The 55,215-nt window shown below is 67.7% G+C and carries 56 protein-coding genes (2 of these 56 cut by a window edge); 37 read left to right on the plus strand and 19 right to left on the minus strand.

The annotated features are described in order from the left end of the window. Window positions 1-439: the end of an efflux RND transporter permease subunit gene (locus O4N75_RS03625; RefSeq protein ID WP_269628010.1), read on the plus strand. 2,693 nt of this gene lie to the left of the window's left edge; the window shows 439 of its 3,132 coding nt (coding positions 2,694-3,132); the start codon falls outside the window, past its left edge; the stop codon is at window positions 437-439. A 148-nt stretch (window positions 440-587) separates the two neighbouring features. Beyond that, a complete protein-coding gene (locus O4N75_RS03630) occupies window positions 588-1,502 on the plus strand; it encodes a hypothetical protein (RefSeq protein WP_269628011.1) in 915 nt (304 codons plus the stop codon). Here the strand turns inward: O4N75_RS03630 and O4N75_RS03635 are convergent. Beyond that, window positions 1,499-2,479 carry a threonine/serine dehydratase gene (locus O4N75_RS03635; protein ID WP_269628012.1) on the minus strand — a complete coding sequence of 327 codons (981 nt, stop codon included), beginning with the start codon at window positions 2,477-2,479 and terminating at the stop codon, window positions 1,499-1,501. The genes O4N75_RS03630 and O4N75_RS03635 overlap by 4 nt on opposite strands. Window positions 2,480-2,768: 289 nt before the next feature. Here O4N75_RS03635 and O4N75_RS03640 point away from each other — a divergent pair, with 289 nt between their 5' ends. Further along, entirely contained in the window at window positions 2,769-4,055 is a 1,287-nt protein-coding gene (locus tag O4N75_RS03640) for an adenylosuccinate synthase (protein WP_269628013.1), read from the plus strand. 79 nt (window positions 4,056-4,134) lie between these two features. Then, window positions 4,135-4,950 carry a response regulator gene (locus O4N75_RS03645; RefSeq protein WP_269628014.1) on the plus strand — a complete coding sequence of 272 codons (816 nt, stop codon included), beginning with the start codon at window positions 4,135-4,137 and terminating at the stop codon, window positions 4,948-4,950. A gap of 660 nt (window positions 4,951-5,610) precedes the next feature. On the opposite strand, the gene O4N75_RS03650 is transcribed toward O4N75_RS03645, so the two are convergent. Further along, window positions 5,611-5,826 (minus strand): hypothetical protein, encoded by a 216-nt coding sequence (locus O4N75_RS03650; protein ID WP_269628015.1) that lies wholly within the window; start codon window positions 5,824-5,826, stop codon window positions 5,611-5,613. 491 nt (window positions 5,827-6,317) lie between these two features. On the opposite strand from O4N75_RS03650, the gene O4N75_RS03655 reads away from it, so the two are divergent. Next, entirely contained in the window at window positions 6,318-7,106 is a 789-nt protein-coding gene (locus tag O4N75_RS03655) for an AraC family transcriptional regulator (protein ID WP_269628016.1), read from the plus strand. A 114-nt stretch (window positions 7,107-7,220) separates the two neighbouring features. Further along, a complete protein-coding gene (locus tag O4N75_RS03660; protein ID WP_269628017.1) occupies window positions 7,221-7,814 on the plus strand; it encodes a hypothetical protein in 594 nt (197 codons plus the stop codon). Window positions 7,815-8,126: 312 nt separating this feature from the next. On the opposite strand, the gene O4N75_RS03665 is transcribed toward O4N75_RS03660, so the two are convergent. Beyond that, a complete protein-coding gene (locus O4N75_RS03665; RefSeq protein ID WP_269628018.1) occupies window positions 8,127-9,203 on the minus strand; it encodes a LuxR C-terminal-related transcriptional regulator in 1,077 nt (358 codons plus the stop codon). Between the two features lie 264 nt (window positions 9,204-9,467). Here O4N75_RS03665 and O4N75_RS03670 point away from each other — a divergent pair, with 264 nt between their 5' ends. Together O4N75_RS03670 and O4N75_RS03675 are read left to right on the plus strand one after the other, a co-directional pair. Further along, window positions 9,468-10,004 carry a hypothetical protein gene (locus O4N75_RS03670; protein ID WP_269628019.1) on the plus strand — a complete coding sequence of 179 codons (537 nt, stop codon included), beginning with the start codon at window positions 9,468-9,470 and terminating at the stop codon, window positions 10,002-10,004. A 337-nt stretch (window positions 10,005-10,341) separates the two neighbouring features. After that, window positions 10,342-10,734, plus strand: a complete 393-nt coding sequence (locus tag O4N75_RS03675) for a hypothetical protein (protein WP_269628020.1) — start codon at window positions 10,342-10,344, stop codon at window positions 10,732-10,734. A 334-nt stretch (window positions 10,735-11,068) separates the two neighbouring features. Here O4N75_RS03675 and rpoH read toward each other — a convergent pair whose 3' ends face one another. The 3 genes from rpoH to O4N75_RS03690 all read right to left on the minus strand — a co-directional run bounded on the left by rpoH (window position 11,069) and on the right by O4N75_RS03690 (window position 14,107). After that, complete coding sequence (rpoH, locus tag O4N75_RS03680) at window positions 11,069-11,962, minus strand: RNA polymerase sigma factor RpoH (protein WP_269628021.1); 894 nt, start codon at window positions 11,960-11,962, stop codon at window positions 11,069-11,071. A 211-nt stretch (window positions 11,963-12,173) separates the two neighbouring features. Next, on the minus strand, window positions 12,174-13,136 hold the full coding sequence (locus O4N75_RS03685) for an RluA family pseudouridine synthase (RefSeq protein WP_269629432.1): 963 nt from the start codon (window positions 13,134-13,136) through the stop codon (window positions 12,174-12,176). A 56-nt stretch (window positions 13,137-13,192) separates the two neighbouring features. Next, window positions 13,193-14,107: a helix-turn-helix transcriptional regulator gene (locus tag O4N75_RS03690; RefSeq protein ID WP_269628022.1), complete on the minus strand. Its 915-nt coding sequence runs from the start codon at window positions 14,105-14,107 to the stop codon at window positions 13,193-13,195. Window positions 14,108-14,301: 194 nt separating this feature from the next. On the opposite strand from O4N75_RS03690, the gene O4N75_RS03695 reads away from it, so the two are divergent. Then, entirely contained in the window at window positions 14,302-14,439 is a 138-nt protein-coding gene (locus O4N75_RS03695; protein ID WP_269628023.1) for a hypothetical protein, read from the plus strand. Between the two features lie 72 nt (window positions 14,440-14,511). Further along, the gene (locus tag O4N75_RS03700; protein WP_269628024.1) at window positions 14,512-16,182 is read left to right on the plus strand and encodes an alkaline phosphatase D family protein; all 1,671 of its coding nucleotides are present in this window, start codon (window positions 14,512-14,514) and stop codon (window positions 16,180-16,182) included. Here O4N75_RS03700 and O4N75_RS03705 read toward each other — a convergent pair. The 3 genes from O4N75_RS03705 to folE all read right to left on the minus strand — a co-directional run bounded on the left by O4N75_RS03705 (window position 16,179) and on the right by folE (window position 17,944). Further along, entirely contained in the window at window positions 16,179-16,808 is a 630-nt protein-coding gene (locus O4N75_RS03705; RefSeq protein WP_269628025.1) for a LysE family translocator, read from the minus strand. The two genes, O4N75_RS03700 and O4N75_RS03705, sit on opposite strands and share 4 nt — an antisense overlap. Further along, window positions 16,805-17,203, minus strand: a complete 399-nt coding sequence (gene hisI / locus O4N75_RS03710; RefSeq protein WP_269628026.1) for a phosphoribosyl-AMP cyclohydrolase — start codon at window positions 17,201-17,203, stop codon at window positions 16,805-16,807. The genes O4N75_RS03705 and hisI overlap by 4 nt, the downstream gene beginning before the upstream one ends. Window positions 17,204-17,311: 108 nt before the next feature. Then, on the minus strand, window positions 17,312-17,944 hold the full coding sequence (gene folE, locus O4N75_RS03715; RefSeq protein WP_183771616.1) for a GTP cyclohydrolase I FolE: 633 nt from the start codon (window positions 17,942-17,944) through the stop codon (window positions 17,312-17,314). A 214-nt stretch (window positions 17,945-18,158) separates the two neighbouring features. Here folE and cysS point away from each other — a divergent pair, with 214 nt between their 5' ends. The 7 genes from cysS (at window position 18,159) to O4N75_RS03750 (ending at window position 24,186) form a co-directional block, all read left to right on the plus strand. Continuing rightward, window positions 18,159-19,547, plus strand: a complete 1,389-nt coding sequence (gene cysS / locus O4N75_RS03720) for a cysteine--tRNA ligase (protein ID WP_269628027.1) — start codon at window positions 18,159-18,161, stop codon at window positions 19,545-19,547. Between the two features lie 33 nt (window positions 19,548-19,580). Continuing rightward, the gene (locus O4N75_RS03725; RefSeq protein WP_348649525.1) at window positions 19,581-19,820 is read left to right on the plus strand and encodes a GIY-YIG nuclease family protein; all 240 of its coding nucleotides are present in this window, start codon (window positions 19,581-19,583) and stop codon (window positions 19,818-19,820) included. Between the two features lie 110 nt (window positions 19,821-19,930). Continuing rightward, complete coding sequence (locus O4N75_RS03730; RefSeq protein WP_269628028.1) at window positions 19,931-20,485, plus strand: SRPBCC domain-containing protein; 555 nt, start codon at window positions 19,931-19,933, stop codon at window positions 20,483-20,485. After that, window positions 20,482-20,931, plus strand: coding sequence for an iron-sulfur cluster assembly scaffold protein (locus O4N75_RS03735; RefSeq protein WP_267232069.1), 450 nt, complete (start codon window positions 20,482-20,484; stop codon window positions 20,929-20,931). The genes O4N75_RS03730 and O4N75_RS03735 overlap by 4 nt, the downstream gene beginning before the upstream one ends. 56 nt (window positions 20,932-20,987) lie before the next feature. Beyond that, window positions 20,988-21,269, plus strand: a complete 282-nt coding sequence (gene yidD, locus O4N75_RS03740) for a membrane protein insertion efficiency factor YidD (protein WP_267232068.1) — start codon at window positions 20,988-20,990, stop codon at window positions 21,267-21,269. Beyond that, window positions 21,266-23,251 carry a threonine--tRNA ligase gene (gene thrS / locus O4N75_RS03745; protein WP_269628029.1) on the plus strand — a complete coding sequence of 662 codons (1,986 nt, stop codon included), beginning with the start codon at window positions 21,266-21,268 and terminating at the stop codon, window positions 23,249-23,251. Before yidD ends, thrS begins: the two co-directional genes overlap by 4 nt. After that, window positions 23,248-24,186, plus strand: a complete 939-nt coding sequence (locus O4N75_RS03750) for a glycosyltransferase family 2 protein (RefSeq protein WP_269628030.1) — start codon at window positions 23,248-23,250, stop codon at window positions 24,184-24,186. The genes thrS and O4N75_RS03750 overlap by 4 nt, the downstream gene beginning before the upstream one ends. On the opposite strand, the gene O4N75_RS03755 is transcribed toward O4N75_RS03750, so the two are convergent. Both O4N75_RS03755 and O4N75_RS03760 read right to left on the minus strand, forming a co-directional pair. Further along, a complete protein-coding gene (locus tag O4N75_RS03755; RefSeq protein ID WP_269628031.1) occupies window positions 24,183-25,085 on the minus strand; it encodes a hydroxymethylglutaryl-CoA lyase in 903 nt (300 codons plus the stop codon). The two genes, O4N75_RS03750 and O4N75_RS03755, sit on opposite strands and share 4 nt — an antisense overlap. Next, a complete protein-coding gene (locus O4N75_RS03760) occupies window positions 25,082-26,755 on the minus strand; it encodes a glycosyltransferase family 39 protein (RefSeq protein WP_269628032.1) in 1,674 nt (557 codons plus the stop codon). The genes O4N75_RS03755 and O4N75_RS03760 overlap by 4 nt, the downstream gene beginning before the upstream one ends. Before the next feature lie 48 nt (window positions 26,756-26,803). Between O4N75_RS03760 and O4N75_RS03765 the strand changes: the two genes are divergently transcribed. The 3 genes from O4N75_RS03765 to O4N75_RS03775 all read left to right on the plus strand — a co-directional run bounded on the left by O4N75_RS03765 (window position 26,804) and on the right by O4N75_RS03775 (window position 28,484). Then, on the plus strand, window positions 26,804-27,532 hold the full coding sequence (locus tag O4N75_RS03765; protein ID WP_269628033.1) for a glycosyltransferase family 2 protein: 729 nt from the start codon (window positions 26,804-26,806) through the stop codon (window positions 27,530-27,532). Between the two features lie 70 nt (window positions 27,533-27,602). Further along, window positions 27,603-28,031 (plus strand): hypothetical protein, encoded by a 429-nt coding sequence (locus O4N75_RS03770; protein ID WP_267232062.1) that lies wholly within the window; start codon window positions 27,603-27,605, stop codon window positions 28,029-28,031. Window positions 28,032-28,169: 138 nt separating this feature from the next. Continuing rightward, the gene (locus O4N75_RS03775) at window positions 28,170-28,484 is read left to right on the plus strand and encodes a DNA-binding protein (RefSeq protein ID WP_269628034.1); all 315 of its coding nucleotides are present in this window, start codon (window positions 28,170-28,172) and stop codon (window positions 28,482-28,484) included. Here O4N75_RS03775 and O4N75_RS03780 read toward each other — a convergent pair. Together O4N75_RS03780 and phaR are read right to left on the minus strand one after the other, a co-directional pair. Further along, on the minus strand, window positions 28,481-28,804 hold the full coding sequence (locus O4N75_RS03780; protein ID WP_269628035.1) for a hypothetical protein: 324 nt from the start codon (window positions 28,802-28,804) through the stop codon (window positions 28,481-28,483). The two genes, O4N75_RS03775 and O4N75_RS03780, sit on opposite strands and share 4 nt — an antisense overlap. 28 nt (window positions 28,805-28,832) lie before the next feature. Then, window positions 28,833-29,447 (minus strand): polyhydroxyalkanoate synthesis repressor PhaR, encoded by a 615-nt coding sequence (phaR, locus tag O4N75_RS03785; RefSeq protein ID WP_269628036.1) that lies wholly within the window; start codon window positions 29,445-29,447, stop codon window positions 28,833-28,835. A 179-nt stretch (window positions 29,448-29,626) separates the two neighbouring features. Here phaR and O4N75_RS03790 point away from each other — a divergent pair, with 179 nt between their 5' ends. From O4N75_RS03790 to O4N75_RS03800, 3 genes are all read left to right on the plus strand, one after another. Beyond that, entirely contained in the window at window positions 29,627-30,802 is a 1,176-nt protein-coding gene (locus tag O4N75_RS03790; RefSeq protein WP_269628037.1) for an acetyl-CoA C-acetyltransferase, read from the plus strand. Between the two features lie 59 nt (window positions 30,803-30,861). Further along, window positions 30,862-31,587 (plus strand): beta-ketoacyl-ACP reductase, encoded by a 726-nt coding sequence (locus O4N75_RS03795; protein WP_269628038.1) that lies wholly within the window; start codon window positions 30,862-30,864, stop codon window positions 31,585-31,587. A gap of 97 nt (window positions 31,588-31,684) precedes the next feature. Beyond that, window positions 31,685-32,410, plus strand: coding sequence for a DUF4908 domain-containing protein (locus tag O4N75_RS03800; protein ID WP_269628039.1), 726 nt, complete (start codon window positions 31,685-31,687; stop codon window positions 32,408-32,410). Between the two features lie 59 nt (window positions 32,411-32,469). On the opposite strand, the gene O4N75_RS03805 is transcribed toward O4N75_RS03800, so the two are convergent. Further along, on the minus strand, window positions 32,470-32,793 hold the full coding sequence (locus O4N75_RS03805; protein ID WP_269628040.1) for a UrcA family protein: 324 nt from the start codon (window positions 32,791-32,793) through the stop codon (window positions 32,470-32,472). Window positions 32,794-33,056: 263 nt separating this feature from the next. Here O4N75_RS03805 and O4N75_RS03810 point away from each other — a divergent pair, with 263 nt between their 5' ends. From O4N75_RS03810 to O4N75_RS03840, 7 genes are all read left to right on the plus strand, one after another. Next, window positions 33,057-33,524, plus strand: coding sequence for a (2Fe-2S)-binding protein (locus O4N75_RS03810; RefSeq protein WP_269628041.1), 468 nt, complete (start codon window positions 33,057-33,059; stop codon window positions 33,522-33,524). A 2-nt stretch (window positions 33,525-33,526) separates the two neighbouring features. Then, entirely contained in the window at window positions 33,527-35,707 is a 2,181-nt protein-coding gene (locus O4N75_RS03815; RefSeq protein ID WP_269628042.1) for a xanthine dehydrogenase family protein molybdopterin-binding subunit, read from the plus strand. An 81-nt stretch (window positions 35,708-35,788) separates the two neighbouring features. Beyond that, a complete protein-coding gene (locus tag O4N75_RS03820; RefSeq protein ID WP_269628043.1) occupies window positions 35,789-37,006 on the plus strand; it encodes a TetR/AcrR family transcriptional regulator in 1,218 nt (405 codons plus the stop codon). Between the two features lie 89 nt (window positions 37,007-37,095). Next, window positions 37,096-40,428, plus strand: a complete 3,333-nt coding sequence (locus O4N75_RS03825) for a carboxyl transferase domain-containing protein (protein ID WP_269628044.1) — start codon at window positions 37,096-37,098, stop codon at window positions 40,426-40,428. 411 nt (window positions 40,429-40,839) lie between these two features. Next, window positions 40,840-41,109 carry a hypothetical protein gene (locus tag O4N75_RS03830; protein WP_269628045.1) on the plus strand — a complete coding sequence of 90 codons (270 nt, stop codon included), beginning with the start codon at window positions 40,840-40,842 and terminating at the stop codon, window positions 41,107-41,109. 189 nt (window positions 41,110-41,298) lie between these two features. Next, window positions 41,299-41,655: a hypothetical protein gene (locus tag O4N75_RS03835; RefSeq protein ID WP_267232049.1), complete on the plus strand. Its 357-nt coding sequence runs from the start codon at window positions 41,299-41,301 to the stop codon at window positions 41,653-41,655. A 46-nt stretch (window positions 41,656-41,701) separates the two neighbouring features. After that, the gene (locus O4N75_RS03840) at window positions 41,702-42,130 is read left to right on the plus strand and encodes a hypothetical protein (protein WP_267232048.1); all 429 of its coding nucleotides are present in this window, start codon (window positions 41,702-41,704) and stop codon (window positions 42,128-42,130) included. On the opposite strand, the gene O4N75_RS03845 is transcribed toward O4N75_RS03840, so the two are convergent. From O4N75_RS03845 to O4N75_RS03855, 3 genes are all read right to left on the minus strand, one after another. Then, complete coding sequence (locus tag O4N75_RS03845; protein ID WP_269628046.1) at window positions 42,127-43,479, minus strand: VWA domain-containing protein; 1,353 nt, start codon at window positions 43,477-43,479, stop codon at window positions 42,127-42,129. The genes O4N75_RS03840 and O4N75_RS03845 overlap by 4 nt on opposite strands. 5 nt (window positions 43,480-43,484) lie before the next feature. After that, entirely contained in the window at window positions 43,485-44,447 is a 963-nt protein-coding gene (locus tag O4N75_RS03850; protein WP_269628047.1) for a MoxR family ATPase, read from the minus strand. A gap of 219 nt (window positions 44,448-44,666) precedes the next feature. Further along, window positions 44,667-45,749 carry a hypothetical protein gene (locus tag O4N75_RS03855; RefSeq protein WP_269628048.1) on the minus strand — a complete coding sequence of 361 codons (1,083 nt, stop codon included), beginning with the start codon at window positions 45,747-45,749 and terminating at the stop codon, window positions 44,667-44,669. A 183-nt stretch (window positions 45,750-45,932) separates the two neighbouring features. On the opposite strand from O4N75_RS03855, the gene O4N75_RS03860 reads away from it, so the two are divergent. From O4N75_RS03860 to O4N75_RS03870, 3 genes are read left to right on the plus strand one after another with little or no spacing between them, the layout of a single operon-like run. Continuing rightward, window positions 45,933-47,207, plus strand: a complete 1,275-nt coding sequence (locus tag O4N75_RS03860; protein WP_269628049.1) for a cytochrome P450 — start codon at window positions 45,933-45,935, stop codon at window positions 47,205-47,207. An 8-nt stretch (window positions 47,208-47,215) separates the two neighbouring features. Further along, window positions 47,216-48,235, plus strand: a complete 1,020-nt coding sequence (locus tag O4N75_RS03865) for a phosphotransferase family protein (RefSeq protein ID WP_269628050.1) — start codon at window positions 47,216-47,218, stop codon at window positions 48,233-48,235. Next, the gene (locus O4N75_RS03870; protein ID WP_269628051.1) at window positions 48,232-48,651 is read left to right on the plus strand and encodes a hypothetical protein; all 420 of its coding nucleotides are present in this window, start codon (window positions 48,232-48,234) and stop codon (window positions 48,649-48,651) included. Before O4N75_RS03865 ends, O4N75_RS03870 begins: the two co-directional genes overlap by 4 nt. 39 nt (window positions 48,652-48,690) lie before the next feature. On the opposite strand, the gene O4N75_RS03875 is transcribed toward O4N75_RS03870, so the two are convergent. Next, on the minus strand, window positions 48,691-49,119 hold the full coding sequence (locus O4N75_RS03875) for a DUF1810 domain-containing protein (protein ID WP_269628052.1): 429 nt from the start codon (window positions 49,117-49,119) through the stop codon (window positions 48,691-48,693). A 129-nt stretch (window positions 49,120-49,248) separates the two neighbouring features. Between O4N75_RS03875 and O4N75_RS03880 the strand changes: the two genes are divergently transcribed. Beyond that, window positions 49,249-49,641: an OB-fold domain-containing protein gene (locus O4N75_RS03880; RefSeq protein WP_221220928.1), complete on the plus strand. Its 393-nt coding sequence runs from the start codon at window positions 49,249-49,251 to the stop codon at window positions 49,639-49,641. A gap of 13 nt (window positions 49,642-49,654) precedes the next feature. Next, window positions 49,655-50,794 (plus strand): hypothetical protein, encoded by a 1,140-nt coding sequence (locus O4N75_RS03885; protein ID WP_269628053.1) that lies wholly within the window; start codon window positions 49,655-49,657, stop codon window positions 50,792-50,794. Between the two features lie 73 nt (window positions 50,795-50,867). Here O4N75_RS03885 and O4N75_RS03890 read toward each other — a convergent pair whose 3' ends face one another. After that, window positions 50,868-51,995 (minus strand): zinc-binding dehydrogenase, encoded by a 1,128-nt coding sequence (locus O4N75_RS03890; RefSeq protein ID WP_269628054.1) that lies wholly within the window; start codon window positions 51,993-51,995, stop codon window positions 50,868-50,870. A gap of 223 nt (window positions 51,996-52,218) precedes the next feature. Between O4N75_RS03890 and O4N75_RS03895 the strand changes: the two genes are divergently transcribed. Further along, entirely contained in the window at window positions 52,219-54,681 is a 2,463-nt protein-coding gene (locus O4N75_RS03895) for a TonB-dependent receptor (RefSeq protein ID WP_269628056.1), read from the plus strand. Beyond that, window positions 54,681-55,215 carry the 5' end (the start) of a CehA/McbA family metallohydrolase gene (locus O4N75_RS03900; protein ID WP_269628057.1) on the plus strand. The gene runs 974 nt beyond the window's last position, so only the first 535 of its 1,509 coding nucleotides appear in the window; it begins with the start codon at window positions 54,681-54,683; the stop codon falls past the right edge of the window. The genes O4N75_RS03895 and O4N75_RS03900 overlap by 1 nt, the downstream gene beginning before the upstream one ends.

Here is a 55,215-nt window from a genome sequence, read left to right on the forward strand (position 1 = left end):
CATCGGCCTCTTCATCTTCAACCTGTCGCTGTCGATCCCCTCGCTGATCGGCTTCCTGATGCTGATGGGCCTGGCGGCCAAGAACTCGATCCTGCTGGTCGAGTACGCGATCGAACGCGAACGCGAGGGCATGCCCCAGCGGGACGCCCTGATCGAGGCCTGCCGCGAGCGAGCCCGGCCGATCGTCATGACCACCGTGGCCATGGCGGCGGGGATGCTGCCGACCGCCCTGGCGCTGGAGAAGGGCGCCGAGTTCCGTCAGCCGATGGCCGTGGCGGTGATCGGCGGGCTGATCACCTCGACCCTCTTGTCGCTGGTGCTGGTGCCGGTGGTCTACGAGTTCGTCGACGACTTCGAGAACTGGCTGCGGCCCAAGCTCGCCAAGCTGATCACCCCGCGCGAGGCGCCTGGCGAGACGGTCCCCGAAGACCGCGTATAGAGCGCTTTTCCGCCGAAGCGGCTGCCGGTTCGTCGAAGATCCTGAGCAATTTTCGATCCAATCGGATCGGAAATTGCTCTAGGCGGCGCCGTTGCGAGGCCCGGCGGGCCGGCTATGCTCCGCAGCTGATGGTTGCGGGGGGCAGGGGATGACGACGTTTTCGTTCGGCGGCGCGGTCGGGGCGGGCTTCGGCGTCATCGCCCGCAACCCGCTGGCCTTCCTGGCCTGGTGCGCCGTCTACCTGGTCGTCGCGCTGGGGCCGCTGGCGCTGATGGCGGCGACCCTCTGGCCGCAGTTCAGCGCCCTGGCCGCGCTTGCCGAGGCCGAGGTCGATCCGGATTCGCCGGCCGCCACCCAGCAGATGATGTCGCTGATGGGCCAGATCAACGCGCTGTCGCTGCTCCAGTGGGCGACCAGCCTGGCCTCCAGCGCCCTGATCGTCGGCGCAGTGTTCCGGGCGGTGCTCGAACCGCAGAACCGCCGGTGGTTCTTCCTGCGCCTTGGCCGCCAGGAGTTCTGGCTGGCGCTGTGCCTGGTGGTCGTGGTGGTCGTGGCGGGCCTGCTGGCCGCGCTCAGCATGTTCCCGGTCATGATCACCTCGCTGGTCCTGGTCGCGGCCGGGCCGACGCAGACCCTGACGCCGGGCGTCGGGCTGGGCATCGGGGCCATGGTGCTGATCGCGCTCGGCGCGATGCTCTGGCTGTTCGTTCGCTTCTCGCTCGGCCTGCCGATGTCGTTTGCCGGCAGCTACTTCCGGCTGTTCGAGTCCTGGACCCTGACCCGCGGCCACGCGGCCAAGATGGCGCTGGTCGGCGTGGCGGTCAGCCTGCTCGCCACCCTCGTCCAGATCGCGGTCTTCGTGGGCTTCATCTTCGCCGCGGTGGCGATGCTGCAGCCGACCGCCGAGTTCGACGTCACCACCCTAACCTTCGCCCAGGTCGCACCGATCCTCGCCCTGGCCGCCGTCCTCATGGCCCTGGTCAGCGTGTTCGGCACGGTGCTCTACAGCGCCCCGCTGGCGCAGATCTATCGCCAGCTCGCCCAGGACCCGTCCGACGCCTAGACCTCCCGGCGCAGCACGCGGGCGAACAGCTCGGGATCGACATTGCCGCCGGACAAGATCAGTCCGGTGGCGTTGTCGCCGAAGTCGGCGACCTTGCCGGCCAGCAGCGCGGCCAGGCCCACCGATCCGCCCGGCTCGACCACCAGCTTCAGCACCGCGAACGCATAGCGCATCGCCTCGGCGACCTCGGCGTCGGTGACGACCGCCACGTCGGCCACGGTCTTCTGCAGCACCGGAAAGGTCAGCAGCCCCGGCGCGGGGCTCTCCAGCGCGTCGCACAGCGAGCGGGCGGCCGGCTGGGTCACGATCCGCTCGCCCGCCTGCAGCGAGCGCAGGGTGTCGTCAAAGCCGGCCGGCTCGACGCCGACGATCGCCGTGCCCGGCGACAGCGCCTTGACCGCGGTCGAGACGCCGGCCAGCAGCCCGCCGCCGCCGATCGGCGAGATGACCGTATCGAAACTCACGCCCCGCGCCTGGCCTTGTCGGACCAGTTCCAGCCCGACCGTGCCCTGGCCGGCGATCACGTCGGCGTCGTCGAAGGCCGGGACCGTCACCGCGCCGCGCTCGGCGGCGATGGCCGCGGCGATCGCCTCGCGGCTCTCGGTCAGCCGGTCATAGAGCTTGATTTCCGCGCCATAGCCGCGGGTCGCCTCGACCTTCACGCTCGGCGCGTCGGCCGGCATGACGATGATCGCCGGCATGCCCAGCAGCCGGGCCGCCAGCGCCACGCCCTGGGCATGGTTGCCGGACGAGAACGCCACCACGCCCCGCTTGGCCTGCTCGGCCGACAGCTGCGAGAGCCGGTTATAGGCGCCGCGGAACTTGAACGCCCCGACCCGCTGCAGGGTCTCGGGCTTGATCAGCACCCGCCGCCCCAGCCGCTCGTTGAGCGCCGGGCTCTCGATCAGCGGCGTCTCGATCGCGTGTCCCGCCAGCCGCCCGGCGGCGGCCTCGATGTCGGCCAGGGTGACGCTCATGCCGCGCAAGCCATGGCGGTCAGATCACAGGCGGGACGGGGGAGGCGAATGCGTGCTCGGATCATGGCTCATTCATAGCCTGGGCGGCCCGTCCAGGCGACCGCCGCGCCTCGCGACCCCGGGCCGGGGCTTGACGCGGAGCCCGCCCGCTGGTTTACCCCCGCCGAACGGAGAGCCGCCGCCCGCTGGGCCCGCGCATCCGGTTCCTACAATCGATCAAGTCCACCCGCCGAGTCCTGTCGAAGGGCGTGGTTGGACCCGCTCGGGCAGGCCGGGAGATCGTATCCGAATGGCCAATGTGACCGTGATCGGCGCTCAGTGGGGCGACGAAGGCAAGGGCAAGCTCGTCGACTGGCTGTCGAACCGCGCCGACGTCGTCGTGCGTTTCCAGGGCGGCCACAACGCCGGCCACACCCTGGTGGTCGGCGACCAGGTCTACAAGCTCAGCCTGCTGCCGTCGGGCGTGGTCCAGGGCAAGCTGTCGGTGATCGGCAACGGCGTCGTCGTCGACCCTTGGCACCTGCTGGAGGAGATCGCCAAGCTCGGCTCGCAGGGTGTGACCATCACGCCTGACTTGCTGGTCCTGGCCGACAACGCCGCCCTGATCCTGCCGCTGCACCGCGACCTCGACCAGGCCCGCGAGGCCGCCGCCGTCAACAAGATCGGCACCACCGGCCGCGGCATCGGCCCGGCCTACGAGGACAAGGTCGGCCGCCGCGCCATCCGCGTCGACGACCTGCGTGACCGCGACGCCCTGGAGGCCAAGATCGACCGCCTGCTGGCCCACCACAAGCCGCTGCGCGCGGGCCTGGGCCTGCCGGAATACGACGGCGCTGAGCTGCTGGCGGCGCTCGAAGAGATCGCCCCGAAGATCCTCCCCTTCGCCCAGCCGGCCTGGCGCCTGCTCGACGGCGTCGTGAAGTCCGGCAAGCGCGTGCTGTTCGAGGGCGCGCAGGGCGCCCTGCTCGACGTCGACCACGGCACCTATCCCTATGTGACCTCGTCCAACACCGTCGCCGGTCAGGCCGCCGCCGGCTCGGGCCTGGGGCCGAAGGGGCCCGGCTTCGTGCTCGGCATCGTGAAGGCCTACACCACCCGCGTCGGCGAGGGCCCGTTCCCGACCGAGCTGTCGGACGAGATCGGCCAGCACCTGGGCACGGTCGGCCGCGAGTTCGGCGTCGTCACCGGCCGTCCGCGTCGCTGCGGCTGGTTCGACGCGGTGCTCGTGCGCCAGTCGGTGGCCCTCAACGGCATCGACGGCATCGCGCTGACCAAGCTCGACGTGCTGGACGGCCTGCCGAAGCTGAAGATCTGCGTCGGCTACAAGCTGAACGGCGAAGTGCTGGACTATCTGCCCGCCGGTCTCAAGTCGCAGTCGGCGCTGGAGCCGGTCTACGAGGAGATGGACGGCTGGAGCGAAAGCACCGCCGGGGCCACCTCCTGGAAGGACCTGCCGGCCAATGCGGTGAAGTATGTCCGCCGCGTCGAGGAGCTGATCGGCGCCCCGGCGGCCATGGTCTCGACCAGCCCGCAGCGTGACGACACCATCATGGTCCGCGACCCGTTCCAAGACTGATCGGAGACGGGCGGCGTAAGGCGTTCTTAAGGACGTTGGTTCACTCTCTGGTGCGATCCCAGGAGACCGAGCGCCGCCCGTGTTCACCGAGAACCTCAAACAAATCCAGCGGATGGCGCCGCTCATGCAGCGGGTGCTGATCGTCGATCCGGCCCCCGCCAGCGCCCGGTTGCTCGCCGACCTGATGCGCAACATCGCCAACGTACAACTCTGGCACGCGCCGACCACTCGCAAAGGTTTGGAGGCCGCCCGCCAGGTCAATCCGCAGCTGATCTTTGTGGAGCTGAACGGGGCCGACGTCGACGGCGTGCAGTTCTCGCGCCAGCTGCGCCGCTCGGACGCGGCCTGCCGGATGGCTCCGATCATCATGGTCACCGCCACGGCGACGGCGGGGGCGATTCTGGCGGCCCGCGACGCCGGGGTGCACGAGTTCCTGCGCAAGCCCTACACGACCAAGGACCTGCTGCGCCGGCTCGAGGCCGTCACCCTGCATCCGCGCGACTGGGTCGAGGCGGTCGAATATGTCGGCCCCGATCGCCGCCGCTTCAACTCCGGCGACTATAGCGGTCCCTTGAAGCGGCGCTCGGACGTCGGCGCCACGCCCGAGGCCCAGCGCATCACCCAGGCGCTGAAGATCGTCCGCTCGGCGATCCCGGCGATCGCCACCGATCCCAGCCAGGCCATGCGCGCGCTGCTGGCCCAGATGGTCGAGCTGCAACGTGCGGCGTCGGTGACCAAGAACGCCAAGCTGGCCGAGGCCACCGTCGAGTTCCAGCGCCATCTCGCCGCCGCCGCCCAGGCCGGCGTGCTGGTCCCGCAGGACATCGCCCGCCACGCGGCGCCGCTGCTGGTCTTCCTGCCCAAGGACGAGCCGGGCAAGGACCGGGCGGCCTAGGTCACCCTCAAAGGCCGCCCGCGGTTGATCAGAACTCGGCGGTCGACGACCTCGTCGACCTGCTGAACCATCGCGCCTGACGCGGGAGCCGCCAGGGCGCTGGCCAGCAACAGGCCGCGCAAACCAGTTCCTAGTTTTACGCTGCTCATTCCTATTCCCATAGAGGCGACGCGGAATTCTGGGGCGCCGCGGGCATGGTAATGGTAAATATTGGGGGGTAGTAAGTAAGCCTTGGAATTGTGTCAGAGGTTCTCAAACCCTGTCGCGCAATTATTCACCCCGAGATTTTGACGCTTTCAGTACATTTGCGGGCGCTGCGAAGCGTCGCATTTTTTCTGGGCTTTCGATCTCGCGGGCGCCTTTTCGTTGCGCGGTCAAGGCCGACTAGGCTCGCGGGCCGCGGCGGTCACCGCTTCTGCAGCTTCTCGAAGGCCTGGACCTCGAGGATGTGACGTTGAGGTGTCGCTCCAACTTGAGGCCCCCTGCGTCCCCCAACCTAAGCCTGCCCGAAGGAGACGCGCGGGGCGGCCCAATGTCGCCAATGGGTCGAAAGCTGAAATCGTCGTCACGCCGCCGAGCGGACGTCGCGGGCATCCGCCTATTGCGCCTGGGTGTAAGCCTCCTTTCGACCCTTAGGCGACATTCACTAGGATCGAGAGGTCAAATCTCCGCCGCGCACTTCGGGCAAATTTTCGGGACGTAGAGCGGATTCATCCACGTCCAGAACGTCTTACCTTGACAGAAGAAGAGCACGTTGCCGCAACCCAGGCAGGTGTCGGTGTAAATCATCATTACGAGCGGCATGCCGGCGAAGAGGAACACCGGATCATTTTCGCGGAGTAGGGCCACGCCAAGTAAGGCAAGCGTAACGAACATCAGCATCCGCCTTATTGAGACGGCTGTTCGATGTTTCATTGAGAGCCTCACAATCGGACAATCTATGATGGATTGTAGTCGCGCGACATGCGCTCACAAGCCATAGGGTGACCGGACCTGCCAAGTTTCGCAGTGACCACCCTCATGGGGCGTAAAGAGCCCCGGGCATCAGTCGTCGTCCGTTAACCCACCCCACTCGGATATTCCCGGCGTTCGCTTGTCGGCCTAGCCGCCAAAAATCCGCTGGATGCAACGGGTGATCTCGCCGTTGCCAACGGCATCACAACTGACGGCCGATACGCGTCGCAACTTTGGTGGCCTGCGCGAGGTGCAACAGGCAGAGAGAACGTCCGGCGGCGTACGGCGCATCTACGGGGGCTTCTCGTGCTGCAACCCCTCCCGAACCTGTGCAGTTTCGGAAATGCGACAGCGTTGCGGAAGCGCCGACGGCGGCGTTGCGATGCACGCCCTTAAATGCTTAAGCCTCGAAGATGCAGAAGGGATATCTCGCTCGCTTCACGCGCCCAACGCATGCGGCGATCGAACTGGTCGCCGTCGCTTACAGTCAGCGCAGCTTCCCTGTGCATATCCACGACCAATACGTTGTGGGGGTTGTGGAAAGCGGGGCTGAAAGACTGGACGTCAACGGCTCCGCACACGTGATCCGCAAGGGCGACATAATCACCATCGATCCGGGCCTTGCGCACGCCAATCGCACGCTGGGAAGCGAGGTTCTACGCTACAGGGTCTTTTACCTGCCGCGGGAGATCGTAGCGCGCCACGCTGGCGGCTTGAGCTTGCAATTCAATGCGCCAAAACGAGCCGACGCGTCAGCGGCTGAAAGGCTCGTCGAGTTGCATCAATGGTTCGAGCGCGCGGGAGGATGCCGGCTGGAAGAGGAACGCGCGCTCGCCGAACTGGTCGAAATAGCTTTTGGCGCCCCGACTCTTCAAAGTCTGGATATTCAGTTGCCCGAAGCAATCTGGCGCGCGCAGAGTTTCATTGACGCTCATTACAGCGAAAACTTCGCCTTGGACGACGTCGCTCGCGCCGCCGGTCTGAGCAAGTTTCATCTGGTGCGCAGTTTTACGCGCGCGTTTGGATTGAGCCCTCTAGCGTATCGTACTCAGAGGCGTATCCACGAAGCAAAGCGCCTTGTCCTGACGGGCGCTCCCTTGGTCGACGTTGCTAGCCTCTTGGGGTTCTCCGACCAAAGCCACCTGACCCGCCAGTTCCAATCGTTCGTAGGCATCTCCCCAGCGCGGTATCGGGAGCAATAATCTTCAAGACGTAGCCCGGCTGCAGCGTCTAGTCCGTCGCCCTCAAGGTGCGATAGGGGCTGTGATATCATGATCAATTCTGGCCGAGCGGCTGAAGCTCGCGCGAGTGGGCGCTTGACGCGCATCGTCTTCACCGTGGCGGTGTCAGCATGCGCTGCGGTTGCGATTGTCGCGCCTCGCCATGCGTTGGCCCTCGTAGCACAAGAGCAAGTCATCACGTCGAGTCCAGGCGGGCAGCAGGACAGGCTCGCAGGTTTTCTCGAGCAGTATGTCAATTGGGCAAAAGCCACCGAAGCCGAGGGACAGGAACGGGGCGTGCCGCTTACGCCGGAACAGCTCGAACTCGCCGTTCAGCTTGGGATCAAGCATCCTGAGAAGGTGCGGCTTGTCTTTGTCGATGTCGTTCCGTTCCCGATCCATGATGCGCAGATGCGCGACGCCGCAACCCAAATGGGGTTCATTGGGCCCGGAGTCATCAACAATGCACAGGCGTTCGGATACACCATCTGGGTGAGCAAGGACTTCGTGCTTGACCGGCCCAGCCTTGCTCACGAGCTCGTTCATGTTGAGCAAATCGAGCGAAGCGCCAGCTTCGGTTCGTACGCTAAGAACTACATGCTGGAGTTACTGAGTTTTGGGCATGAAAAGATGCCGCTGGAGTTGGAGGCTTATCAAGCCAACAAGAAGTTCTCCTCTGAAGGAAGGTGATCACGCCCGGCAGGGCCTCTGTGGTCTGTTGGGTGGATATGGCCGGAGTATCGCCCTCTCGCCGCCGCTGCCGGCGTCCACAGCAGCCCCGCCCGCGACCAGACATTCTCGATGTCAGCTAGGGGGCGCACATGCCCTGAGCGGCCGCTCGCGAGATCTGCATTGCGGCCTAGACGTCAGTTCGGTTTGCGACCCGTTGCGGACCTTAGCGCGCGGACTTAGGATCTTGGAGCGCCAAAAAGACCGGTCGAGCGGCCGGAACATGCTGGAATAGGCGGAGATCACCGAAGCATGCCGGACGCGCCCATTTCGTCAGTGATTGGAAACCGTCGAAACGCTGCGCGCCAGCAATGCCACGGCTTCCGCCTGCCGATGCGTTCCGGTCTTGGCGAGAATGCGCTTAAGGTGGCTGCGCACGGTGGCAAGCCCGATGCCCATGTTTGCGGCAATGTCCTCAAGCGAGGCTCCCCGTCCGAGCGCAGAGGCAACCACGCCCTCTGTCTGTGTGAGGCTGAATAGCTCGCGCAGGCGTGCGACGGCGATCGGCGCTTCGGGGTCGCGGATGAACACCAGCACGGCCGGCCGCTGCTCCCCAAAGGCCGATACGGTCGGGCGCATGGGGGCAACCTCAAGAGCCAGCGGCATGCGGTGCGGGCGCGGAATGGAGAGCGCCGCGCCGGATTTGGCGATCCTGCCCCGCGCGGTGGCCATTGCACCTTGCACCAGAGACAGCAACGAGTCGTGCAGCGCAGGCGGGCTCAGCGCCAGCCGCCCGCGAACAAGCACAAGCTCCGCGTTCTCTCGCAACAGGCGCTCCGCCATACTGCTGGCTTGAATGACCCGGCCCGCGCCGTCCACCATCAGAACGCCGGTATCCAGTCTGTCGAGCGCCTCCAAGGCGGCGTCATGAGATTGTGACACCGCCGCGAAACGCTGCCCGAGACGCAGCGCCCGCTGCAAGTGCGGCAGCACCAGCGCCGCCTGACGCCGCTCCGTTGGGCTATAGGCTCCCGCACCCTGCGGCCTGTGAATGCCGAGTACGCCAATCGCCCCATCCGCTGCGGAAAACACCGCCCCGAGCATGTGATGGATATCCAAGCGCCGGAGCCATTCCTGATAAAAGCCGCTGCGCGCCTGTTCCTCGGGCGTCACCAGGTCTTGGTCGGTGATGATGCGCGACATGCCGTAGGCGACACTGCGTTCCACCCATAAATCCTTGCGGTGCCAGTCGTCGGCCCAAGCCTGCTCCCGCTCCGAAACCATGAGGTTGTCGGTGCATTCGAGAAGGTTCACGCGTGCGCCGTCGCCGTGCAGCTTCAAAACGGTGCTGGTCGATCTGAAGGATTCCGCGATGCGGGTCGCGGTGCCTGACCACAAGGTATCGTCCATGGCTGCATCGTATAGATGCGCAACAAGTCCCGAGACGCTGGGCGTTTCATAGAGCTCTTGTGACGGCATGACGGTGCAGTTCCGCCCTCATTCATCCGTGGGTGCAAGTTAATTTTAGCGTCGCACTAGCAACCTCGCATGAAAGAGACGGCGAGATAGCGCCTTGCCGTCCTGCCGCGCCTGATTTCTCCCCTGTTTAGGGGGCGAATAGGCATCCGCGCCGCCTTAACCATAGCGGAAAGGATTTTCACGCGCGGAGATGTCATGAGCAAAGCCCATTCCCTCGTTGTGCCGCTGCTGCTGGTGTGGCTTTCCGCTTGCGGCCAGAACACCGTAACGGCGGAAACGGTATCCGGCGACGCTCCGGGGGGCGGCGCTGTCGCAAACGAAGCCGCTGCACCCGCTGCGCCTGAAACTACTCCGGCCAAAGCGCAAGCAGCCACCATCGCTGCGCTGCCGCTCAAGCGCGGTTACTACGTCGAAAGCGACACGCCGTGCGGCCAAGCCTCCAACGCCACCACGACGCTGCTGCGCCGTGAGGGCATCGGCGGCGCACGGGATTTCTGCGAGTTCAAGAAAATCGAGCAAGCAGGGCCGGATACCTACCGCGTGACGGAAGCCTGCGGGGATTTGCAGGACAATGCCCCGCCGGAAACCAGTACCTCCCTCTACACCCTCGCAGGGGATACGGCCTTCACCGCCAAGAGCGAGCACGGCTGGGAGCGCACCGCGCGCTACTGCGCCCAATCGAGCATGCCGCCCGACTGGCGTGCGAACGATATCAGCGACGTGACAGGCTGACGCCGCACTTCATCCATCCGGGTAAGGAGATCCCCCATGCAGCGAAGGGCTGCGCTGTGTTCCGCTCTCATCGGTGTGGCGCTGACCACGCTGACGCCTGCCTTCGCGCACACCGCCTCGACGCCTGCGGCCAAGATGGAAGTTGCAGAGTGCGCTTCGGCATGACCGAAGCGGAGGCCCGCGCGGCGCTGACAGCCTTCGGCGGCGGAAATGCGCGCCACCGTGTGGGCCAACGGTCTCAGGACCAAATCGAAACGCAAAGCGGACGCGGCGGCGCAAGCGCCGAAACTCTAGACCACAAGGGATTGATATGGGGCTGACGACACTGAGCGGAGCCGTGAGCGGCATCCGTCATTCGACTGAAACGCGGGGCACGGTAGGCCGCAATGGCGGCTCCGTGAAAACCGGACAGGTCATCGCCTTTCGCGTGGGTGAGCGCTCCGCGCAGATCAAGCTGGCCGATGTGCCGGACATTCGGGATGGCGATGAAGTGACACTGGCCGGACGCGAGAAGAGCGGCGTGTTCAAGGCGCTTGCGCTGCGCAACGACAAGACCCGCGCCGTCTACAGCATCCCGACAACGGTGGGCTATCTGATGGGGGGGACGCTGATTGCCGTCGGCGTGATGACGCTGTTCATCCTTATCGGCGTGGTCTTCATCGCGGGCGGTCTGTGGACGCTTTACGAGGCGTACAACTACACGCAGGCGGCGAACATGCTCAGGGCTTGAAACGCGTGGCTCGGGCAGAGACAGAGGCCGGCGCGGGTAATCCCCCACCGTGCCCGCCCCTTCCAGCGGCCTTGCCTGCGGGCGCAAGCCCGCTAACCATCTGTGTCCGACATCGACGGCGTCCGCTCCCGGTTGCTGGCGAGCAGCTTCCGGGCGCACCCTGCACCTCCCAAGGCCGCTTCGATATATCCGGCCGCTCTTTAGTTGTGAGAGGTCGCCGCCCGATTGCCGCGGGCGCTGAAACCCGGCCGCCAGCCGCCATCGCCCAGCCCACAACGAAAAAGCGCCGCGACCCTTCGGCCGCGGCGCTTCCTCGTTGGCTTGACCTCCGCCGTCAGGCTTCGATCAGGTTCTTGTCGCGGGCTGCGGCGGTCACCGACTTCTGCAGCTTCTCGAAGGCCCGGACCTCGATCTGGCGGACGCGTTCGCGGCTGACGCCGTATTCCGCGGCCAGCTCCTCGAGGGTGGTCGGGTTATCCTTCAGGCGCCGCTCGGTCAGGATGTGACGCTCGCGGTCCGACAGTTCGGTCAGCGCCGCTTCCATCAGGGTCATGCGCTGGGTGCGCTCCTGGCTTTCGGCGACGTAGGTCTCCTGGCTGACCGAGGTCTCGTCCTCCAGCCAGTCTTGCCATTCGCTTTCGCCGTCGGCGCGCAGCGGCGCGTTCAGCGAAGCGTCCGGGCCCGACAGCCGGCGGTTCATCGAGATCACTTCCTCGTCCAGCACGCCCAGCTTGGTGGCGATCTGGCTGACCTGGTCAGGGTGCAGGTCCCCATCCTGGAAGGCGCTGATCTGGCTCTTGGCCTTACGCAGGTTGAAGAACAGCTTCTTCTGCGCGGCGGTGGTGCCCATCTTCACCAGGCTCCAGGACCGCAGGATGTACTCCTGGATCGAGGCGCGGATCCACCACATGGCGTAGGTCGCCAGGCGGAAGCCCTTGTCCGGCTCGAACTTCTTCACCGCCTGCATTAGGCCGACATTGCCTTCGGAGATCACTTCCCCGATCGGCAGGCCATAGCCGCGATAGCCCATGGCGATCTTGGCCACGAGGCGCAGGTGGCTGGTGACCAGCTTGTGGGCGGCCTCGGAGTCTTCGTGTTCGCGCCAGGCCTTGGCCAGCATGAACTCTTCGTCCTTGGCCAGCATCGGGAACTTGCGAATTTCAGTCAGGTACCGGCTCAGTCCGCCTTCCGGCGACATCACGGCGAGCGCGTTAGCGGCCATGGACATATCCCCTTTCTTACTCGGCGGACCTTCGGATCGCTGCGCGCCGCGCGCGCGAAACCGTCCGCCCCCTCCAACCATCTAGATAGGTATTGGTTGCCCTGGGCGTAAGGCCCCGGTCTGGGAGAAACCGGCGGCCCGGAAGTCCGACTACGTTACTCAGGTATTAGTACAAGCCGATGTGGGCGCCTTCAAGGCGGAACAGGCACAAGCTTTCTTACAAAGCTGTCAGGTTAGCTTGCAGTTGCGCCATATCGGCGGGCAGGGGGCTTTCGAATCTCAGCGCCTCGCCGGTCACGGGATGGACGAACCCCAATACGGCCGCATGCAGGGCCTGGCGTTTCAAGCCCGCGTCGGCGATCGCCTCGCGAACGCTCGCGGCCGGCGGACCCGAGCCGTAGACCGGATCGCCCAGGCAGGGCGCGCCCTTGGAGGCCATGTGTACGCGGATCTGATGGGTGCGGCCCGTCTCCAGCGTACAGGCGATGCGGGCCGCCAGCGGCTTGCGACCGTCGCCGCCATAGACGGCCTCGGTGCGATAGTGCGTGATCGCCTCGCGGCCTCCGCTCTTCAGCACCGCCATCTTCTTGCGGTCGTGGGGCGATCGGCCAAGCCGCGTCTCGATGGTCCCGCGCTCGGGATTGGGCGCGCCGCGGACCAGGGCGACGTAGACCCTGTCGATATCGTGCGTCGAAAACAGCTTTGAAAGCCCCTGGTGGGCGGCGTCGGACTTGGCCGCCACCATCACGCCCGAGGTCTCCTTGTCGAGGCGGTGGACGATGCCGGGGCGCGCCACCCCGCCGATGCCCGACAGGCTGGCGCCGCAATGGTGCAGCAGCGCGTTGACCAGGGTGCCGGCCTCGCTGCCGGGGGCCGGATGCACGGCCATGCCGGCCGGCTTGTCGACGACGATCAGGTGCTCGTCCTCGTAGAGGATCGACAACGGGATGGCCTCGGGCTGCGGATCGGCCGGCGCCGGCGGCGGGATCAGCAGCTGATGCTCGCCGGGCTTGGCCTTGGCCGAGGCGTCCAGCAGCGGCGCGCCGTCGCGGCTCACCAGCCCCTGGGCCATCAGCGCCTGGATGCGGCCGCGCGACAGGTCGGGCAGCAGTTCGGCCAGAGTCTTGTCCAGCCGTCCGCCCGCCGCGCCGGGCTCGATCGTGACGATGCGCGCGGCCATGCCCTCGGTGGAGGGCGCTTCGGCGGCGAGGTCGTCGTCCTCGAAGTCGCTCTGGCTCACCCTTGCAGGTGTCCGCCGGCCGACAGGCCCTTGGACAGGCTGCTGGCCCAGGTGGACAGCAGGAACAGTTCGCCCGTGCCGGCGGCGGCCGCGGCGGGGCCGATGTCGCGGATCAGGTGCTTGCGCATGGCGTCGGGCGCGGTGTCCTCGGTGGCGGCGGTGTCGAGCGTCAGCAGCTCGGCGCAGTGTTCGTCGTCGCTTTCCGGGTCGCCGGTCAAGTCCCCGATCCGCTCCAGCACCACAGGATAGGCCGACGGCGTCCTTGCCGCGTTCAGCGCCGCGGCCAGGATCAGCCCGTCGAGCTGCACCGCCTTGTGCAGGGAGACGCCATTGAACACCAGGAACACCGGCGTCTGGCCCACCGTGTCGAACAGGATCGCGAACACCTGGCCCTCGACCGGCATCAGCCAGCCGTCGAACAGCAGCCCCGAGCCGCCCATCTGGAAGCGCAGCAGGCCGTCGGCGCCGCGCCGGATCATGCCGTAGTCGTGGAAGATCTCGCCGGGCATGGCGATGGATGGGCGGGTGCTGCGCCAGAAGCCCTCATAGGTCGCCCCGCGCCGTTCGGTGACCATCCGGATCAGGTCCAGGCCTGGCAGCGGCAGCCCCTCGGCCGCCGCGCCGGCGGTTGGCGGCTCGGCCGGGCGCGGCGAGGCCGGCTCGACGCCGAACACCTGGGCCAGCCCGTCCAGGCTGCGGTCCCAGTCCAGCATGGTGAAGCCGGTGCGGCGCTGCGCGACCAACCGGGTCAGGTTCTCCAGATTGTGCGCCGAGGGGGTCACCGCCCCCGACGCCCAGCGCCCGACCAGCGACTTGTCCACGCCGAGCTCGGCTGCAAGGCGGCCCCGGCTCATCGAGAGCGCCTTCAGCACCAGGTCCAGCTTCTTCGAAAAAGGCGTGGCGGCGTGCATGGAACCTCAATGATTCCATAGCCATCGGCGAATGCAACCTTGAATGCAACAGTTGCGCGATGGAATGCAACGGTTGCGCGTGGCGATGCAACGTTGCGCAGGCCGTCGCAGGCCGCTGCAACTGCACGTCGAACGCTGTTCTTCTAAACTTTGCGGCAACCATCAGCGCGGTCCGCCGACGGAGGAGCAAGGCCATGGCGTATCTGACGCTCGGATTGTCGATCGTGTCGTTCATCGTCGCCGGGGTGATCGCCCTGACGACGCCCGCGACCTCGGGCCTGACCAAGGCGCATTCCGTTCCCGCCGCGGCGAGCAGCCTGTCGCCGCGATAGCGGCTTTACATCAGCCCGTCATGCTCCTCCTCTACGCTCCAAGCTCAACTGTAGAGCGTGAGGGGGATCAGCATGCGGATCGATCGACGTCGGGCCTTGGCCCTGCTTGGCCTGGGCGCAGCCGGCCCGGCCGCGGCGCAAGCGCCGGCCCGGTACGCGGGCGCGGTCGCCTTCGAGCACGGCGTGGCCTCCGGCGATCCGCTGGCCGACCGGGTGATCCTCTGGACTCGCATCACCCCGGCCGACCCCAAGGCCGGCGACATCGCCTACAGCTGGACGCTCAACCCCGTCGACCGCCGCGCCGGCGGCGCCAAGTCGGGCCACGGCGTCACCGGCCCCGGCCGCGACTGGACGGTGAAGGTCGATGTCGGGGGCCTCGACGCCGGCCGCGCCTACACCTTCGAGTTCACCGCCAACGGCGTCGCCTCGCCCATCGGCCGCACCGCCACCCTGCCGAGCGGCGCGACCAAGGACGTGGTGCTGGCGGTGGCCTCCTGCTCGCTCTATCCGAACGGCTACTTCAACGCCTACGAGGCGATCGCCAAGCTGCCGCGCGTCGACGCGGTGCTGCACCTGGGCGACTACATCTACGAGTACGGCGGCCCCGAATCCTACGGCATGAACTCGCCGGTCGCCGCTGAGCGGCCGCATGACCCGAACCGCGAGATCGTCTCCCTCGACGACTATCGCCGCCGCCACGCGCAGTACAAGTCCGACCCCCAGCTGCAGGCCGCCCACGCCCGCGCGCCCTGGATCGTGGTCTGGGACGACCACGAGACCGCCAACGACAGCTTCATGTCCGGCGCCCAGAACCATCAGCCGGACAAGGAAGGCGACTGGAACGAGCGCAAGGCCCGCGCCATCAAGGCCTATTACGAATGGATGCCGATCCGCGAGCCGGACGGCGGCGGCGCGGCGATCAACCGGGCCTTCCAGTTCGGCGACCTGATGAGCCTGTTCATGCTGGAGACGCGGCTCACCGCCCGCGACCAGCAGCTGAGCTACGACCGCGACCTGCCGGCCCCGGGCGGCCCCGCCGAGGTCGCCGCCTTCCGCGCCAAGCTGAACGATCCGGCCCGCAAGATGATGGGCCCGGCGCAGGAGGCCTGGCTCGCCGCGGGCCTCAAGGACTCGGTCCGGGCCGGCCGCGTCTGGCAGGTGCTGGGCAACGAGGTGGTCATGGCCCGCCTGCCGGTGCCCAGCCTGCGCAAGCACCTGGGCGAGGCCAAGCTGGCCGAGGTCATGGCCGGCGAGGGCGAGGGCTCGCGCAAGCGCCTGGCGCGAATGGAGCAGCTGGCCCAGCTCGACCTGCCCTATGGCCTCGACATGTGGGACGGCTATCCCGCCGAGCGCGAGCGGCTTTACGATGCGATCAAGACCGCTGGCGCACGGGCCATCGTCCTGGCCGGCGACAGCCACGCCTTCTGGGCCAACGAGCTCTATGACGACGCCGGGAACCGCGTCGCCGCCGAGTTCGGCGCGACCGCGATCACCAGTCCCGGCGCCAACGACACCATCAAGGGCTTCTCGGTCGGCGAGATGTTCGCCGCGGCCGACAAGGAGGTCGTGTTCTCCGAGCAGTCGGCCAAGGGCTTCCTGCTGCTGACCCTGACCCACGAGGACGCCAAGGCCGAGCTGATGACCGTCTCCACCATCGCCTCGAAGACCTTCGAGACCAAGGTGCTCAAGACCTTCCGGGTGACGCCGGAGGCGCGCCGCGTCTCGGGGCTGTCGGAGGTCTAGGCTCTCGCCAGCGCCAGGCGGGCGGCGAAGGCGACGAACACGCCGCCCGTGACCCGGTCGAGCCAGCCGACCACCGCCGGCCGCTTCAGCGCCCGCGCCAGCGGCCGGGTGGCGGCGATCAGCATCGCGAACCAGGCCAGGCCGATCAGGCCGTGGATCGCCGCCAGCAGCACCAGGAACGGCCCGGCCGGCACGCCCTGGGCCATGAACTGCGGCAGGAACGAGACGTAGAACACCCCGATCTTCGGATTCAGCAGGTTGGTCAGCAGGCCGCGCCGCAGCCAGGCCAACTCGCCGCCGACCGGCCCGGCGGCGCCGCCGTCCAGCTCAAAGCTCCGCCGCGGCGCCAGCAGCATGCCGACGCCGAGCCACAGCAGATAGGCCGCGCCCGCCCACTTCAGGATCGTGAAGGCCAGCTGCGAAGCGGCCAGCAGCGCGCCCAGGCCGACCGCCACGGCCGTCCCCCAGACCAGGCAGCCGAGCGTGATGCCCAGCCCCGCCAGCGCCGCGCGCCGCGGCCCCTCGACCGCAGCCGTGCGCAGCACCAGCGCGGTGTCCAGCCCCGGCAGGATGGTCAGCAGCCCCGCCGCCACGGAAAAGCCGGCGATGGCCTCCAGCGGGCTCACGGCCGCTCGACCAGCCGGCCGTCCTCGACCACCCGGTAGAAGCAGGAGCGGAAGCCGACGTGGCAGGCGCCGCCGTCGCCCTGCGGCAGCACCTTGATCCAGAGGCAGTCCTGGTCGCAGTCGATGCGCATCTCGACGATCTTCTGGATCTGGCCGCTGGTCGCGCCCTTGTGCCAGATCTCATTGCGCGAGCGGCTGAAATAGACCGCCTCGCCCAGTTCCAGCGTCCTGGCCAGCGCCTCGGCGTTCATATGCGCGAACATCAGCACCTCGCCGGTCTGCGCATGGGTCGCGACGACGGCCACCAGGCCGCCCGCGTCGAACCGGGGGCTCAGGACCGCGCCACGCTCGAGCGCGTCCTTGGACGGGGCTGTGGGAAAGTTAGCTTGGGTCATGGCGCGCATATGGCGCCTGCGTCGGCGCACGCGCTAGCCTGAATGCGCCGGCCCCAATGGAGCGCGGCTGAGCCAGGCCCTCCGCGGGGAGGGCCTGGAATAGGGCCGTCAGCGCTTGTTGACGAAGTCGAGGAAGCGCTGGCGCAGGGTCGCGTCGGTTTTGAACACGCCCGTGAACTGGGTGGTGATCGTCGAAACGTGGCGGTGGTGCACGCCGCGGGTGGTCATGCACTGGTGGGCCGCGTCGATCAGGATCGCGACGCCGGCCGGACGCAGGCTGTCGGTGATCGCGTCGGCGATCTGCTGGGTCATGGTCTCCTGGGTCTGCAGGCGGCGGGCGTAGATTTCCACGACCTTGGCCAGCTTGGAGATGCCGACGACCCGGTTGGTCGGCATGTAGGCCACGTAGGCCTTGCCGAGGAACGGGGCCATGTGGTGCTCGCAGTGGCTCTCGACCTCGATGTCGCGCAGCATGACGATGTCGTCATAGCCCTGCACGTCCTCGAAGGTGCGCGACAGTTCCTTGGCCGGGTCGAGCTGATAGCCCTCGAACCACTCGGCATAGGCGTCGACCACGCGCTTGGGCGTATCGATCACGCCTTCGCGGCGCGGATCATCGCCGGCCCACGCGATCAGCGTGCGCACAGCTTCCATAGCCTCTTCGCGCGACGGGCGCTTCACGGCTTCAAGATCAAGACCGGGCGTGCCGATCAGGGTTCGGTCGCGACTGGGAGCGTCCATGTGCAGCGGTTTCTTTCCGGGGCCTGAGTTGCGCCGGGACGAAGGTCCCGGAAATGACGCGTGCCACCCCTTATTGCGGCCATGTGCGCGACCACGGACGGAACCGTGGCCTCGCGGCCGGACCGAATGTATATGGGGCCAACCCCTTTGCGGGCAACTGTTACCCAGCGTCAGTTTTTCTCAAACGCCGGCGCGCCTTTTCATGAAGGACCCTATGGCCCTCTCGCTCTACGACACCATGGCCCGCGAAAAGCGGCCCTTCGTCCCCAAGGATCCGAGCCGGGTGACGATGTATGTCTGCGGGCCGACGGTCTACAACTACGCCCATATCGGCAACGCCCGGCCGGTGGTCGTCTTCGACGTGCTGTTCCGCCTGCTGCGTCACGCCTACGGCGAAAACGCCGTGATCTACGCGGCCAACGTCACCGACGTGGACGACAAGATCAACAAGAAGGCCGCCGAGGAAGGCGTCGCCATCGACGTGATCACCGACCGCTATCTGGCGATCTACAACGACGACATGGCCACCCTCGGCGCCCTGCGTCCGACCCATCAGCCGCGCGCCACCCAGACCATGGCCGAGATCATCGCGATGATCGGCAAGCTGGTGGCCAACAACTCGGCCTATGCGGCCGAAGGTCACGTGCTGTTCAACACGCAGGCCTATGCCGACTACGGCAAGCTCTCGCGCCAGCCGATGGACGACATGATCGCCGGCGCCCGCGTCGACGTCGCGCCCTACAAGCAGCACCCGGCCGACTTCGTGCTCTGGAAGCCGTCGAAGGAGAACGAGCCGGTCTGGGACAGCCCCTGGGGGCCGGGCCGCCCTGGCTGGCATATCGAATGCTCGGCGATGATCGAGAAGTCGCTGGGCCTGCCGATCGACATTCACGGCGGCGGCATCGACCTGCTGTTCCCGCACCATGAGAACGAAATGGCCCAGGGCGTCTGCGCCGGCCACGACCATGGCGCCGGTTACGCCAACTACTGGATGCACAACGGCTTCCTGAACATGGCGGCCGAGAAGATGTCCAAGAGCCTGGGCAATGTCGCGCTGGTGCACGACCTTATCCAGCAGGCCCCGGGCGAGGCGCTGCGCTGGGCGCTGCTGGTCGGCCACTACCGCGCGCCGCTGGAGTGGACAGGCGAGCTGATCGAACAGTCGAAGAAGGCGCTAGACCGGCTCTACGGCGCCCTGCGCCGGGCGAGCGAGGTCGAGGCCGAGGACGTGTCCCCGCCGGCCGCCTTCCTGGCCGCGCTGCAGGACGACCTCAACACCCCGGCCGCCTTCGCCGAGCTGTTCGCCATGGCGACCCGGCTGGAAACCGCGACGGGCAAGGGCCGGGCCCAGGCCAAGGGCGAACTGCTGGCCGCCGCCAACCTGCTGGGCTTCCTGTTCGGCGATCCGGAGGCCTGGTTCCAGGCCGGCGTCACCGACGACCTGCGCGAGAAGGTCGACGGTCTGATCGCCCAGCGCATCGAGGCCCGCGCCGCCAAGGACTGGGCCGCCGCCGACCGCATCCGCGACGAACTCACCGCGTTGAACATCGAGGTGATGGACGGTCCGACCGGCGCGACCTGGCGGATCAAGGAAGCCGGCTAATCCGCCTTCGCGGGGATGAGCGAGGAGGCGACAGTGTCCTTCTACACCTATCTCTTGGCGAACGGCCCTTATGGGACGCTCTACTGCGGACACACCGATGATCTTGCGTCTCGGGTATGGAAGCACAAAGAGAAGACGTATCGGGGCTTCACGGCGAAGTACGATGTCGTGCGGCTGGCGTGGTACGAGGTGCACGAAGAGCGCGAGTACGCGTTCCGGCGCGAGCGCCAGATGCAAGAAGTGGAATCGAGCCTGGAAGATCAGGCTCATTGAGGAGTTGAACCCGCGTTGGGACGATCTCTACGAGACCCTGAACTGCTGAGCGGTGCGAACGCCGCTTGGGTCCCCGCCTTCGCGGGGATGAGCGGGGTGCAGGTGCTGCAATGGCGCTAGGCCCGAAGACGCAGAACAACATGTTCACGGCCGGCTCCGGCTTCAAATTCAAGGGGCGGGCGCCGGCCGGGCCGAGCGGGGTGCGGGTCGAGCACCGCATCGGCATCCACGCGCCGGTCGAGACGATCTGGGATATCCTCTACGACGTCGAGCGCTGGCATGAGTGGAACCCGCTCTACACCAAGGCCGAGGGCGCGATCCGGACCGGCGGGCAGCTCACCCTGACCCTGGCCCTGGAGGGCGAAGCGCCGCGGGTGATCCGGCCGGTGGTGTACGAGTGGGTGCCGCACGACCAGATCCACTGGCGGCTGAAGATGATGGGCGGGCTGGTCTCCAACACCCGCTTTCTGGAGCTTGAGAAGCTCGACACCGCCAGCACGATCTTCTCGAACGGCGAGCTGATCGGCGGGCTGCTCGGGCCGACGGTCGCGCGGCGCATGGGGCGCAAGATCTATCGCGGCTTCCAGGCCATGAGCGAGGCGCTGAAGGCGCGGGCCGAGGCGCAATGGCGCGCCGAGGGCGGAGCCCCTACATCCACGCCATGATCGACGACCTCTACTCGGCCAAGCTGCTGAAGCTGGCGGCGAACATGCCGCATCTCGGCCGGCTGCCCGCGCCGGACGCGAGCTCGGAGAAGGTCTCCAAGCTCTGCGGCAGCCGGGTGGTGGTCGACGTCACGGTCGAGGGCGACCGCGTCGCCCAGTTCGCCCAGGACGTGAAGGCCTGCGCGCTGGGCCAGGCCTCGGCCGCGGTGCTCGGCGCCAGCGTGCTCGGCGCGAGCCTGTCGGAGATCGAGATGGCCCGGGATCAGTTCCGTGCTATGCTCAAACAAGGCGCCGATGCGCCCCAAGGACGTTTTTCGGATCTCTCCATGCTGGCCCCGGTGAAAGACTATCCCGCCCGCCACGCCTCCACGCTTCTGGCGTTCGAGGCCGCGGCCGAGGCTGTCCGCCGCGCCGTGGAACGAACTAGCCGCGCCGGCGCGGCTTGATCCTCAAGGCCGCCCAGCGTAATCGCTGCGGCTGAATCGCACGTCCGCGAGCCGGCATGAACCTCTACGAGACCTGCGTCCGTGGCGCCTTGCGCGCTTACAAGCTGACGCTTTCGCCCCTGATCGGGCGCCAGTGCCGGTTTCTTCCGACCTGCTCGGAGTACGCGGCCCAGGCCCTGATCCTGCACGGCCCCGTTCGCGGCTCCTGGCTTGCGACCCGGCGGTTGTGCCGCTGTCACCCCTGGGGAGCATCGGGCTACGACCCGGTCCCCCAACCGCGCGACAAGGCCCCAAACGGAGATGGGCCGGCCTCGCGGACATGGACATGTGAGACATGATCGACCTGATTTTCCCCGATGGTTCCAAGCGCCAGTTCGACGACGGCGTGACGGGACGTGACGTCGCCTCCTCCATCGCCAAGTCGCTGGAGAAAAAGGCGGTGCTCGTGAAGCTCGACGGCGAGCTGCGCGACCTCGACCGGCCGCTCGAAAAGGGCGGCGCCTTCGAGATTCTGACGCGCGAAAGTCCCGAGAGCCTCGAGACCATCCGCCACGACGCCAGCCACATCATGGCCGAGGCGGTGCAGGAGCTGTTCCCCGGCACGCAGGTCACGATCGGCCCGGCCATCGACGACGGCTTCTATTACGACTTCGCGCGCGACACGCCGTTCAGCCTGGACGACCTGGCGACGATCGAGCAGCGCATGCGCGAGATCGTCGACCGCGACGAGAAGATCGTCCGCGAAGTCTGGGACCGCGGCGAGGCGATCGAGCACTTCAAGTCGATCGGCGAAGCCTACAAGGCCGAGATCATTTCGGACCTGCCAGAAGGCGAGACGATCACGGTCTATCGCCAGGGGAACTGGAAGGACCTGTGCCTGGGGCCGCACCTGCCCTCGACCAAGTCCGTCGGCAAGGCCTTCAAGCTGATGAAGCTGGCCGGCGCCTACTGGCGCGGCGACCATCGCAACGCCCAGCTGCAACGGATCTACGGCACGGCCTGGGCCAGCGAGGCCGACCTGGAGGCGCATCTCAAGCGCCTGGAGGAGGCCGAGCGCCGCGACCACCGCAAGATCGGCCGCGCCATGGACCTCTTCCATCTGCAGGAAGAGGCCAAGGGCATGATCTTCTGGCACCCGAAGGGCTGGACGCTCTACCGGACGGTCGAGGCCTATATGCGCCGCCGCCTGGACGTCGACGGCTATGTCGAGGTCAAGGCGCCCCAGATCATGGACCGGGCCCTCTGGGAGAAGTCCGGCCACTGGGAGAAGTTCGGCGCGAACATGTTCACGTGCGAGACGGACGAAGGCGAAGAGCTGGCCGTCAAGCCGATGAACTGCCCGGGCCACGTCCAGATCTTCAACTTCGGCCAGAAGTCCTATCGCGACCTGCCGCTGCGCATGGCCGAGTTCGGGGCCTGCCACCGGTTCGAGCCGTCGGGCGCGCTGCACGGCATCATGCGCCTGCGGGCTTTCACCCAGGATGACGCCCACATCTTCTGCCGCGAAGACCAGATCGAGGAGGAGACGACGAAGTTCGTGCGCCTGCTGAACTCGGTCTATGCCGACTTCGGCCTGGAGCTGCACAGCGTGAAGCTGGCGCTGCGCCCGGACCTGCGGGCCGGCGCCGACGAGGTCTGGGACGTCGCCGAGGACAAGCTGGACCGCGCCGCCCGCCAGGCGGTGAACATGGAGGTCGAGCGTCTGCCCGGCGAAGGCGCCTTCTACGGCCCGAAGCTGGAGTTCCACCTGTCCGACGCCATCGGTCGGACCTGGCAGTGCGGCACGCTGCAACTGGACTTCGTGCTGCCCGAGCGGCTGGACGCCGAATACGTGGTCGAGGACGGCTCCAAGCAGCGCCCGGTCATGCTGCACCGGGCGATCTGCGGTTCGATGGAGCGATTCATCGGCGTGGTGATCGAAAACTATGCAGGCGCATTCCCGCTGTGGTTGGCGCCGACCCAGGTCGTCGTCGCCACAATTACGTCAGATGCCGATGATTATGCCTTGCGCGTAGCTCAAGAATTGAGCGCCGCGGGTCTCAGGGTTGAAACGGATCTGCGGAACGAAAAAATCAACTACAAGATCCGTGAACACAGTCTCGCTAAGGCCCCCATCATCGCAGTGGTCGGCCGGCGGGAAGCTGAGGAAGGCAAGGTCGCCTTGAGGCGGTTCGGTTCTGAGGGTCAGTCCGTGCTTTCGCTCGATGAGGCGGTCAATAAACTTGCCTTAGAGGCGAGTCCGCCGGATGTTACACGCCAGGCTGTGCTTCGAGGTGCTTCGCCTGAGCACGCCGCGGTCGGGGTTAGGGAGGCTGGATGAACGGCATCGCCGCACCGATCGTTGCTTACGAACCCGCGCCGACTCAGGACTTCCTGAAGCCGCACCGCAAAGTGTCCGTCGTCATGGTCGTCTACATGACCGGCGAGGCGCTGCAGCAGAGCATCGAATGCGTGCTCGCCGACCCGCTGGTCGACGAGCTCGTGATCGTGGACAACGGTTCGACCCGCATGGAAGCGGCGCGCCTGAAGCGCCTTTCCGAAAGCGACGCGCGTGTGCGGCTGCTGACTGGCCACGGCAATGTCGGCTTCGCCCGCGGCGCCAATCTCGGCGCCCGCGGCGCGGCCGGCGACACCATCGTCTTCCTCAACCCTGACGCCTTCCTGCAGCCCGGCTGCATCGCCGAGCTGGTCCGCGCCATCGACGGGCGGCCGGTCCCGACCCTGGTCGGTGGGCGGGTGCTCAACGCCGACCGCACCGAGCAGCGCGGCGCCCGCCGCGGCGACATCACGCCGGTCAGCGCGCTGATGAGCCTCAGCCACCTGTCGCGGAAGATCCCCGCCTGGCGCCGCTACGAGGTGCACTGGGAGGCCGAGGCCGCGCCCGAAGGCGTGATTGCGGTGCCGACCATCTCGGGGGCCTGCTTCTGCATGCGCCGCGAGGACTTCGACATCGTCCAGGGCTTCGACGAGGGCTACTTCCTGCACGTCGAGGACGTCGACCTGTGCTGGCGCGTGCGCCAGACCGGCGGCGAGGTGCTGTTCCAGCCCAAGGCCGAGGTGATTCATCTTGGCCATACGAGCCACGCCAGCCCGCTGCGGGTCGAGTTCCACAAGGGCGTCGGCCTGGCGCGTTACTTCCGCAAACGTGCCGAAGGCTTCGGCGAGCTGGCGCTCGCCTTGATCCTGTCCCCGATCATCGTCTGCACCGCCATCGCCCGCCCGGTGATGTGGCGCATCCGCGGGCGGACCGCCTAGGCCGGCGGGAACACGCCGGCCCGGCTGACCGAGGCGGCGATCGGCTTGTCCAGCAGACCCGACATCCACTTGGCCGTCTCGATCAGCGCGCCGATGTCGTAGCCGGTCTCGAACCCGGCCCGCTCCAGCATGTAGACCAGATCCTCGGTGCCGATATTGCCGGTCGCGGCCGGTGCGAACGGGCAGCCGCCCAGGCCGCCGCAGCTGGCGTCAAGGATGTCGACCCCGGCCTCGACCCCGGCGAAGGCGTTGGCCAGGCCGGTGTTGCGGGTGTCGTGGAAGTGCAGCCGCAGCGGGATGTCGCCGATCACCTGCTTCACCGCCTCGACCCGGTCGCGGACCATCCAGGGGTCGGCGACCCCGATAGTGTCGGCCAGGGCGATCTCATCGACCTTGGCCTCAGCGGCCTCGCGGGCCAGCGACACCACCCGGTCCTGCGGCACCTCGCCATCGAACGGGCAGCCGAAAGCGGTCGAGAAGGTCACCGAAATCGGCGGGCCGCCCTCAGCCTTCTGGCGCGCGGCGATGGCGTGCATGGCGGCGATCTGCTCGGCGACGTCGGCGCCTTGGTTGCGGATCCCGAAGCTGTCCGACGCGCAGACCACGACATTGGCCTCGTCGCAGCCGGTCGCCACGGCGCGGTCCCAACCGCGCATGTTCAGCACCAGGCCGATGCGCGACAGGCCCGAGCCGGCAGGCAGGGCGGCCATGATCTCCTCGGCCCCGGCCATCTGCGGCACGCGGTTCGGATTGACGAAGGAGACGACCTCCATCCGCTTGGCCCCGGCGGCCTGCAGCCGGCGGATGAAGTCGAGCTTCTGATCGACCTCGAGGATGGACTTCTCGTTCTGCAGTCCGTCGCGCGGACCGACTTCGACGATTTCGATAAACCGGCTCATGGGGGCTCAGATGGGGCTGGGGCGTAGATGCGTAAAGTCGTTTCGTCGCCGTTAGAGTAGTCGAGGCCCTCGACCTTGCCGATTTCGCGGACCTTGAGGCCGCGGGCCTTCAACTCGGCCTCGAAGGCCGCCTGCTCGCGGCCCTCGACCACGGCGGGACGCTGGTCGGCGATGGCTTCGATGGCTTCGGGCACGTCGCCGAGGTCGGTCGGGGTTCCCAGCGCGAACACCAGGCTGGGCTCGGCGTAGCCGGCGACCGCGACAGGGGCCGGGGTGAAGCCTTGGCGCGGCAGCAGCCGGGCCTCCTCCAGCGCGCGTTCGGTGCGCTGCGACAGCCACAGCGGGTCCAGGCTCGGCGCGAAGGCGCCGGCGAACGCGCCGTGTCCGAGGATGGTCAGGACGCCGGCCCCGACAATCGCCTTCAGCGCCTCGCCCCGCCACAAGAGGTAGGCGCCGGTCAGCCCGGCCGCGGCCAGCAGCAAAGCGGTGACGACGGTGGCCGGCAGGTCGCTGGGATCGCCGTACTCACCGTAGAGGTAGAAGATCGCCGCGGCGAAGACGACGCCGACCAGGGCCGAGAGTACGACGCCGATCCACTTGGCGACCTCGCCCACTGGCGGTCGCATCACGGCCGCGGCCATCAGCCAGGCGAAGGCGCCGTAGGTCGGCAGAGTGTAGTGAACGAGCTTGGTCGGGGTGGCCTCGAAGACGATGAAGGCCGGGATCAGCCAGCACAGCGCAAAGCGCACGCCCGGCTCGTTGCGCGCCCGCCAGCCCAGCGCCAGCGCCGCCGGCAGCAACAGCGCGCCGGGGAAGATCAGCAGCGGAGTCAGCAGGGTGTGGTATCCGGGCGGGGCGCCGTGGCTTTCCTGGCCGCCGACCAGCTTGGGCGCAAAGTCGGCGCCGAAGGCGGTGGTCCAGAACCCGCCGTCAGTGGCGACGGTCACGGCGGCCGCCCAGGGACCGACGATCGCGGCCATCAGGATCAGGCCCCAGGTCCAGCCGAGGTCCCTCAGCCACGCGCCCTTGCGGTCCCACGCCCACAGCGACAGCGCCGTCAGGGTGACGACCATCAGCCCCACTGGGCCCTTCACCAGCATCGACAACGACAGGCCGAGCCAGAACAGCAGCCGGGTGATCCGTCCTGTCGGCGGCCCCCCGCGCGAGGCGGCGTAGATCCGCGCCAAGGCGGCCAGCGCCAGAGTCGTGGTACCGGCTAGCACCGCGTCGGTCTTGGCGATGAAGGCCTCGGTCGAGAGCAGGAAGGTCGAACCCAGGATCGCCCCGGCCAGCAGCCCGGTCGGCCCGCCGAAGAACACCGAGGCGCCCCAGGCGCAGGCCGCCGCCGCCAGCATCGCGCCCAGCAGCGAGGGCAGCCGGTAGGCCCAGATGTCGCGGTCTTCGACCTGCGACACAAGCGCCACGCTGGCCGCCTGCATCCAGTGGATGCCGACCGGCTTCTTGAACCGCGGCTGGTCCTGGAACTGGATGACCACGAAGTCGCCGGTCTCCAGCATCTGCGCCGTGGCCTGGGCGAAACGGCTCTCGTCGCGGTCGAGCGGCGGCATCGCGAACAGGCCGGGCAGCCCCGCGAGCATGGCGATCAGGGCGGCGAAGGCCGGCGCGCGCCAGCCCTGGCTGAATCGGTCCAGATAGGCCTGTAGACTCATGGCAGCGTTGATAGCATCCGCGCGGCGATTTTTCCGCTATGAGGGGCCATGGCCAAATCAACGCCCGACATTTCCGTGGTCGTCCCCGTTTTCGACGAGGAGGGCGCGGCGCCCGACCTCGCACGCGAGATCGCCGCCGCCTTCGCCGGCCGCGACTATGAGATGATCTTCGTCGACGACAAGAGCCGCGATGGCACACGCGCGGCGCTGAGCGCGCTGAAGGCCGAAATCCCGCAACTGCGCGTGCTGAGCCACACCAGCAATTCGGGGCAGAGCCGCTCGATCCGAACCGGCATCCTGGCCGCGCGCGGCGACGTGATCGTCACCCTGGACGGCGACGGCCAGAACGATCCCGCCGACGGCCCGGGCCTGGTCGACGCGCTCAACGCCGGGCCGTCCGAGCTGGTCATGGTCGGCGGCGAGCGGGTCAAGCGCCAGGACAGCGCCGCCAAGAAGTTCGCCTCCCGCTTCGGCAACGGCGTGCGCAAGAAGCTGCTCAAGGACACCGCCAACGACACCGGCTGCGGTCTGAAGGCGTTCCGGCGCGAGGCCTTCCTGCGACTGCCGTACTTCGATCACATCCATCGCTACCTGCCGGCGCTGATGCTGCGCGAGGGCTATCAGGTCGCGTTCCGGCCGGTGAACCACCGGCACCGCCAGACGGGCCAATCGAAGTACACTAACCTCGGCCGGCTCTGGGCCTCGCTGTCGGACCTGTTCGGGGTGATGTGGCTGCAGTCGCGTTCGCGCCTGCCGGGCCGCGTGGAAGAGCTCTGAGGGGCCGCGCTTGTCGCGCCTGGAGAAGCAGCGGAAGCTCCTGCTCGATCCCGAAGGGGGAGGGGTTTCGATGTTCGCCGCCGTGCCGCTGCTGGCCCTGCCCGTGCTCGCCTACAACATCGTGGCGCTGACCCTGGCCGGCGGCTTCGGCTCGCAGGAAGCGACCATCCGTATGACCGAGCCGCTGTTCACGATCGCGATGAACTCGGCGGCCGAGTGGCCCGTGACGCTGGGCGACCTGCTGCTGCTGGCCGGCCTGATCGTGCTGTTCATCGAACTGTTGAAGTCGACGACCAGCCGGCGGACGGCGATCGTCAATCACGCGCTCTCAATGCTGCTGTTCGTCGGCTGCCTGGTGGAGTTCCTGCTGGCGCCGGCCTTCGCGACCTCGGCCTTCTTCCTGCTGACCGTGATGGTGCTGCTCGACGTGCTGGCCGGTTTTATCGTCACCATCGTCTCGGCGCGCCGCGACGTCGACTTCGGCCACGGCGACTACTAGGCCTCAGGTCAGGGCGGAGAAGATCAGGGTGACGACGGCCAGATCGAAGAAGCGGGTGGCGATGGCGAACATGGGAGCCCCGTCGGCGGTGGATTCACTCCCGGTTAAGCAAGACCGGCGCCAGAGCGCACACGGCTGATGGCGCTGTTCTTCGATCGCCAGTGGTTCGAGGAAAAGCTGGCGGAACGCGGCCTCAATCCGCGTATTCTCGCCGCTGCGGCCGGTATGGGCGAGGCCGAGATCGTGCTGGTCTTCAAGGACCAGCGGGAACTTTCCGCCGAGGAGGTAGGCATTTTCGCCGACCTGCTGGGCGTGCCGGCGACCGAGATCGCCGACCGCGCCGGGGTCTCGACGCCCGTGCCGGGCCAGGGCGACCTGACCGGGCGTCTGCTGGCGCTGGAGAAGAAGGTCGCCGCCCTGGAAGCGGAAGTGGCGCGATTGAAGGGGCGCTAGACCTCGGTCTTGGCCGTGCGGCCCTTGGGCGTTCGCCGGTCGGCGGCGCCCGAGTATTCGATCTTGTTGTAGAGGCTGCGGGCGCTGTCGAGTGTCTCCTTGCCGCTGCGTAGACCGCGCTTCTGACCGTCCTGGCCGAGCATATGCGCGGCGAAGGCCGCCTCAGGGCGGGCCGTGACGCCCGAGGCCACGGGCGGCTGCGGCGGTTCGTAGACCGCCGGCACGCTGCGATCCGTCGATTCGCCCCGCGCGGCGTTGCCCGAGCGCTTGACGCGCCGCGTCGCGTTCGGCCTGCGGATCGGATCGATGGGCGAAGTCATACGCGGAACCTAGCGAGGCGAGGTTAAGCTAGCGTTTGGCGAGCTTCTCGATCTGGGCCTGCATCTCGGCCATCTGCTTCTTGAGGGCGTCGAGCGTCTCGTCGGCCGCCGGCGGGGCGGACGCGGGCTTGGCCGCGGGCGCCGGCTCCTCCTGCGGGCGCGTGTAGGCGAACGGCGAGAACATCTTCATCGCCCGGTCGAACATGGCCAGGTTCTGGCGGATCTGGTCCTCGTAGGCGCCGCCCAGGCCCGCGCCAAGTCCCGAGCCCTGGCCGATGCTGGCGAACTGGGCGCGCATGCGCTCCTGCTGCTCGGCGAAGGTGGCCAGCGACAGCTCGAGATAACTCGGCAGGAAAGCCTGCATTGAGTTGCCGTAGAATCCGATCAACTGCCGCAGGAACTGGATGGGCAGGAGGTTCTGCCCCTCGCGGCTCTCCTCCTCGAAGATGATCTGGGTCAGGACTGTGCGGGTGATGTCCTCGTTGGTCTTGGCGTCGTAGACGACGAAATCCACGCCCTGCTTCACCATGTCCGACAGGTGTTCGAGCGTGACGTACGAGGACGAGGCGGTGTTGTAGAGCCGCCGGTTGGCGTACTTCTTGATGACGACGCGGCCGTCGTCGGATCCCTGGGTGTCAGCCATCCCACAGTCCTTCATCTGCCCGCCCCCGGCGGCGGATTCTCATTCTTGCACCGCAGTATCGCGGATGCGAGCGCCTTCCGAAAGTGATCGACCCGATTAGGCGAGTCGGTTTGCGCCCTTGCCCAAGCTCCGCCCTTTATCGATAGATGAAAACCTCAAATGAGCTGAGGAGCCCTCCCATGAGCGACGTCGTCATCGTCTCGGCCGTCCGCACACCCGTCGGATCGTTCAATGGAGCGCTGTCCAGCCTCCCCGCCCATGAGCTCGGCAAGGTGGCGATCACCGCCGCGGTCGAGCGGGCTGGCATCGCCTCGGGCGACGTCGGCGAAGTGATCATGGGCCAGGTGCTGCAGGCCGGCGCCGGCCAGGGCCCGGCCCGTCAGGCGGCGGTCAACGCCGGCATTCCGGTCGAGAGCCCGGCCTGGAGCCTCAACCAACTGTGCGGTTCGGGCCTGCGCGCGGTGGCGCTTGGCGCCCAGCAGATCGCCGACGGTTCGGCCGCCATCGTCATCGCCGGCGGCCAGGAGAGCATGAGCCAGGCCCCGCACGCCCAACAGCTGCGTTCCGGCCAGAAGATGGGCGACCTGGCCTTGGTCGACACCATGATCAAGGACGGGCTGTGGGACGCCTTCCACGGCTACCACATGGGCCAGACGGCCGAGAACATCGCCGCCCGCTGGCAGATCACCCGCGAGGAGCAGGACAAGTTCGCCGTCGCCAGCCAGAACAAGGCCGAGGCCGCCCAGAAGGCCGGCAAGTTCGCTGACGAGATCGCGCCGGTGACCATCAAGGGCCGCAAGGGCGACACCATCGTCGATCAGGACGAGTACATCCGCCACGGCGCGACGCTGGACAGCGTGTCGGGTCTGCGCCCGGCCTTCGCCAAGGACGGCTCGGTCACCGCCGCCAACGCCTCGGGCCTCAATGACGGCGCCGCCGCGCTGGTGCTGATGAGCGCCGACGAGGCCGCCAAGCGCGGCTTGAAGCCGCTGGCGCGCATCGCTTCCTGGGCCAATGCCGGGGTCGAGCCGGAAATCATGGGCACAGGCCCGATCCCGGCCAGCCGCAAGGCGCTGGAAAAGGCGGGCTGGAGCGTCGCCGACCTAGACCTGGTCGAATCGAACGAGGCTTTCGCCGCCCAGTCGATCTGCGTGGTGCGGGACCTGGGCCTCGATCCGGCCAAGGTGAACGTGAACGGCGGCGCGATCGCCATCGGCCACCCGATCGGCGCCTCGGGCGCCCGCATTCTCACCACCCTTGTGCACGAAATGAAACGTTCGGGCGCCAAGAAGGGGTTGGCGACGCTCTGCGTCGGCGGCGGCATGGGCGTTGCCATGTGCGTTGAGTCAGTCTGACGTTCCTGGAGCGCCGGACCAACCGGCGCCCGGTTGTTTAAGCGAGGGAGGCGAGCTCGATGGGCAGAGTTGCGTTCGTGACGGGTGGGACCCGGGGTATCGGCCGGGCGATCGTGGAGCGGTTAAAGAACGACGGGTTCGAGGTCGCCGCCGGCTATTCCGGCAATGAGGCGGCGGCCCAGGCCTGCGCATCCGAGCTTGGCGTGATGGTCGTCAAGGGCAATGTCGGCCAGTTCGAGGATTGCGGTCGGGCGGTCGAGGCGGTGACCGCCGAGCTCGGCCCGATCGAAGTGCTGGTCAACAACGCCGGCATCACCCGCGACGGCGTGTTCCACAAGATGACCGCCGAGCAGTGGTCGGAAGTCATCCGCGTCAACATGGATTCGGTCTTCAACATGACCCGGCACGTGATCGAGGGCATGCGCGATCGCGGCTGGGGCCGGGTCATCAACATCTCGTCGATCAACGGCCAGAAGGGCCAGATGGGTCAGACCAACTATTCGGCGGCCAAGGCCGGGGTGATCGGCTTCACCAAGGCGCTCGCGCTGGAGAACGCGCGCAAGGGCGTCACGGTCAACTGCATCGCGCCTGGCTACATCGACACCGAGATGGTGCAGGCCGTGCCCGAGAACGTCCTCGCCTCGATCATCGGCCAGATCCCGGTCGGCCGCCTGGGCAAGGGCGAAGAGATCGCCGACATGGTCGCTTTCCTGGCCGGCGAGCATGCGGGCTACGTCACCGGGTCGACTTTGTCGCTGAACGGTGGCCAGTACATGGCCGGCTAAGCTTGGCGCGCGTCCAAAAAGCGCCCCAGTCAAAGGGCATCTGCCTAGCTCGATGGTGAGCGAAAGACCGGCGTCAGCGTACCTAGGGCTTATCGCCGTGGCGTTCGCCGCGGCGATGAACCTTGGCTGGGCGGCGGTCGCGCACGCCGGACCGCAGACCCTGCGCGAGGGCCTGTTCGGCGATCGCCCGGCGCCTGGCCGCCAGGCCAGCCCGCCAGTCGCCCGCTATGTCAGCGAGGACGGCGACGGCTTCGTCCTCGATCGCAGCCAGCCGCGCGTCTACATGAAGTTCGACGACAGCCCCGAAATCTGGGCGCTGCGGCCGCATCCGGCCCCGCGCGGCGACGTGATCTACAAGAACGATCTGGGCGAGCCGATGTTGCGCGCGACGCGACTGGGCGGCCTGACCCTGTTCACCGCCGATCGTCCCGGCGGCTCGCCCGCCGCCCTGGCCGGGGCCGGCGGCGCCCTGCGGCTGGCGCCGCTCAGTCCGCAGGCGCTGCTTGAGCGGCTGGCCCAGGCCAGCGCCCGGGCCACGCGCGCGGCCCGCCGGCTGATTCCCTTCGAGGCAGACGCCTCGCCGGCCTCCTCGGCGGTGGTCGCCGACGCCGCCGCCGTGACGGCCGAGGCCGTCGTGCGCATCTCGCGCCGGCCGGACGGCCGCAGCCTCCTGTCGCGGGTCAAGAAGGTGAAGCTGGTCGAGGGGCGTCGGCCCTCGGCGATCCTGTACGGCGAAGAAATGCGCATCACCGTGACGCCGGCCGACGGGCTCTATGGCCGCCCGTCGTCGGACCGCATCATGCAGGCGGCGGGTTCCCGCTAACACCGAACATGCAAAGGCCCGCCACAAGGGCGGGCCCTACTCGCGCGGCCTTCGGGGGACTAGCGCTGCGCGAGTTCCTGGGGCTTGCCGGCCAGGGCCTGGCGCACCGCCAGCTTGTCCTGGATTTCGGCGCGGGCGCCCTGCAGGCAGGCGTGATGCGCCGCCAGGGTGATGCGGCCGGCCGAGGCGGCGCTGCAGTAGTCGGCGGCGGCCTTCGCCACCCGATGCTCCAGGATGTGCGCGTCGCGGGCCGAGCCGACATTGATGTCCGAAACCTTCACGGCGACCGGGGCGGCCTGCGCGCCGGTGGCCAGGGCCAGGATAGGAACGGCGGCCAGGGCGATGGTCGCGACGCCGGCCAGAGCGGTGCTGAACTTGGTCATCTGAACTCTCCCAATTCGTGGCGCCTGTCTGGGTCGCCGATGAGCAATGGGTAGTCCAAGGTCGGCCGAGAGGTCGTTTTAATCTGGAGTAATGACGAAGGTTTAAGAAAGTTACCGAACGTACATGTGCGACGTTACTTGATGTCTATGCTTGGTGCGTCCGGCCGCGCCGCGCGCCATTCGTCGCCCATCAGATTTACTCCGCTTGCGGTGCGGCCATACCAGCCCTTAGGATTTCGCAAGAAACAGGGAGGGCGGCTTTCATGGCCTTCAAGCTCAATGTGAATGGCAAGGTGCTGTCGGCGGACGTCGACGGCGACACGCCTCTTCTCTGGGTGCTCCGCGACACCCTCGGCATACTCGGTCCCAAGTACGGTTGCGGCGTCGCCCAGTGCGGGGCCTGCACGGTCCATATCGACGGCGCGCCGATGCGTTCGTGCACGATCCCGGTCGAGGGGCTCGGGCAATCGAAGATCGTCACCATCGAGGGCGTCGGCGCCAGCGCCGTCGGCCAGAAGGTGCAGGCCGCCTGGAGCGAACTGGACGTCGCCCAATGCGGGTACTGCCAAGCCGGCCAGATCATGTCGGCGAGCGCGCTGCTGGCCGAGAAGCCGAAGCCGACCGACGCCGACATCGACGAGGCGATGGCGGGGAACATCTGCCGCTGCGCGACCTACACGCGCATCCGCGCGGCCATCAAGCTGGCCTCCGGCCAGAAGACGGAGGCCTGACCATGGCGGACGGATCCCAGCTTGCTTCGGCCAATCGCCGCGACGTCCTGGCCGGCGCGGGCCTGGTGCTGTCATTCGCGGTCGCGGGCAAGGCCGGCGCCGCCGAGGCCGCCCAGGGCGGCGGCAAGCTCAACGCCTATGTGCGCGTGGCCCCCGACAACAGCGTGACCATCGTCTCCAAGAACCCGGAGATCGGCCAGGGCATCAAGACCATGCTGCCGATGCTGATCGCCGAGGAACTCGACGTCGACTGGAGCCAGGTCCGCACCGAGCAGGCGATGAACGACTTCGCCACCTACGGTCGCCAGTTCGCCGGCGGCAGCATGGCCACGCCCCTGCACTGGGACGAGTTGCGCCGGGTCGGCGCGGCGGCGCGGATGATGCTGGTGGCGGCCGCGGCGCAGGGCTGGGGCGTGCCGGCCACCGAGTGCACGACCGCCGGCGGCGTCGTCCATCACGCCGCCTCCAAGCGCAAGGCGACCTATGGCTCGCTGGCGACCAAGGCCGCGCAAGTCACGGTGCCGGACCTGAAGACCGTGCCGCTGAAGGACCCCAAGGACTACAAGATCATCGGCAAGCCGCTGCGCCAGGTCGACACCGACGCGATCGTCACCGGCAAGCCGCTTTTCGGCATCGACGTGGTCGTCCCCGGGATGCTCTACGCCACCTACGAGAAGGCGCCGGTGTTCGGGGCCAAGGTCGCCGGCGCGGATCTCGCCGCGGCCAAGGGCGTCAAGGGCGTGCGGGAGGCCTTCGTGGTCGAGGGCGGGACTGCGCTCGACGGCCTGCTGCCCGGCGTGGCGGTGGTGGCCGACAGCTGGTGGGCGGCGCGCAAGGGCCGCGACAAGCTGAACACCCGGTGGGAGCAGCATCCGACCTCGGCGCAGTCGTCGGCCGGTTTCTCGGCCCAGGCGGCGGAGCTGGCCAAGGGCGCGCCCGGCAAGACCGAGCGCAATGACGGCGACGTCGAGGCGGCCCTGAAGGGCGCGGCCAAGACGGTGGAGGCGGCCTACGCCTACCCGTTCATCTCGCACGCCAACCTCGAGCCGCAGAACTGCACGGCCCACTTCAAGGACGGCAAGGTCGAAATCTGGGCGCCGACCCAGAACCCCGAGCCGGGCCGCCAGCTGGTCGCCAAGACCCTCGGCGTCGCCCCCGAGGCGGTGACCATCCACATGATCCGCTGCGGCGGCGGCTTCGGCCGGCGGCTGATGAACGACTACATGGTCGAGGCCGCCTGGATCTCCAAGCAGGCCGGCGCGCCGGTGAAGCTGCTCTGGACGCGTGAAGACGACATGCGCCACGACTTCTATCGGCCGGCCGGCTGGCACTTCCTCAAGGGCGCGGTGAACGCGGCCGGCGAGGTGGTGGGCTGGCGCGACCACTTCGTGACCCTCGGCGAAAACGGCGCGGCCGCACGCAGCGCCGGCATGTCGCCGACCGAGTTCCCGGCCCGCTTCGTGCCGAACTTTCGCTATGACCTGTCGATGATCCCGTGCGGCGTGCCGACCGGACCGCTGCGCGCGCCGGGCTCCAACGCCATCGCCTTCGTCGTGCAGTCGTTCATCGACGAACTGGCCCACGCCGCCGGCGCCGATCCTGTCGCGTTCCGACTGAAGCTTCTTGGCGACAAGCCGGTGGTCGGGGAGGCGCCGTCGGGCTACGCGGCCGGCCGCATGGCGGCGGTGGTCAAACTGGCCGCCGAGAAGGCGGGCTGGGGACGGACGCTGCCCAAGGGCTCGGGCCTGGGGATCGCCTTCCACTACAGCCACCTGGGCTACTTCGCCGAAGTGGTCGAGGCGGCGGTGGCTCCGGACGGCGCGATCAAGGTCGTCAAGGTCTGGGTCGCCGCCGACGTCGGACGGCAGATCATCAATCCGTTCGGCGCCCTGAACCAGATCGAGGGATCGGTGCTGGACGGCCTGTCGGGCGCGCTGCACCAGTCCATCACCATCGAGAACGGGGCGGCGGTCGAGAGCAACTTCACCGACTACCCGCTGATGCGCATCAACGAGGCGCCGCCGATCGAGACGCACTTCATCAAGTCGGACAATTCGCCGACCGGGCTGGGCGAACCGGCGCTGCCGCCGATTGTCCCGGCCTTGTGCAACGCGATCTTCGCCGCCACCGGAAAACGCATTCGTCAGCTTCCGATCGATACGGCCATGCTCAAGAGTGGCTAAGCGCGTTCAGGTCGGCCATCATGTGTTCGGGAGGACGCGGCGGGGCTGATCCGTCGTCGTCTAGATAACAAGAACGCATCGATGACGACGACGACGGTCCGTGTACCGACCAAGCGCTATGAGCAGCGCAAGAACGCTATTGTTGGCTCGGCCGTGGAGGTGCTAAACCGCCGCGGCGTGCGGGGGATGACGCTGGCCGACGTGGCCGCGCGGCTCGATCTCGTGCCGACCGGGGTGATCTACTACTTCAAGAACAAGGAAGACCTGGCCGCGGCCTGCTTCCTGCGCGGCATCGACCGCTACAACGGCCTCATCGCCCAGGCCGAGGGCGGCCCGGACGTGCGCGCGCGGGTGAAGCAGTTTCTCGACGCTTATTTCGAGTACCGCGCCCGGATGCTGGCGGGGGAGGTCGAGCCCCTCACGGCTTTCAACGACGTGCGGGCCCTGAACAGCGCGCCGGTCAACGCCGCCTATGTCGACATGTTCCGCCGCATCCGCACGCTGCTGTCGGGGCCCGAGACCCGCGGGCTGTCGAGGCCGGCGCTGGGGGCCCGGGCGCTGCTGCTGATCTCGGAGGTGTTCTGGGCGCCGGTCTGGCTGCATCGCAACGACGTCGAAGACTTCGGCCGGGTGTCGCAGCGGGTTTGGGCGATCACCGTGGACGGGCTCGCCGCGCCGGGCGCGGACTGGGCCCCGATCTCATTGCCGACCCTGATCCCCAAGGCGGGCGGCGAGGCGTCCAGCGAACTCTTCCTGCGCGCGGCCACCCAGCTGATCAACGAGGAGGGCTATGTCGGCGCCTCGGTCGAAAAGATCAGCGCCCGGCTCAACGTCACCAAGGGCGCCTTCTACCACCACCACGAGACCAAGGACGAGCTGGTGGTGGCCTGCTTCGAGCGGACCTTCGACGTCATGCGCCGGGCCATCCGCCAGGCCGAGGCGGTGTCGAGCTGCGGGCTGCAGACCCTGGCGACCATCGCCACGGCCCTGGTCGAGTACCAGCTCAACGGCAATTCGCCGCTGCTGCGCGCTTCGGCCCTGACGTCAGCACCAGAAGCTATTCAGCCGCAGCTGGTGGCCCGCTTCGACCGGATGTCGGACCGTTTCGCCTCGCTGATCTCCGACGGCATCGCCGACGGCTCGGTGCGGCCGGTGGACGTCAATATCGGCGCCCAGATGCTGACGGCGATGATCAACGCGGCGGCCGAGCTGCACCATTGGACGCCAGGCGTGACCCCGCAGGCCGCGGCCGCGCTCTATGTGCGGCCGTTCTTCGAAGGACTCGCTCCCAAGGCGTAGACGGCCCCCGCGGCGCCCGGGCAAAGTGGGCGAAAGGCCCGAGAGCCGCCAAGGCTCTCGATCCAGGAAGCCGAGCGGGGAAACGCCACGTGAAGAAGCTGCTGATCGCCAACCGCGGCGAGATCGCCATTCGTATCGCCCGCACCGCCGCGGACATGGGGATCGAGACGCTGGCGGTCTATTCGAGCGACGATGCGGCTTCGCTGCATACTCGGGTGGCGGACGCCGCTCACGCCCTGACCGGGGCCGGCCCGGCCGCCTATCTCGACGGCGCCCAGATCCTCGCCGCGGCCCAGGCGTACGGCTGCGACGCGGTCCACCCCGGCTATGGCTTCCTCTCCGAGAACGCGGCCTTCGCGCGCGCCTCCACCCAGGCGGGCGTCGCCTTCGTCGGACCCTCGCCCGAGACCCTGGAGCTGTTCGGCGACAAGGGCGCGGCCCGCAGCCTGGCCGATCGCTGTGACGTGCCGATCCTGGCTGGGACCCATGGCGGAGTGACCCTGGCCGAAGCGCGGGTGTTCCTGGAAGCCCTGGGGCCGGGCGGCGCGGTGATGGTCAAGGCCGTCGCCGGCGGCGGCGGGCGCGGCATGCGGCCGGTACGGTCGGCGGGCGAACTGACCGAGGCCTTCGAGCGCTGCGCCTCCGAGGCGCAGGCGGCCTTCGGCGACGGGGCGCTCTATGTCGAAGAGTTCCTGCCCCGCGCCCGTCACGTCGAGGTCCAGATCGTCGGCGACGGCCAGGTCGTCTCGCACCTGTGGGATCGCGAATGCAGCCTGCAGCGCCAGCGGCAGAAGGTGGTCGAGATCGCGCCGGCGGCGAGCCTGCCGATGGAAATCCGCGAGCGGCTGTTCGAGGCCGCGGTCGCCCTCGGCGGGGCCGCGCACTACCGAAGCCTGGGCACGATCGAGTTCCTTGTCGACGCCGAGCGCGTCGTGTTCATCGAGGCCAATCCGCGCCTGCAGGTCGAGCACACGGTCACCGAGGAGGTGACCGGGCTTGATCTCGTCCGCCTGCAGATCGAACTGGCCCGCGGCCGCTCGCTGGCCGAGCTCGGTTTGGTGCAGGCCGAGGTTCCCCGCCCGCGGGGCGTCGCTCTGCAGGCGCGGGTCAATCTGGAGACCATGACCGCCGACGGCGCGGCCAAGCCGTCCGGCGGGGTGCTGTCGGCGTACGAGCCGCCGTCGGGTCCGGGCGTGCGTGTCGACGGCTTCGGCTATGGCGGCTACCGCACCGGAACCCGGTTCGACTCCCTGCTGGCCAAGCTGATCGTTCATGCGCCGGACCTGCCGGCCGCGACGGCCAAGGCGCGGCGGGCGCTCTCGGAGTTCAAGATCGTCGGCGCGGCGACCAACATCGAGTTCCTGCAAGGCCTGCTGGCCCATCCGGCGGTGGTGGGCGGCGAGGTTCACACCCGGCTGATCGAGGAGCGGATGGAGGAACTGGCGCAGGCGCCGGCGGCTCCGCGCCACTACTTCGAGACCGCGGCGGCGAGCGGGTCCAAGCGGGCCGGGGCGCAGGTCGACGCCGCCGACCCGTTGGCCGTGCTGCATCATGGCAAGGCGCAGGCCGAGGCGCAGGACGAGCCCGAGGAATTGGACGGCCCGGAAGGCACGCGGCCGGTGCGCGCGCCGCTGCAAGGCACGGTGATTGGTCTGATGGTCCAGGTCGGCGACGAGGTGCGCGAGGGCCAGCCTCTGTTCGTCATGGAAGCCATGAAGATGGAGCACGTGATCGCCGCGGACGTCTCCGGCGTCGTGCGGCTGGTGGCGGTGGGCGAGGGCGACACGGTCTTCGAAGACCACGCCCTGGCCTTCATCGAGCCCGCCGAGGTGGCCGGCAGCGCCGTCATCGGCGAGGAAGCGATCGATCTCGACCACATCCGCCCGGACCTGGCCGAGGTGCTGGAGCGCCACCGGCTGACCCTCGATGAGGCGCGGCCGGACGCTGTCGCCCGGCGTCGCAAGACCGGTCAGCGCACGACCCGGGAGAACATCGACGACCTTTGCGATCCGGGCAGCTTCACTGAGTACGGCGCGCTCACCGTCGCGGCCCGGCGACGCCGCAACACGGTCGATGAACTCATCGCCCAGACCCCGGCCGACGGCATGGTGATGGGGCTGGGGGCGGTTAATGGCGACCGCTTCGCCGAGGACAAGGCCCGCGTGGCGGTGATGGCCTATGACTACACCGTGCTGGCCGGCACCCAGGGCTCGCACAATCACGACAAACTCGACCGGATGAGCGAGATCGCGGCGCGCTGGCGGTTGCCGACGGTGTTCTTCACCGAGGGCGGCGGCGGGCGGCCCGGCGACACCGAAGGCGGCGGCTTCGTCCGCGGATTCGAGTTCTGGGGCCGGCTGTCGGGCGCTGTGCCGCTGGTCGGGATATCGTCCGGGCGCTGCTTCGCCGGCAATGCGGCGATCCTCGGCTGCTGCGACGTGATCATCGCCACCAAGGATTCGGCGCTCGGCATGGGCGGGCCGGCCATGGTCGAGGGCGGCGGGCTCGGCGTGTTCCGCCCCGAGGAAATCGGGCCGATCAAGGTCATGCAGGCCAACGGCACCATCGACGTACTGGCCGACGACGAAGCCCATGCCGTGAAGCTCGCCAAGCAGTACCTATCCTACTTCCAGGGACCGGTGGTCGACTGGACCTGCGCCGACCAGCGGCTGTTGCGGCGGGCGATCCCCGAGAACCGGCTGCGGGTCTACGACATCCGCAAGGTCATCGAGCTGATCGCCGACGAGGGCTCGGTGCTGGAGCTGCGCCCGAAGTTCGGCCTGGCCATGGTCACCGCTTTCATTCGCATCGAAGGGCGACCGGTCGGCGTGTTCGCCAACAATCCGCAGCACATCGGCGGCGCCATAGACTCCGACGCCTCGGACAAGGCGGCGCGCTTCATGCAGCTTTGCGAGGCCTTCGATATCCCGTTGCTGTCGCTCTCCGACACCCCCGGCAACATGGTCGGGCCGGAGGCCGAGAAGACCGGCCTGATCCGCCATTGCTCGCGGCTGTTCGTGATCGGGGCGAACCTGACCGTGCCGCTGTTCTCGGTGATCCTGCGCAAGAGCTACGGGCTGGGCGCCATCGCCATGACCGGAGGCAGCTATCAGGCCTCGATGTTCAGCGTCTCCTGGCCGACCGGCGAGTTCGGCGGCATGGGGCTGGAGGGCTCGGTGAAGCTCGGTTACCGCAACGAGCTGGCCGCCATCGAGGACCCGACGGCCCGCAAGGCGAAGTTCGATGAAATGGTCGCCGCCGCCTATGCCCGCGGCAAGGCGCTGTCCCAGGCCATGGGGCCGGCGCTCGACGACGTGATCGACCCAGCTGACACCCGCCGCTGGGTGCTGGCGGGGCTGAAGGCGCAGCCGCCGGCGCCGGTCCGCACCGAGAAGAAGCTGCGCTGGATCGACAGCTGGTGACCGGGCGATGCACAGGGGTGTGACCGACCGCGCCTTGCTTCGTCATCGACGTTAAGCAAGTTTACGCCCGCTAGGCCTCGCGGTGCGCGGTCGCCTCGAAGGCGACGCGTCCGGCGAGGGTCGGGGGACGCGTAATGGATAGGCTGGCCACGCTCACGCCACGCGAGCGGCAGTGCCTGATGGGGGTGGCCCGCCACCTCCAGTCGAAGGAGATCGCGCGCGAGCTCGGGCTCGAGGCGCGCACGGTCGACAAGCATATCGAACGGGCGATGAAGAAGCTGGGCGTGGCCAACCGGCGCGACGCTGCGCGCCTGCTCGCCGGCGAGGTACGTGATGACTACGTAGGGGCGCCGCTCCCCCTGGCCGCCGACGTCGAGGAGATGCTGACCTCCTTGGCGAAAGGAGGCGCACATGCCCCACACGGCGAGACGGCTGCCACAGACCACCTGGGGCGACCTGGAAGCGATCTTCGACAGCCTGGCCAGCACGGGTCAGCAGAAGGAGACGGTGCATCACCTGTTGCAGGTGACGCGCGAGATGAGCCCGTATCTCACGAAGCTCGATCTGCTGCGCGAGATTATCTGCGTCGCGCTCGTCTTGTTGCCCGCCGAGGCGCAGCCCCCCCAGTCGTGGAGGTGGCTGGCGCAGGGACCGCCCGGACCCCCTGGCGACGACTCCTGAGCGCCATGTTGTTCACCCTAGTCGCAGGGGCCCTGCTGATCGGCGGCTTGGCCATCGCCATCCAGCTCGGCCACCTCATGCAGACGCTCGACGTCTGGCTTGCCCGCGGCTGATCGGCCCTCCGCCGACACCGCTCCTCATCGCAGCAACACACCACGTCCCGCGCCTTGCGCGGAGGAAGGACACCTCATGCAACGTCGTGAACTGGCTCAGGCTATCGCCACCTCGCTCTTCGAGACCGAGGCCGCCCTGGACGCCGCCCTCGAGAAAGCCGCCCTGCTGATCGCCCAGACCAGCGCCCTGCGCCGCGAGCACAACTATTCGGCGGTCCTCGGCCACGAGGCCGTTGCGGCTCTGACGCGGACCATCGACGCCCTGGGCGAGGCGCGCGGCCACACGATGTCGGCCCATGCCGCTTTCGAGAAGGCTTCGCCCCAGCTCGGCGTCAAGCCGGCCACCCTGCATGGCACCGGCGTCGAGAAGCCGCCGACCGGCGCCTCGGAAGCCGAGGGGCCGATCCTGCGCGCGGTCCGCAGCGCGGCTTGACGCGATGCCCGCACCGCTTTCCCTTCCGGGGATGAGCTGGTTTGAGATGTTCGACGCGCCTGTGCAGCTGACCGGCGCCGTCGCCACCGCGACGGTCACGCTGCTGGCGCTCTGGAAGGGCGGGGTTCCCGAGCGGATCGCCGCCCTCGTCAGTCTCGCCGCCTTTTTCCTCAGCCCGCTGGCCCAGCAGCTAGGCGGCCTGCCGCAACCGCTCTGGGGTGTGGCGGCGGTGGATGCGACGGTGCTCGGCGTCGTGACGCTGCTGATCTGGTTTTACGACCGCCAGTGGCTGATCGGGGCCTGGGCGGCCGAGGCGCTGACCTTGATGTGCCACGCCGCCAAGCTGGCCGACGTCACCCTGCTGGCGCGCGGCTACGTCGCCAGCCTCTACATCCTCTATTTCGGCTTCCTGGCCTCGCTGGCCTGGGGTGCGTTCGAGGCCAGCGCCCGCCGCGCCCGCGCCGCCGGGACCTAGTGCGGGACGTAGGTCCGCAGTACGTCCTCGATGATCCGTTCCAGTTGGCCCAGGGTGTTGCAGGTCTTCGCCACGTGGCAGAAGCGCTCGTAGCGGTACATGACGCTGTCGCCCTGGGTCCAATAGCTCTCGGGCTCAGGGTTCAGCCAGATGACCGAGCGGGCGCGATTGTGGATCGTGGCCATCAGGTCGAGCCGCGGATCGGCATAATTCGACCGCCCGTCGCCCAGGAAGATGACAGTGGTGTGCCGGTCGACGTGATCGAGGTGGTTCTCGCAGAAGTCCTCCAGCGACTTGCCGTAGTCGGTCTGCTGGAAGCCGATCTTGCGCAGCACCTGGAAGATCGCCCCGTCGACGTGCTCGTCGTCGAGGATGTCGTTGACGCTGATCAGCCGGCCTGAGAACGCGTAGGCCTCCATCCGGTCGACCACCTCGTTCAGCGAATAGAGGAACGTCAGCAGGAACTGGGCCGCAGCCGCCACCGACTTCGACACGTCGCAGATGCAGACGATCGACGGCTTGTCGATCTTCTCGGTCTTCCAGACGATCTCGAACGGCATGCCGCCATAGGGCATCGATTTGCGCAGCGTGCGGCGGATGTCCATGTGCCCCTTGCGGGCGCGGTTGCGGCGGCGCGAATAGCGGTCGGCCAGCCGCTTGGCCATCTTCTTGACCAGGGCCTGCATCATCGCCTGGTCGACCGGATCGATGCCGCCCTCGGCGTTCAGCGCCTTGCGGGCCAGCATCTCCTCGCGGAGCATCTTGCCCGAGCCTGAGGCGTAGAGCTCGTGCTGGCGCTCGACATAGCGCTGGGCTTCCTGGGCCAGCCGGCGCTTGCCGGCCTCCAGCCGGTCGGCGGCGTCGCCGCCGCCTTCCAGCTTTCGGGCGTTGGCGATGATGCTCTCGATCTCGGCCAGTCCCATCTCTTCGAGCAGTCGCCGGGTCAGGCGAGAGCGCTGGGTGGTCAGGCGGATCTGCGAGACCTGCGCGCGTTGGGCGGCCTCTTCCATCGCCTGGGCAAGCCCCGAGGCGTCGCCCTCCAGCAGCATGCGGGCGAGCTCCGACTCCTCAGCGCCTTCCGGCAGGCCTTCCATCGGATCGCCGTCGCCCTGCGGCGGCGGCTCGAAGGCCATCTCGTCGCGGCGGAAAAAGGTCTCGAACGTCTCGTCGAACCGGATCACCTCGTCCGAGCTCTTGGCCAGGGTCGCGCACAGCGCGTCTTTGAACAGCTCGCGATCGGCGAATCCGACCTTCTCCACCGTGCGGTGGGCGTCGATGGCCTCGGCAGGCGAGACCTTAACGTCCGCGGCCCGCAGGGCCCGGAAGAAGTCCTCCAGCGCACCCTGCATGGGTCTTACGCCGCCGGACGGCGCAGCAGTTCGGAGATCTGCGGCTCCACCGCGGCGATGTCGGGCTCGAACTTCAGCAGCACGTTCAGCGTGTCGCGGACGATCTCCGGGCTCAGGCTGTCGGCGCCCAGCAGGATGAGCGCGCGGGCCCAGTCGACCGTCTCGGAGATCGACGGCGACTTGCGCAGGTCGAGCGTGCGCAGCGACTGCACGAAGCCGACCAGGCTGGAGGTCAGGGCCTGCTCGATGCCCGGCACGCGGCTGGCGACGATCTTCCGTTCCAGGTCGGCGTCGGGCAGCGGGATGTGCAGGTGCAGGCAGCGGCGCTTCAGCGCGTCGCCCAGGTCGCGGATGTTGTTCGAGGTCAGGAACACCAGCGGCGGGGTCTTGGCCTCGATGACGCCCAGCTCCGGGATGGAGACCTGATAGGCCGACAGCACCTCCAGCAGGAAGGCCTCGAACGCTTCGTCCGACTTGTCGATTTCGTCGATCAGCAGCACGCAGCCGTCGTCTTCCTTCAGCGCCTTCATCAGCGGGCGCGGTTCCAGGAAGGGCTCGGAGAAGAACAGGTCGCCGATGCCGTGCAGCCGCTCCATGGCCGCGTCCATGTCCTGGGCGTCGGAGAGCGCCGCGCCCATCCGGTCCTTCAGGATCTGGGTGTAGAGCAGCTGCTTGCCGTACTTCCACTCATACAGCGCCTTGGACTCGTCCAGGCCCTCGTAGCACTGCATGCGGATCAGGGGCTGGCCGAGCAGCTTGGCGGTCGACAGCGCCAGTTCGGTCTTGCCCACCCCGGCCGAGCCTTCGACCAGGATCGGCTTCTGCAGGTGGATGGCCATGTAGAGGGCCGTGGCGATGCGACGCGAGGCGATGTAGCCGACGCTGGCCAGGCCTTCGATCAGGGCGTCCACGGACGACAGCACGTCCGGCTGCGCGGCCTTAATCGCCGCGGGAGAGGTAGCGCTCAAAGTCTCAAACTTTCAAAAGTCGCGCGAAATGGCGCCTGGCTATCTTCAATGACCGCGAGTGTGCAGGGGCGAGGCCCCGCACGCAAGCGCTGGTTCAAACGGGCGTTGGGAGGCCCGCCATCAGGTGTCATCCCGGGGAGCATCACCCTCACTATCCGGTGTTCATGGGGCCCGGTCTTGCTTCGCAAACCGGGATGACACCTTGAGCTGGGGAGGACGCTACACCCCGTACGGCCGATACGGCCCGGCGATCAGCTGCTCGAACACGCCCATGCCCTTGACCGGCGCCTCGCCCGGCAGGGTCAGGGTGACGTGGCTGAGCGCCTGGATGTGGACGTTCTCAGGCGCAGCCATGTCGATGGCGTTGAGGTCTATGTCCTCGCGCTCGACCACCAGGTCGCCCTTGTAGCCCCCGTGGCGCCAGGCCGGCGCGCCATAGCCGATGCCGCGCATCAGGAAGGTCAGGAACGGCTCGAAGCGAATGGCGGCCGAGCCCTGGGCCAGCGGCACGTTCAGCGTGCCGGTCCTGGCGTGGCGGGTGCCGGCGATCAGCGACACCTCGTCCATGCTCGCGCCTTCGCTTTCGTAGAAGGCCTCGGGGCCCGCGCCGTCCGCGGCGATCACCGCCCGGGTGTTCCAGGGGCGGCCGTCCGGGTCGGCGTTGACGTGGAAGAAGATGCTGCGATCAGCGAAATTCAGCGGCGTCCACTGCCAGAAGAAGCCGCCGACGGTCATCGGGACAGGCGGCTGCGGGTCGGGGGCGCCGATCGGACGGATGCCCCAGGAGCGGTCGCGGGTGCCGACCGTTCCGGCCGCCAGCTGCTTGCGCACGCCGTCGACCTCGATCCAGCCGGTGCAGCGCACGTTCTGGGTCAGGCGGGTATAGTCCATGAAGGCGCGCGGCCCGATCCGGCGCATGAACCGCGGCTCCTCGATCGGGAAGCTGCGGCCTTCGAAGACGATCTCGGCGGCGAAGCCGTTCGACGGCGCCACCGTGACCTTCAGCTTCTGCAGCGGCTCGATCACCTCGATGGAGATCGGCCCGCATGAAAGGTCCAGCCGCTCCATGTTCATCACCTTGGAGGCGTGCAGGCAGTGCTCGACCCCGTCGCGGATCACCGAGAAGTGGGCGTCGGCGATGTTGAGCTGCGGATAGACGCCGAAGGCGATGGCGAAGAACTCGGTCCCGTCGGGCTGATAGCCGTTGAAGAAATAGCGATCGTAGAAATTCCGGTCCGTGCCCGCGTAGGCGATCGGCTCGGGCGTCTGGTGGATCGGAAAATCGTCGGCCTTGGTCAGCATGCGGGGCGTCCTCCCAGACGGCTTGGAACTGTCGGCGATCTTGTCTTTGTCGATTGACGGTATTGCGACGTCGCCGTGTGCGGCATTATCAAGTGAACAAAGAAAACAAAACAAGGGAGGACGCTTTTTGCTGACGCAACGTAAGGTTACGTGGCGTGAACTGGCAACGAGCGCTCAGGAGAGATGAGCACAAGCATCGCGCGCATACCCGACGAATACGCGGCCAATCTGGTCGATCCCAAAGCCTATACAGACGGGCGTATCTACGAGACCTATGCTTGGCTTCGCGCTAACAACCCCTTCGGGCTAGCCGAAATCGAAGGTTTCGACCCGTTCTGGGTGGCGACGAAGCATGCCGACATCCTGGAGATCAGCCGTCAGAACGCGCTGTTTCACAGCGGCGACAAGGCGACCGTCATCACCAACAAGGCCGCCGACACCGCCGTACGCGCCATGATGGGCGGCAGCCCGCACCTGGTCCGCAGCCTGGTGCAGATGGACGCCCCAGATCACCCGAAATATCGCGCCCTGACCCAGTCCTGGTTCATGCCGACCAACATCAAGGGCCTGGAAGATCGTATCCGCGGCATTGCGCGCAAGGCGGTGGACCGGATGGCGGCGACCGGCGGCGAGTGCGATTTCGTTCGTGACGTCGCCCTGGGCTACCCGCTGCACGTGATCATGGAGATCCTGGGCGTCCCGGAAGAGGACGAGGGCCGGATGCTGACCCTGACCCAGGAGCTGTTCGGCGCCACCGACCCCGAGCTCGCCCGCGAAGGCGCGCCCGACATCTCCAAGATGCTGACCGAAGGCGTGGTGGCGGATTTCTACGCCTACTTCGCCAAGATGTCGGCCGATCGCCGGGCCAATCCTAAGGACGACGTCGCCTCGGTGATCGCCAACTCGCAGATCGACGGCCAGCCGATCTCAGAGCTGGAGGCGATGAGCTATTACATGATCGTCGCCACCGCCGGGCATGACACCACATCGTCCTCGACCGCCGGGGCGCTGTGGGGCCTGGCCGCCAATCCGGGCGAGTTCGCCAAGGTCAAGGCCGACCCCTCGCTGATCCCGAGCCTGGTGGACGAGAGCATCCGCTGGATCACGCCGGTGAAGACCTTCATGCGCTCGGCCACCGAGGCGACCGAATTCGCCGGCCGCCAGCTGGCCAAGGACGACTGGATGATGCTCTGCTACGCCTCGGGCAATCGCGACGAGGAGGTCTTCGACGACCCCGCGGCGTTCAAGATCGACCGCAAGCCCAACAAGCATCTGGCCTTCGGCTACGGCGCGCACCTGTGCCTGGGCCAGCATCTGGCCAAGATGGAGATGCGCATCCTCTGGGAGGAGCTGCTGCCACGCATCCAGAGCCTGGAGCTGGCCGAGGAGCCCAAGCTGAGCCAGGCGACCTTCGTCAGCGGGCCCAAGACCCTGCCTGTCCGTTTCTCGATGCATTGAGTTTGAGTATGGCGTTGGAACCACGTCTGGCCGCCTACATCGCCGCACGCATGCCCGGCGCGCGCGACGTGGCGGTGCAAGATCTGTCGCGTATCTCGGGCGGCGCTTCGCGCGAGACCTATCGTTTTCGGTTGCTGTGGAACGAGGACGGCGCAGCGCGCGAGCGCAAGCTGATCCTGCGGCGCGATCCGCCGGCCTCGCTGATCGAGACCGAGCGTCGCATCGAGTTCGAGGCCTACCGCGCCTTCCACGGCAGCGCCGTGCCGGTGCCGGAGATGCTGTGGCTGGAGGAAGAGGACGCCGCCCTCGACCACCCGTTCTTCATCGCCGAGGAGATCGCCGGCTTCCAGGCCGGCCCGGCGGCGCTGTTCGGGCCGCCCTATGCAGCGACCCTCGGCCAGCTGGGCCAGCGCAAGTGGACGATCCTCGGCGAGATCGCCAAGGCCGATCCGGCGGCGCTGGGCCTCACGGAGGTGATGGCTCCGGTGGCGCCGGACGCCTGCTGGGACCGCGAGCTCAGCTATTGGGAGGGCCTGCTCGATCGCGACGAGCCCGAGCCGCTGCCGATCACCCGGGCGGCGATCCGCTGGCTGCGGGCCAATCCGCCGCCGCCAGCCCAGAAGCTGTCGGTGGTGCACGGCGACTACCGGACCGGCAATTTCCTCTATGACGAGGCTGGCGGCATCCACGGCATCCTCGATTGGGAAATGTGCCACCTTGGCGACCCGCTGGAGGACCTCGGCTGGAGCTTCAATCCGGTCTGGTCGTTCGGCCAGGGCAAGCCCGGCGGCCTGCTGCCGCGCGAGGAGGCCATCGCCGTCTGGGAACGCGCCAGCGGCCTGACGGCCGATCCCGCCGCCCTGCACTGGTGGGAGCTGTTCAACTGCGTGAAGGGGCAGGCGATCTGGATCTCGTCGGCCCGCGTCTGGATCAACGGCGGCAACCGCGAGCCGATCATGGTCTATCCGCCCTGGCTGCTGCAGAACGCCCAGGACCGCGCCACCCTGCAAGTGATGGGACGCCTATGAACCCGACCGTTCCCGCCGTTCTGGCCGAGCTGGCCGGGCTGTGCATGCGCAACGCCATGCCCGACGTCCACCCCGCCGACCGGGCCAGTTCGCTCGGCCTGTCAGCCGCGCTGCTGGGCGTCGCCGCCGAGGTCTGGGACGGCTCGGCCGCTCGGCTGGTGGCCGAGAACCGTGCGATCCGCCCGCTGCTGGCCAGGGCCGGGGAGGCGGGGCTCGACTTCGCCGAGCTGGCGTCCGGCGCGGACGAGGACCTGCGCCTCTCGGCGCTCAAGGCCGACAACGACGCCCTGCGCGCGGCCCTGATCCAGTTGCACGCAGCGGCCGAGGCCAAGGGCGCGCGGCAGCTGGAGACTGTGGTCTGGTCCGAATTGGTCGCCTCGACCGAGCGCCGCAAGCTGGCCTCGTCGCCGGTGTAGCAGTCACCAATTGCTCCCCCTCTGGGGGAGGAACCAACGTCATTTCAGCCTCTCCAGGATCTCCAGCGTCCGCGTATCGCGCTCGCCGCCGAAGAACCGAGCGAGCGCCGTGCGGAACGGCTGCTCCTCTGGGGCGAGCGCGTTGAACAGCGTCATGCAGGAGCGGAACTTCAGGTCGTCGGGCGGGCCGAAGACCTCGCGCGCCGACCCAGGCGCCTCGCACGCCAGTTCGGTCAGGTCACGCAGCCGAGAGCCCAGCACCGGATGGTCGAGGTAGGCGGCGGCCTCGGCCGGCGAGCCGATGGCGTAGAGTTGGGCCATTGTGCTCGATCCCAGGCCGGCGATCTGCGGGAATACGAACCACATCCAATGGGATTGCTTGCGCCCGGCGGCCAGTTCGGCCCGGGCGGCGGCGATCACGCCGGCCTGGGCTTCGAGGAAACGCGTGAGTTCGAAGGGATCGGACATCGAAGTTTCCCTTAGCGTCAGGATCGACAACGGCGCCGTATCGGGCTTTGCTGCCGCGCCCGTCGTGAGGTGGGCCAATTTCCAAACGTCGAATTTTGATTGGGGACGAATTTCAAGATGGCGAGAATCTTGCCTGAACCCACGCCCGAGACCCAGCATTTCTGGGACGGGGCGGCCCGGGGCGAACTGCTCCTGCAACGCAACAAGGCCACCGGCGAAGCCTATTTCCCGCCGCGCCCCTTCTGCCCGAAGACCGGCTCGCGCGACGTCGAGGTCTTCAAGGCCAGCGGCAAGGCCGTTCTCTGGTCCTATGTGATCAATCACCGTCCCCGCCCCGACATGGGGACCGAGCCCTACGCCATCGCGGTGGTGAAGCTCGAAGAAGGCCCGACCATGATGACCAACATCGTCGGCTGCCCGCAGACGCCTGAAGCCCTGGTCCTCGACATGCCGCTCGAGGTCGTTTTCGAAAAGTTCAGCGACACCATCTCGCTGCCCTTCTTCCAGCCGGCCAAGTCGTAAGGGCGCAAAGACAATGCAGAAGAATTCCGTCGCGGTCGTCGGGGCCGCGGAAACCACGAAGATGGGCAAGATTCCGGACGTGTCCGTGATCGGCCTGCACGCCGATGCGGCGCTGAACGCCATGGCCGATGCGGGCCTGACGCCGGCCGACATCGATGGCGTCGCCACCGCCGGCATCAGCCCGGTCGAACTGGCCCACTATCTCGGCATCAAGCCGACCTATGCCGACGGCACGTCGGTCGGCGGCTGCTCGTTCATGCTGCACGTGCGCCATGCGGCCGCTGCGATCGCCGCCGGCCACGCCAAGACCATCCTGATCACCCACGGCGAATCAGGCCGCAGCCGAGTCGGCGCCGGCGGTTTCGGGCGCGCGCCGTCGAGCTTGATGGGTCAGTTCGAAATGCCGTTCGGCCCTGTTGGTCCGCCGACCATGTTCACCGTGCCGGTGCTTCGCTACATGAAGACCTACGGCGTGACCGAGGAGGATCTGGCCACCGTCTCGGTGATCCAGCGCGAATGGGCCGCCAAGAACCCGCGGGCCAGCTTCAAGGATCCGATCACTGTCGACGACGTGCTGAACTCGCCGATGATCGCCTGGCCGTACCGCATGCTGATGTGCTGCCTGGTCACCGATGGCGGCGGCGCGCTGATCCTGACCAGCGCCGACCGGGCCAAGGATTTCCCGAACAAGCCGGTCTACGTGCTTGGCACGGGTGAGAGCGTCGAGACCCCGATGGTCTCGCAGATGTACGACTTCACCTCGTCGACGGCGTTCAAGATCTCGGGCGCCAAGGCGTTCGAAGACGCCGGCATCAAGCACTCCGACGTCGATCACCTGATGATCTACGACGCCTTCGCCCACCTGCCGCTCTATGGCCTGGAAGACCTCGGCTTCGTGAAGCCGGGCGAAGCCAAGGACTTCATCAAGGAGCGCAACACCGCCATCGGCGGCAAGCTGCCGGTGAACACCAACGGCGGCGGTCTCTCGTACATGCACTCGGGGATGTACGGCATGTACGCCCTGCAGGAGAGCGTGCGTCAGATGCGCGGCACCGCCGCGGCGCAGATCGAAGGCGCCAAGATCAGCGTGGCCCACGGCGTCGGCGGCATGTTCGCCTCCTCCGGCACGGTGATCTTCACGAACGAAAAGTAGTTTAATACCAGAGACTTGCCGCAGTTCATGCTGCACTCATGCTGCGAAGCATGGGTGCAGCATTTTTTGTGAGTCAGACGCCCTTGTTCGGGTTGATCAGGTACTTCTCGCCGGTGGCCTTGCGGGCGTAGGCGGCGATGATGTCCGGCTGCAGCACCTCGGCCAGCGAGATTTCGGCCGTGTAGTGGCTGGCGAAGGTGGTCTTCAGTTCGGCCGCCACCCGGGCGCGCAGCTTGGCGGCGTCGGCGCCCAGCTTCATCAGGAACGGGGTCAGCAGCCAGCCGTTGACGCCCCACGACAGGCCGAAGTTGCGGGCCAGTTCGGTCGGGCCGGTGTCCAGCGCGCCGTAGATGTAGACCTGCTTGTAGGTCGACGAGCCGTACCGGCTGTACTCGGTGGCCTTGCGGTTGGCAGCGACCTCCATGGCCGACAGGATCTGCGAGGCCAGCTTGCCGCCGCCGATGGCGTCGAAGGCCAGGGTGGCGCCGGTCTCCTCGATCGCGTCGGTCAGGGCGGCGATGAAGTCGGGCGCGGTCGAATCGATCACGTACTTGGCGCCGAGGTCCTTGAGGATCTTGGCTTGTTCGGCGCTGCGCACGATGTTCACCAGGCTGATCCCGTCGGCGATGCAGATCTTGTTGAGCATCTGGCCGAGGTTCGAGGCCGCCGCCGTGTGCACCAGGGCGGTGTGGCCCTCGCGGCGCATGACCTCGGTCATGCTGAGCGCGGTCAGCGGGTTGACGAAGCACGAGGCACCGTCGGCCGCCGTGGCTCCGGCCGGCAGTTCGAGCACGTCGCTGGCCTTGGCGATGCGGTGCTGGGCGTAGGTCGCGCCGCCGAGAATGGCGACGGTCTTGCCGAGCAGCGCCTTGGCCTGGGGCGAATCGCCCGCCGCGACGACGACGCCGGCGCCCTCGTTGCCGACCGGCATCGAGGCGTCCAGCCGCGCCTTCAGCGCGCCCAGGAAATGCTGCGGCACGGGGGCGGTGACGACGGCGTCGGCGCCCGAACCGCTGACCTTGGCGTTGGCGATGTCGGCCGGGCCGAGCAGCAGGCCGAGATCCGAGGGGTTGATCGGCGCGGCTTCGATGCGGACCAGCACCTCGTCGGCGCCCGGCTGCGGCACGGGGACCTGCGCCAGGGACAGTTCCAGTTCGCCGCTCGACTTCACCAGCGAACGCAGTTGCAGGCTCGTTTCCATACCCGTCTCCCAATTTTGCTTATGACGTGAATATGGATGGGCTGCCGCGGCGGCAATCACAAATCGCACGACCGGTCGCACTTTAGCGCGGCGTTCTCCGTGGGCGCATCGCCGGCAACGTTTCGGCGGCAAAGCTGTCGCGCCGCCGACATCGAACCGTCGCCGCCTCGATATGGACGGACATTAGGACCCGGCCTCAGAACAGTACCGGGGCCAGATTCTCATGAAAGCCATCCTCTTCGCTGCGGCCGCGAGCGCCGTGTTGCTCGCCGCCATGCCCGCGTTCGCCGACGACGCAGACGGCACGGTCGAGGAACTGATCGTCACCGCCCGCGCCGGCGCCGAGCAGCGCAAGGTCGAGGCCAGCTACGCCATCACCACGATCGGCGAGGAGAAGCTGCGCCTGCAGTCCCCAGTCAGCGTCGCCGAGGCGCTGAAGAACGTGCCGGGCTTCTGGGTCGAGGCGTCGGGCGGGGAAGCCGGCGCCAACATCCGCGCCCGGGGCATTCCGATGGAAGGCTATTCGGCCATCGCCATGCAGGAGGACGGAACGCCGATCCAGCACGACGGCGGCCTGGGCTTCCTCAACTCCGACTTCTCGTTCCGCATGGACGAGACGGTGCAACGGATGGAGGTCGTGCGCGGCGGTCCGTCCTCGATCTTCACCTCCTACGCGCCGGGCGGGGTGGTGAACTTCATCACCCGCAAGGGCTCGGACCAGTTCGAGGGCCTGGTGAAGGCCCAGGTCGGCGACTACGGCCTGGCGCGCGGCGACTTCTGGGTCGGCGGCCCGGCAGCCGGCCTCCGGGTGGGCCTGGGCGGCTTCTACCGGGTCAGCGACGGCGTCCGCGACCCGGGCTACCGCGCCGATGAAGGCGGCCAGATCCGCCTGTCGATCGGCCGCGACTTCGAGCGCGGTTCCATCGACTTCAACGTCAAGCACCTGGACGACAACACGATCTTCTTCCTGGGCGTGCCGCTGACCTTCGACGCCCAGGGCGAGACCGCCGGCGTCCCGGGCTTCGATCCCAACTACGGCACCTTCGCCGGGCCCGAGACCAGCCAGTTCATCTTCCGCACCAATCGCGGTCCGTACGACTTCGACCTCACCCGCGGCGCGGACGTGAAGCTCACCCAGTACACCTTCAACTTCAACTACGAGCTCGGCGGCGGCTGGGAGGTGCAGGACAATCTGCGCTACCGCACCAGCGACGTCGCCCGCGCGGGCCTGTTCCCCAACACCCCGGTCAGCGCCGCCTCGCGCCTGGCGCAGGTGAGGGCGGGCCTTCCGGCGGCCCTAGGCGCGACCTCGGTCGAGTACCGCTTCGTCAACGCCCCGAACGAGCGGTTCGACGTCCTGAACCAGAACGGCAACGGGTTGGTGATGGACGCGTCCATGCGCGAGCAGGACATCACGCTGGACGAGTGGATCAACGACCTGCGGCTGCTCAACCGCTTCGAGATCGGCGGCCAGACCCACAACGTGGCGCTCGGCCTCTACTACGCCAAGGTCGAGGAGACCTTCTTCCAGATCGGCGCCTCGGCCCTGGTCGACGTGCAGGACAACGCCCGCCTGCTCGATATCGTCGCCCTGAACGCCGCCGGCCAGGTGGTCGCCAACATGACCGAGGGCGGCATTTCCCGCTACGGCCTGCAGTTCAACAACGCCGAGGGAGAATCCAAGACCATCGCCTTCTACGCCTCGGACGAATGGCAGATGAACGACAAGCTGCGCGTCGATCTCGGCTTCCGCTGGGAGCGGATCGAGATGTCGGGCCGCAACGAGCGCAGCGCCGGGGTCAATCTCGGCCAATCGCCGACCCCGGCGGACGACAACGTGCTGAGCGGCACGGGCGTGTTCGATCCTCTGGATCGCGAGTTCGACGGCTGGGGCGCGACTGTCGGCGTCAACTATCAGATCCAGCCCAACCTCGGCGTCTTCGCCCGCTACACCTACGGCTTCCGCCTGCCGTCGCTGGGCGACTTCCTGACCAACCCGACCCGCACCGATCCGCGGGTCCAGGGCATCGACCTGGCCGAGGCCGGGATCAAGATCGACCAGCCGAAGTTCAGCGTCTACGCGACCGCCTTCTATACGGGCTTCGACAGCCAGTCGTTCGGCGAGACCCGGTTCGATCAGGCGACAAACACCTTCGTCAGCCGCACCGAGTTCACCTCGACCACCTCCTACGGCGTGGAGCTCGAGGGCGTCGTGCGGCCGGTCGACTGGTTCGACGTCTCGTTCACCGGCACCGCGCAGGATCCGCGGTTCGGCGACTTCAAGTTCAACGAGGTGGTGGGCGGCGTCCTGGTGCAGCGCGACTTCACCGATAACATGCAGGTCCGCGCTCCTAAGGTCAGCGGGCGGATCACCCCCGGCTTCAACCTGCTGGACGGCAAGCTGCGGTTGGAAGGGGACGTGCAGTACTTCGGCAAGCGGTTCTCGGATGCGGCCAACACCCTGATCATCCCGGACTATTTCCTGCTGAACGCCCAGGTCCGCTACAATGTCACCGACAACCTGACGCTCTACGCCTACGGGACCAACCTCACCAACGAGATCGGCCTGACCGAGGGCAATCCCCGCGCAGGCCAATTCATCAGCGGCGAGACCGGAGCCAAGTACTATCTCGGCCGGCCCGAGCTTGGCCGCGCGTTCCGGGCCGCCGTGCTATACCGCTTCTGATGACGCGGACACTGCAGCAGGGCCTGCGCGCGGGGGCGGTGCTGATCGCTCTCGTGCTGCTCGCCGTCTTCTTCGACGTAGCGGCGGCCCGGGCGCAGACTGCGCGCGCGCCGGACCTGACCCTGACCGGAACCCTCACCGGGACGGCGCACGAGACCTATACCGAGTTGCCGTTCAGGGTGCCGGCCGGGACGGGGCGCTTGAGCGTCGAGTTCAGCTACACCGGCAAGGAGCAGAAGTCGGTCATCGATCTGGGGCTGCGCGATCCCGAGCGCTTCCGCGGTTGGAGCGGCGGCAACAAGAGCCGCTTCACCGTGGCCGAGGCCGACGCCACGCCTTCCTACCTGGCCGGGCCGCTGAAGCCCGGAACCTGGAAGCTGATCCTCGGCGCGCCCAATATCCGCAAGATCGCCCGCGCCGACTATGTGGCCAAGATCTGGTTCGAGCCGATCGGCGCGGGCTTCGCCGGCTTCTCGGACAGGCCGGCGGCCGGCGGCGATCGCTGGTGGCGCGGGGACCTGCACATGCACACCG

The sequence above is a fragment of the Phenylobacterium sp. NIBR 498073 genome (assembly GCF_027286305.1).
Classification (GTDB): domain Bacteria; phylum Pseudomonadota; class Alphaproteobacteria; order Caulobacterales; family Caulobacteraceae; genus Phenylobacterium.

Bases quoted from the DNA above. Each gene is read 5' to 3' on its own strand.
- O4N75_RS03865 (WP_269628050.1), top strand. From the start codon at position 47,216: ATGGCGTTGGAACCACGTCTGGCCGCCTACATCGCCGCACGCATGCCC.
- O4N75_RS03690 (WP_269628022.1), bottom strand. From the start codon at position 14,107: ATGCACGCCGCCACGCCTTTTTCGAAGAAGCTGGACCTGGTGCTGAAG.
- O4N75_RS03655 (WP_269628016.1), top strand. From the start codon at position 6,318: ATGCAGAAGGGATATCTCGCTCGCTTCACGCGCCCAACGCATGCGGCG.
- O4N75_RS03875 (WP_269628052.1), bottom strand. From the start codon at position 49,119: ATGTCCGATCCCTTCGAACTCACGCGTTTCCTCGAAGCCCAGGCCGGC.
- folE (WP_183771616.1), bottom strand. From the start codon at position 17,944: ATGGACGCTCCCAGTCGCGACCGAACCCTGATCGGCACGCCCGGTCTT.
- O4N75_RS03665 (WP_269628018.1), bottom strand. From the start codon at position 9,203: ATGGACGATACCTTGTGGTCAGGCACCGCGACCCGCATCGCGGAATCC.
- hisI (WP_269628026.1), bottom strand. From the start codon at position 17,203: ATGACCCAAGCTAACTTTCCCACAGCCCCGTCCAAGGACGCGCTCGAG.
- O4N75_RS03835 (WP_267232049.1), top strand. From the start codon at position 41,299: ATGCAACGTCGTGAACTGGCTCAGGCTATCGCCACCTCGCTCTTCGAG.
- rpoH (WP_269628021.1), bottom strand. From the start codon at position 11,962: ATGTCCATGGCCGCTAACGCGCTCGCCGTGATGTCGCCGGAAGGCGGA.
- O4N75_RS03820 (WP_269628043.1), top strand. From the start codon at position 35,789: ATGACGACGACGACGGTCCGTGTACCGACCAAGCGCTATGAGCAGCGC.
- O4N75_RS03650 (WP_269628015.1), bottom strand. From the start codon at position 5,826: ATGTTCGTTACGCTTGCCTTACTTGGCGTGGCCCTACTCCGCGAAAAT.
- O4N75_RS03890 (WP_269628054.1), bottom strand. From the start codon at position 51,995: ATGGAAACGAGCCTGCAACTGCGTTCGCTGGTGAAGTCGAGCGGCGAA.
- O4N75_RS03855 (WP_269628048.1), bottom strand. From the start codon at position 45,749: ATGCTGACCAAGGCCGACGATTTTCCGATCCACCAGACGCCCGAGCCG.
- O4N75_RS03810 (WP_269628041.1), top strand. From the start codon at position 33,057: ATGGCCTTCAAGCTCAATGTGAATGGCAAGGTGCTGTCGGCGGACGTC.
- O4N75_RS03780 (WP_269628035.1), bottom strand. From the start codon at position 28,804: ATGACTTCGCCCATCGATCCGATCCGCAGGCCGAACGCGACGCGGCGC.
- O4N75_RS03830 (WP_269628045.1), top strand. From the start codon at position 40,840: ATGCCCCACACGGCGAGACGGCTGCCACAGACCACCTGGGGCGACCTG.
- O4N75_RS03730 (WP_269628028.1), top strand. From the start codon at position 19,931: ATGGCGCTAGGCCCGAAGACGCAGAACAACATGTTCACGGCCGGCTCC.
- O4N75_RS03815 (WP_269628042.1), top strand. From the start codon at position 33,527: ATGGCGGACGGATCCCAGCTTGCTTCGGCCAATCGCCGCGACGTCCTG.
- thrS (WP_269628029.1), top strand. From the start codon at position 21,266: ATGATCGACCTGATTTTCCCCGATGGTTCCAAGCGCCAGTTCGACGAC.
- O4N75_RS03895 (WP_269628056.1), top strand. From the start codon at position 52,219: ATGAAAGCCATCCTCTTCGCTGCGGCCGCGAGCGCCGTGTTGCTCGCC.
- cysS (WP_269628027.1), top strand. From the start codon at position 18,159: ATGGCCCTCTCGCTCTACGACACCATGGCCCGCGAAAAGCGGCCCTTC.
- O4N75_RS03870 (WP_269628051.1), top strand. From the start codon at position 48,232: ATGAACCCGACCGTTCCCGCCGTTCTGGCCGAGCTGGCCGGGCTGTGC.
- O4N75_RS03755 (WP_269628031.1), bottom strand. From the start codon at position 25,085: ATGAGCCGGTTTATCGAAATCGTCGAAGTCGGTCCGCGCGACGGACTG.
- O4N75_RS03775 (WP_269628034.1), top strand. From the start codon at position 28,170: ATGGCGCTGTTCTTCGATCGCCAGTGGTTCGAGGAAAAGCTGGCGGAA.
- O4N75_RS03630 (WP_269628011.1), top strand. From the start codon at position 588: ATGACGACGTTTTCGTTCGGCGGCGCGGTCGGGGCGGGCTTCGGCGTC.
- yidD (WP_267232068.1), top strand. From the start codon at position 20,988: ATGAACCTCTACGAGACCTGCGTCCGTGGCGCCTTGCGCGCTTACAAG.
- O4N75_RS03770 (WP_267232062.1), top strand. From the start codon at position 27,603: ATGTTCGCCGCCGTGCCGCTGCTGGCCCTGCCCGTGCTCGCCTACAAC.
- O4N75_RS03840 (WP_267232048.1), top strand. From the start codon at position 41,702: ATGTTCGACGCGCCTGTGCAGCTGACCGGCGCCGTCGCCACCGCGACG.
- O4N75_RS03695 (WP_269628023.1), top strand. From the start codon at position 14,302: ATGGCGTATCTGACGCTCGGATTGTCGATCGTGTCGTTCATCGTCGCC.
- O4N75_RS03765 (WP_269628033.1), top strand. From the start codon at position 26,804: ATGGCCAAATCAACGCCCGACATTTCCGTGGTCGTCCCCGTTTTCGAC.
- O4N75_RS03760 (WP_269628032.1), bottom strand. From the start codon at position 26,755: ATGAGTCTACAGGCCTATCTGGACCGATTCAGCCAGGGCTGGCGCGCG.
- O4N75_RS03635 (WP_269628012.1), bottom strand. From the start codon at position 2,479: ATGAGCGTCACCCTGGCCGACATCGAGGCCGCCGCCGGGCGGCTGGCG.
- phaR (WP_269628036.1), bottom strand. From the start codon at position 29,447: ATGGCTGACACCCAGGGATCCGACGACGGCCGCGTCGTCATCAAGAAG.
- O4N75_RS03860 (WP_269628049.1), top strand. From the start codon at position 45,933: ATGAGCACAAGCATCGCGCGCATACCCGACGAATACGCGGCCAATCTG.
- O4N75_RS03685 (WP_269629432.1), bottom strand. From the start codon at position 13,136: ATGGCCGCGCGCATCGTCACGATCGAGCCCGGCGCGGCGGGCGGACGG.
- O4N75_RS03670 (WP_269628019.1), top strand. From the start codon at position 9,468: ATGAGCAAAGCCCATTCCCTCGTTGTGCCGCTGCTGCTGGTGTGGCTT.
- O4N75_RS03750 (WP_269628030.1), top strand. From the start codon at position 23,248: ATGAACGGCATCGCCGCACCGATCGTTGCTTACGAACCCGCGCCGACT.
- O4N75_RS03845 (WP_269628046.1), bottom strand. From the start codon at position 43,479: ATGCAGGGTGCGCTGGAGGACTTCTTCCGGGCCCTGCGGGCCGCGGAC.
- O4N75_RS03885 (WP_269628053.1), top strand. From the start codon at position 49,655: ATGCAGAAGAATTCCGTCGCGGTCGTCGGGGCCGCGGAAACCACGAAG.
- O4N75_RS03735 (WP_267232069.1), top strand. From the start codon at position 20,482: ATGATCGACGACCTCTACTCGGCCAAGCTGCTGAAGCTGGCGGCGAAC.
- O4N75_RS03700 (WP_269628024.1), top strand. From the start codon at position 14,512: ATGCGGATCGATCGACGTCGGGCCTTGGCCCTGCTTGGCCTGGGCGCA.
- O4N75_RS03790 (WP_269628037.1), top strand. From the start codon at position 29,627: ATGAGCGACGTCGTCATCGTCTCGGCCGTCCGCACACCCGTCGGATCG.
- O4N75_RS03795 (WP_269628038.1), top strand. From the start codon at position 30,862: ATGGGCAGAGTTGCGTTCGTGACGGGTGGGACCCGGGGTATCGGCCGG.
- O4N75_RS03805 (WP_269628040.1), bottom strand. From the start codon at position 32,793: ATGACCAAGTTCAGCACCGCTCTGGCCGGCGTCGCGACCATCGCCCTG.
- O4N75_RS03640 (WP_269628013.1), top strand. From the start codon at position 2,769: ATGGCCAATGTGACCGTGATCGGCGCTCAGTGGGGCGACGAAGGCAAG.